64 protein-coding genes, 7 tRNA genes, 1 pseudogene and 1 riboswitch (1 of these 73 running past the window's edge) are annotated in these 52340 nt (G+C 65.8%); of the genes and pseudogenes, 30 read left to right on the top strand and 42 right to left on the bottom strand.

Annotated elements, in window-relative coordinates; translation table 11 throughout:
* From LOC56_RS10310 to LOC56_RS10265, 10 genes are all read right to left on the bottom strand, one after another.
* Positions 1-458, bottom strand: the 5' portion of a protein-coding gene (locus LOC56_RS10310; protein ID WP_229952164.1) for a V-type ATP synthase subunit E family protein. Its footprint begins 70 nt before the window's first position; only the first 458 of its 528 coding nucleotides appear in the window; the start codon lies at positions 456-458; its stop codon lies beyond the left edge, outside the window.
* The gene (locus LOC56_RS10305) at positions 455-688 is read right to left on the bottom strand and encodes a hypothetical protein (RefSeq protein ID WP_229952163.1); all 234 of its coding nucleotides are present in this window, start codon (positions 686-688) and stop codon (positions 455-457) included. Before LOC56_RS10305 ends, LOC56_RS10310 begins: the two co-directional genes overlap by 4 nt.
* The gene (locus LOC56_RS10300) at positions 685-1140 is read right to left on the bottom strand and encodes an ATP synthase subunit C (protein WP_229952162.1); all 456 of its coding nucleotides are present in this window, start codon (positions 1138-1140) and stop codon (positions 685-687) included. The genes LOC56_RS10305 and LOC56_RS10300 overlap by 4 nt, the downstream gene beginning before the upstream one ends.
* Positions 1137-2441, bottom strand: coding sequence for a V-type ATPase 116kDa subunit family protein (locus LOC56_RS10295; RefSeq protein ID WP_229952161.1), 1305 nt, complete (start codon positions 2439-2441; stop codon positions 1137-1139). The genes LOC56_RS10300 and LOC56_RS10295 overlap by 4 nt, the downstream gene beginning before the upstream one ends.
* Positions 2428-3375 (bottom strand): hypothetical protein, encoded by a 948-nt coding sequence (locus LOC56_RS10290; protein WP_229952160.1) that lies wholly within the window; start codon positions 3373-3375, stop codon positions 2428-2430. The genes LOC56_RS10295 and LOC56_RS10290 overlap by 14 nt, the downstream gene beginning before the upstream one ends.
* Positions 3372-3818 (bottom strand): hypothetical protein, encoded by a 447-nt coding sequence (locus LOC56_RS10285; protein ID WP_229952159.1) that lies wholly within the window; start codon positions 3816-3818, stop codon positions 3372-3374. The genes LOC56_RS10290 and LOC56_RS10285 overlap by 4 nt, the downstream gene beginning before the upstream one ends.
* A gap of 44 nt (positions 3819-3862) precedes the next feature.
* Positions 3863-4183: a ferritin family protein gene (locus LOC56_RS10280; RefSeq protein WP_229952158.1), complete on the bottom strand. Its 321-nt coding sequence runs from the start codon at positions 4181-4183 to the stop codon at positions 3863-3865.
* A gap of 152 nt (positions 4184-4335) precedes the next feature.
* On the bottom strand, positions 4336-4884 hold the full coding sequence (locus LOC56_RS10275; RefSeq protein WP_229952157.1) for a flavin reductase family protein: 549 nt from the start codon (positions 4882-4884) through the stop codon (positions 4336-4338).
* A gap of 6 nt (positions 4885-4890) precedes the next feature.
* Entirely contained in the window at positions 4891-5337 is a 447-nt protein-coding gene (gene msrB, locus LOC56_RS10270) for a peptide-methionine (R)-S-oxide reductase MsrB (protein WP_229952156.1), read from the bottom strand.
* A 14-nt stretch (positions 5338-5351) separates the two neighbouring features.
* Entirely contained in the window at positions 5352-5843 is a 492-nt protein-coding gene (locus LOC56_RS10265) for a hypothetical protein (protein WP_229952155.1), read from the bottom strand.
* Between the two features lie 94 nt (positions 5844-5937).
* Between LOC56_RS10265 and LOC56_RS10260 the strand changes: the two genes are divergently transcribed.
* On the top strand, positions 5938-7200 hold the full coding sequence (locus tag LOC56_RS10260; RefSeq protein WP_229952154.1) for an alpha/beta hydrolase family protein: 1263 nt from the start codon (positions 5938-5940) through the stop codon (positions 7198-7200).
* Positions 7201-7207: 7 nt separating this feature from the next.
* Here LOC56_RS10260 and LOC56_RS10255 read toward each other — a convergent pair whose 3' ends face one another.
* The gene (locus LOC56_RS10255; protein ID WP_229952153.1) at positions 7208-7942 is read right to left on the bottom strand and encodes a CPBP family intramembrane glutamic endopeptidase; all 735 of its coding nucleotides are present in this window, start codon (positions 7940-7942) and stop codon (positions 7208-7210) included.
* 276 nt (positions 7943-8218) lie between these two features.
* Between LOC56_RS10255 and LOC56_RS10250 the strand changes: the two genes are divergently transcribed.
* Positions 8219-8947: a class I SAM-dependent methyltransferase gene (locus LOC56_RS10250; protein WP_229952152.1), complete on the top strand. Its 729-nt coding sequence runs from the start codon at positions 8219-8221 to the stop codon at positions 8945-8947.
* 32 nt (positions 8948-8979) lie between these two features.
* Here the strand turns inward: LOC56_RS10250 and LOC56_RS10245 are convergent, their stop codons facing one another.
* From LOC56_RS10245 to LOC56_RS10230, 4 genes are all read right to left on the bottom strand, one after another.
* The gene (locus LOC56_RS10245; protein ID WP_229952151.1) at positions 8980-9216 is read right to left on the bottom strand and encodes a hypothetical protein; all 237 of its coding nucleotides are present in this window, start codon (positions 9214-9216) and stop codon (positions 8980-8982) included.
* 303 nt (positions 9217-9519) lie between these two features.
* Positions 9520-10029 (bottom strand): Cys-tRNA(Pro) deacylase, encoded by a 510-nt coding sequence (gene ybaK, locus LOC56_RS10240; protein ID WP_229952150.1) that lies wholly within the window; start codon positions 10027-10029, stop codon positions 9520-9522.
* 44 nt (positions 10030-10073) lie between these two features.
* Positions 10074-10550, bottom strand: a complete 477-nt coding sequence (locus LOC56_RS10235; RefSeq protein ID WP_229952149.1) for a SufE family protein — start codon at positions 10548-10550, stop codon at positions 10074-10076.
* Between the two features lie 25 nt (positions 10551-10575).
* Entirely contained in the window at positions 10576-11475 is a 900-nt protein-coding gene (locus LOC56_RS10230; RefSeq protein WP_229952148.1) for a sulfurtransferase, read from the bottom strand.
* A 428-nt stretch (positions 11476-11903) separates the two neighbouring features.
* Here LOC56_RS10230 and LOC56_RS10225 point away from each other — a divergent pair, with 428 nt between their 5' ends.
* Entirely contained in the window at positions 11904-13715 is a 1812-nt protein-coding gene (locus LOC56_RS10225; protein WP_229952147.1) for an HNH endonuclease, read from the top strand.
* A 56-nt stretch (positions 13716-13771) separates the two neighbouring features.
* Here LOC56_RS10225 and LOC56_RS10220 read toward each other — a convergent pair whose 3' ends face one another.
* Positions 13772-14278: a hypothetical protein gene (locus LOC56_RS10220; RefSeq protein WP_229952146.1), complete on the bottom strand. Its 507-nt coding sequence runs from the start codon at positions 14276-14278 to the stop codon at positions 13772-13774.
* Positions 14279-14432: 154 nt separating this feature from the next.
* Between LOC56_RS10220 and zapE the strand changes: the two genes are divergently transcribed.
* Complete coding sequence (gene zapE, locus LOC56_RS10215) at positions 14433-15470, top strand: cell division protein ZapE (protein ID WP_229952145.1); 1038 nt, start codon at positions 14433-14435, stop codon at positions 15468-15470.
* 80 nt (positions 15471-15550) lie between these two features.
* Here the strand turns inward: zapE and LOC56_RS10210 are convergent, their stop codons facing one another.
* Positions 15551-15805, bottom strand: coding sequence for an antitoxin (locus LOC56_RS10210; RefSeq protein ID WP_229952144.1), 255 nt, complete (start codon positions 15803-15805; stop codon positions 15551-15553).
* Between the two features lie 104 nt (positions 15806-15909).
* On the bottom strand, positions 15910-17181 hold the full coding sequence (locus LOC56_RS10205; RefSeq protein WP_229952143.1) for a ScyD/ScyE family protein: 1272 nt from the start codon (positions 17179-17181) through the stop codon (positions 15910-15912).
* Between the two features lie 356 nt (positions 17182-17537).
* Here LOC56_RS10205 and LOC56_RS10200 point away from each other — a divergent pair, with 356 nt between their 5' ends.
* Positions 17538-17834, top strand: a complete 297-nt coding sequence (locus LOC56_RS10200) for a hypothetical protein (RefSeq protein WP_229952142.1) — start codon at positions 17538-17540, stop codon at positions 17832-17834.
* Between the two features lie 24 nt (positions 17835-17858).
* Positions 17859-18470 (top strand): CPBP family glutamic-type intramembrane protease, encoded by a 612-nt coding sequence (locus tag LOC56_RS10195; protein ID WP_229952141.1) that lies wholly within the window; start codon positions 17859-17861, stop codon positions 18468-18470.
* A 23-nt stretch (positions 18471-18493) separates the two neighbouring features.
* Here LOC56_RS10195 and LOC56_RS10190 read toward each other — a convergent pair whose 3' ends face one another.
* Positions 18494-19351 carry an NAD(P)H-binding protein gene (locus LOC56_RS10190; RefSeq protein ID WP_229952140.1) on the bottom strand — a complete coding sequence of 286 codons (858 nt, stop codon included), beginning with the start codon at positions 19349-19351 and terminating at the stop codon, positions 18494-18496.
* Positions 19352-19393: 42 nt separating this feature from the next.
* Here LOC56_RS10190 and LOC56_RS10185 point away from each other — a divergent pair, with 42 nt between their 5' ends.
* The 3 genes from LOC56_RS10185 to LOC56_RS10175 all read left to right on the top strand — a co-directional run bounded on the left by LOC56_RS10185 (position 19394) and on the right by LOC56_RS10175 (position 21233).
* Positions 19394-20107: a hypothetical protein gene (locus LOC56_RS10185; RefSeq protein WP_229952139.1), complete on the top strand. Its 714-nt coding sequence runs from the start codon at positions 19394-19396 to the stop codon at positions 20105-20107.
* A gap of 118 nt (positions 20108-20225) precedes the next feature.
* Complete coding sequence (locus LOC56_RS10180; RefSeq protein ID WP_229952138.1) at positions 20226-20672, top strand: hypothetical protein; 447 nt, start codon at positions 20226-20228, stop codon at positions 20670-20672.
* Between the two features lie 39 nt (positions 20673-20711).
* Entirely contained in the window at positions 20712-21233 is a 522-nt protein-coding gene (locus LOC56_RS10175; protein WP_229952137.1) for an SRPBCC family protein, read from the top strand.
* On the opposite strand, the gene LOC56_RS10170 is transcribed toward LOC56_RS10175, so the two are convergent.
* From LOC56_RS10170 to LOC56_RS10135, 8 genes are all read right to left on the bottom strand, one after another.
* On the bottom strand, positions 21202-22140 hold the full coding sequence (locus LOC56_RS10170) for a GNAT family N-acetyltransferase (protein WP_229952265.1): 939 nt from the start codon (positions 22138-22140) through the stop codon (positions 21202-21204). The two genes, LOC56_RS10175 and LOC56_RS10170, sit on opposite strands and share 32 nt — an antisense overlap.
* A gap of 133 nt (positions 22141-22273) precedes the next feature.
* A complete protein-coding gene (locus LOC56_RS10165; protein WP_229952136.1) occupies positions 22274-22561 on the bottom strand; it encodes a hypothetical protein in 288 nt (95 codons plus the stop codon).
* A 230-nt stretch (positions 22562-22791) separates the two neighbouring features.
* A tRNA-Gly gene (locus tag LOC56_RS10160) sits at positions 22792-22865 on the bottom strand.
* A 25-nt stretch (positions 22866-22890) separates the two neighbouring features.
* A tRNA-Val gene (locus LOC56_RS10155) sits at positions 22891-22962 on the bottom strand.
* A gap of 56 nt (positions 22963-23018) precedes the next feature.
* Positions 23019-23092 (bottom strand) — tRNA-Gly (locus LOC56_RS10150).
* A gap of 28 nt (positions 23093-23120) precedes the next feature.
* Positions 23121-23192 (bottom strand) — tRNA-Val (locus tag LOC56_RS10145).
* Between the two features lie 28 nt (positions 23193-23220).
* A tRNA-Cys gene (locus tag LOC56_RS10140) sits at positions 23221-23294 on the bottom strand.
* A gap of 70 nt (positions 23295-23364) precedes the next feature.
* A tRNA-Gly gene (locus LOC56_RS10135) sits at positions 23365-23438 on the bottom strand.
* Between the two features lie 213 nt (positions 23439-23651).
* Here LOC56_RS10135 and LOC56_RS10130 point away from each other — a divergent pair.
* From LOC56_RS10130 to LOC56_RS10075, 12 genes are all read left to right on the top strand, one after another.
* A tRNA-Val gene (locus tag LOC56_RS10130) sits at positions 23652-23723 on the top strand.
* Positions 23724-23834: 111 nt separating this feature from the next.
* Complete coding sequence (locus LOC56_RS10125; protein WP_229952135.1) at positions 23835-24518, top strand: MBL fold metallo-hydrolase; 684 nt, start codon at positions 23835-23837, stop codon at positions 24516-24518.
* Between the two features lie 59 nt (positions 24519-24577).
* Positions 24578-25516 carry a PD-(D/E)XK nuclease family protein gene (locus tag LOC56_RS10120; RefSeq protein ID WP_229952134.1) on the top strand — a complete coding sequence of 313 codons (939 nt, stop codon included), beginning with the start codon at positions 24578-24580 and terminating at the stop codon, positions 25514-25516.
* Between the two features lie 74 nt (positions 25517-25590).
* The gene (gene def, locus LOC56_RS10115) at positions 25591-26187 is read left to right on the top strand and encodes a peptide deformylase (protein ID WP_229952133.1); all 597 of its coding nucleotides are present in this window, start codon (positions 25591-25593) and stop codon (positions 26185-26187) included.
* On the top strand, positions 26188-27129 hold the full coding sequence (fmt, locus tag LOC56_RS10110) for a methionyl-tRNA formyltransferase (protein ID WP_229952132.1): 942 nt from the start codon (positions 26188-26190) through the stop codon (positions 27127-27129).
* Complete coding sequence (locus LOC56_RS10105) at positions 27126-28619, top strand: RsmB/NOP family class I SAM-dependent RNA methyltransferase (protein WP_229952131.1); 1494 nt, start codon at positions 27126-27128, stop codon at positions 28617-28619. Before fmt ends, LOC56_RS10105 begins: the two co-directional genes overlap by 4 nt.
* A 10-nt stretch (positions 28620-28629) precedes the next feature.
* Positions 28630-29298, top strand: a complete 669-nt coding sequence (gene rpe / locus LOC56_RS10100) for a ribulose-phosphate 3-epimerase (protein ID WP_229952130.1) — start codon at positions 28630-28632, stop codon at positions 29296-29298.
* A 9-nt stretch (positions 29299-29307) separates the two neighbouring features.
* Positions 29308-29453: riboswitch (FMN riboswitch) on the top strand.
* Between the two features lie 133 nt (positions 29454-29586).
* Positions 29587-30270 (top strand): nicotinamide riboside transporter PnuC, encoded by a 684-nt coding sequence (gene pnuC, locus LOC56_RS10095; RefSeq protein ID WP_229952129.1) that lies wholly within the window; start codon positions 29587-29589, stop codon positions 30268-30270.
* Between the two features lie 75 nt (positions 30271-30345).
* A complete protein-coding gene (locus LOC56_RS10090; RefSeq protein ID WP_229952128.1) occupies positions 30346-30777 on the top strand; it encodes a DUF1801 domain-containing protein in 432 nt (143 codons plus the stop codon).
* 145 nt (positions 30778-30922) lie between these two features.
* A complete protein-coding gene (locus tag LOC56_RS10085; protein WP_229952127.1) occupies positions 30923-32008 on the top strand; it encodes a DNA alkylation repair protein in 1086 nt (361 codons plus the stop codon).
* Between the two features lie 34 nt (positions 32009-32042).
* Positions 32043-32858, top strand: coding sequence for a CPBP family intramembrane glutamic endopeptidase (locus LOC56_RS10080; RefSeq protein ID WP_229952126.1), 816 nt, complete (start codon positions 32043-32045; stop codon positions 32856-32858).
* A gap of 18 nt (positions 32859-32876) precedes the next feature.
* Entirely contained in the window at positions 32877-34133 is a 1257-nt protein-coding gene (locus LOC56_RS10075) for an MFS transporter (protein ID WP_229952125.1), read from the top strand.
* A 5-nt stretch (positions 34134-34138) separates the two neighbouring features.
* Here the strand turns inward: LOC56_RS10075 and LOC56_RS10070 are convergent, their stop codons facing one another.
* The 3 genes from LOC56_RS10070 to LOC56_RS10060 all read right to left on the bottom strand — a co-directional run bounded on the left by LOC56_RS10070 (position 34139) and on the right by LOC56_RS10060 (position 36374).
* Entirely contained in the window at positions 34139-34561 is a 423-nt protein-coding gene (locus LOC56_RS10070) for a RidA family protein (protein WP_229952124.1), read from the bottom strand.
* Between the two features lie 743 nt (positions 34562-35304).
* On the bottom strand, positions 35305-35895 hold the full coding sequence (locus LOC56_RS10065; protein WP_229952264.1) for a GNAT family N-acetyltransferase: 591 nt from the start codon (positions 35893-35895) through the stop codon (positions 35305-35307).
* A 128-nt stretch (positions 35896-36023) separates the two neighbouring features.
* Positions 36024-36374, bottom strand: a complete 351-nt coding sequence (locus LOC56_RS10060; RefSeq protein WP_229952123.1) for an ArsR/SmtB family transcription factor — start codon at positions 36372-36374, stop codon at positions 36024-36026.
* A 94-nt stretch (positions 36375-36468) separates the two neighbouring features.
* On the opposite strand from LOC56_RS10060, the gene arsB reads away from it, so the two are divergent.
* Genes arsB through LOC56_RS10035 form a run of 5 tightly spaced genes read left to right on the top strand, consistent with a single transcriptional unit; the run spans position 36469 to position 40340 of the window.
* Positions 36469-37611: an ACR3 family arsenite efflux transporter gene (arsB, locus tag LOC56_RS10055; RefSeq protein ID WP_269437966.1), complete on the top strand. Its 1143-nt coding sequence runs from the start codon at positions 36469-36471 to the stop codon at positions 37609-37611.
* Positions 37608-38027: an arsenate reductase ArsC gene (locus LOC56_RS10050; RefSeq protein WP_229952122.1), complete on the top strand. Its 420-nt coding sequence runs from the start codon at positions 37608-37610 to the stop codon at positions 38025-38027. The genes arsB and LOC56_RS10050 overlap by 4 nt, the downstream gene beginning before the upstream one ends.
* A 33-nt stretch (positions 38028-38060) precedes the next feature.
* Entirely contained in the window at positions 38061-39611 is a 1551-nt protein-coding gene (locus tag LOC56_RS10045) for an FAD-dependent oxidoreductase (RefSeq protein WP_229952121.1), read from the top strand.
* 55 nt (positions 39612-39666) lie between these two features.
* Positions 39667-40023 carry a DMT family transporter gene (locus tag LOC56_RS10040; RefSeq protein WP_229952120.1) on the top strand — a complete coding sequence of 119 codons (357 nt, stop codon included), beginning with the start codon at positions 39667-39669 and terminating at the stop codon, positions 40021-40023.
* Complete coding sequence (locus LOC56_RS10035) at positions 40023-40340, top strand: DMT family transporter (protein ID WP_229952119.1); 318 nt, start codon at positions 40023-40025, stop codon at positions 40338-40340. The genes LOC56_RS10040 and LOC56_RS10035 overlap by 1 nt, the downstream gene beginning before the upstream one ends.
* Positions 40341-40397: 57 nt before the next feature.
* On the opposite strand, the gene LOC56_RS10030 is transcribed toward LOC56_RS10035, so the two are convergent.
* Positions 40398-40763: a hypothetical protein gene (locus LOC56_RS10030; protein WP_229952118.1), complete on the bottom strand. Its 366-nt coding sequence runs from the start codon at positions 40761-40763 to the stop codon at positions 40398-40400.
* Here LOC56_RS10030 and LOC56_RS10025 point away from each other — a divergent pair.
* The gene (locus tag LOC56_RS10025; protein ID WP_331460931.1) at positions 40695-41123 is read left to right on the top strand and encodes an SDR family NAD(P)-dependent oxidoreductase; all 429 of its coding nucleotides are present in this window, start codon (positions 40695-40697) and stop codon (positions 41121-41123) included. The two genes, LOC56_RS10030 and LOC56_RS10025, sit on opposite strands and share 69 nt — an antisense overlap.
* A 124-nt stretch (positions 41124-41247) precedes the next feature.
* On the opposite strand, the pseudogene LOC56_RS10020 reads toward LOC56_RS10025, so the two are convergent.
* A pseudogene (locus LOC56_RS10020) lies at positions 41248-41403 on the bottom strand (recombinase family protein); the annotation flags it as partial.
* Positions 41404-41530: 127 nt separating this feature from the next.
* On the opposite strand from LOC56_RS10020, the gene LOC56_RS10015 reads away from it, so the two are divergent.
* Positions 41531-42502, top strand: coding sequence for a serine hydrolase domain-containing protein (locus LOC56_RS10015; RefSeq protein WP_229952117.1), 972 nt, complete (start codon positions 41531-41533; stop codon positions 42500-42502).
* 270 nt (positions 42503-42772) lie between these two features.
* Here LOC56_RS10015 and LOC56_RS10010 read toward each other — a convergent pair whose 3' ends face one another.
* The 3 genes from LOC56_RS10010 to LOC56_RS10000 are packed head-to-tail and all read right to left on the bottom strand — an operon-like array spanning position 42773 to position 44779.
* Positions 42773-44113, bottom strand: a complete 1341-nt coding sequence (locus LOC56_RS10010) for an MFS transporter (RefSeq protein WP_229952116.1) — start codon at positions 44111-44113, stop codon at positions 42773-42775.
* Positions 44110-44298: a helix-turn-helix transcriptional regulator gene (locus LOC56_RS10005; RefSeq protein ID WP_370646419.1), complete on the bottom strand. Its 189-nt coding sequence runs from the start codon at positions 44296-44298 to the stop codon at positions 44110-44112. The genes LOC56_RS10010 and LOC56_RS10005 overlap by 4 nt, the downstream gene beginning before the upstream one ends.
* A gap of 13 nt (positions 44299-44311) precedes the next feature.
* Complete coding sequence (locus LOC56_RS10000; RefSeq protein ID WP_229952114.1) at positions 44312-44779, bottom strand: hypothetical protein; 468 nt, start codon at positions 44777-44779, stop codon at positions 44312-44314.
* A gap of 177 nt (positions 44780-44956) precedes the next feature.
* On the opposite strand from LOC56_RS10000, the gene LOC56_RS09995 reads away from it, so the two are divergent.
* Positions 44957-45370, top strand: a complete 414-nt coding sequence (locus LOC56_RS09995) for a DUF1349 domain-containing protein (protein ID WP_229952113.1) — start codon at positions 44957-44959, stop codon at positions 45368-45370.
* On the opposite strand, the gene LOC56_RS09990 is transcribed toward LOC56_RS09995, so the two are convergent.
* From LOC56_RS09990 to LOC56_RS09975, 4 genes are all read right to left on the bottom strand, one after another.
* Positions 45354-45881, bottom strand: coding sequence for a GNAT family N-acetyltransferase (locus tag LOC56_RS09990; RefSeq protein WP_229952112.1), 528 nt, complete (start codon positions 45879-45881; stop codon positions 45354-45356). The two genes, LOC56_RS09995 and LOC56_RS09990, sit on opposite strands and share 17 nt — an antisense overlap.
* A gap of 74 nt (positions 45882-45955) precedes the next feature.
* A complete protein-coding gene (locus LOC56_RS09985) occupies positions 45956-46630 on the bottom strand; it encodes a hypothetical protein (protein ID WP_229952111.1) in 675 nt (224 codons plus the stop codon).
* A 3-nt stretch (positions 46631-46633) separates the two neighbouring features.
* Positions 46634-46783 (bottom strand): hypothetical protein, encoded by a 150-nt coding sequence (locus tag LOC56_RS09980; protein ID WP_229952110.1) that lies wholly within the window; start codon positions 46781-46783, stop codon positions 46634-46636.
* 80 nt (positions 46784-46863) lie between these two features.
* Complete coding sequence (locus LOC56_RS09975) at positions 46864-47373, bottom strand: CGNR zinc finger domain-containing protein (protein ID WP_229952109.1); 510 nt, start codon at positions 47371-47373, stop codon at positions 46864-46866.
* A gap of 113 nt (positions 47374-47486) precedes the next feature.
* Here LOC56_RS09975 and LOC56_RS09970 point away from each other — a divergent pair, with 113 nt between their 5' ends.
* The gene (locus tag LOC56_RS09970; protein ID WP_229952108.1) at positions 47487-48347 is read left to right on the top strand and encodes an alpha/beta fold hydrolase; all 861 of its coding nucleotides are present in this window, start codon (positions 47487-47489) and stop codon (positions 48345-48347) included.
* Between the two features lie 182 nt (positions 48348-48529).
* Here the strand turns inward: LOC56_RS09970 and LOC56_RS09965 are convergent, their stop codons facing one another.
* The 3 genes from LOC56_RS09965 to LOC56_RS09955 all read right to left on the bottom strand — a co-directional run bounded on the left by LOC56_RS09965 (position 48530) and on the right by LOC56_RS09955 (position 51920).
* On the bottom strand, positions 48530-49297 hold the full coding sequence (locus tag LOC56_RS09965) for an SDR family NAD(P)-dependent oxidoreductase (protein ID WP_229952107.1): 768 nt from the start codon (positions 49295-49297) through the stop codon (positions 48530-48532).
* A 125-nt stretch (positions 49298-49422) separates the two neighbouring features.
* A complete protein-coding gene (locus LOC56_RS09960; protein ID WP_229952106.1) occupies positions 49423-51012 on the bottom strand; it encodes an ABC transporter permease in 1590 nt (529 codons plus the stop codon).
* Complete coding sequence (locus tag LOC56_RS09955) at positions 51009-51920, bottom strand: ABC transporter ATP-binding protein (protein WP_229952105.1); 912 nt, start codon at positions 51918-51920, stop codon at positions 51009-51011. Before LOC56_RS09955 ends, LOC56_RS09960 begins: the two co-directional genes overlap by 4 nt.
* Positions 51921-52340 lie beyond the last annotated feature (420 nt).

Below are 52340 nucleotides of genomic sequence, written 5' to 3'. Positions count from 1 at the left end.
AGCGACAGGTCCAGCCGCCGCGAGCCCGCCGTTCCGATCACGCCGCCCTTGTAGCTCTCGGTCACGGAAGCCATGGGTCCGAGGACGCGGTCCGCCTGCGCGGTCAGCCGCCGCAGGATCTGCGGGTAGCGCGGGTCCCTCCGGACTTCATGCACCTGCTCCTGCACCTGCTCGGCCAGCAGCGACCGTAGGTGTTCCTGTTCGGCCAGCACCGTCCGTCGTGCCTCCCGGCGGGCGCGTGCGGAGGAGGCAGCGGCGTCGGCCCTGGCGGCCTCGGCCCCCTCGCGCTGCGCGGTTCGGTGGATGGTGTCCGCCTCCGCCTGGGCCCGCCCGAGCAAATCCGCCGCCTGTTGCCGGGCCTCGGCGTCCAGCCGGGCAGCTTCCGTTTCGGCGTTCCGACGCAGTGCCTGCCGCACCGGGTCCAGGGCTGCCTCCGCGCCCTGCGGCAGCCGGGTCATGAAGGCAGCACCGCGGTGAGGGGCGACGCCGGATCCGCCAGTTCGATGTCCAGCTCCGCGGCGGCGTCGGGCGTGAGCAGGACAACGCACACCGAGTCCGGCAGGCTGGCCCAGACCGCCCGCACGTCCGCAGCCCCCGCGGCCGGGTAAAGCACGGCCCCTGCCAGCCGGTATCCCTCCAGCAGGGCCGGGTTGCCTACCGCCGCCACGGTTCCTTCCCGGCGGCTCATGCCTGGCCAATGAGGATGATGGAAATAATCAGCCCGTAAATCGCGATGCCTTCCGCCAACCCAACCACCACCATGGCGCGGCCAAAGATTTCCGGCCGCTCACTCATCGCCGCCAGGGCAGCCGAGCCGGTGTAGGCCACGGCGATGGCCGCGCCGATGGAGGAACCGGCGACGGCGATGGCGGCGCCGATCAGGGCTGCACCGCTGCTGTCGCTGCCATCGGTCGCCGCAGCGACAGCGGTGGCGGCAGCTCCGCCGTCGCCGGCCGTGGCCGGGACCGCGTTCAGGGCGGAGACCAGCAGGGCCAGTGCTCCGGCCATGAGGACGCCGTTCAACCCGAGCAGCGCGCGGACCCCCGCCCGGCGGCGGCGGCGCATCAGGACCAGAGCACCCCCGGCCAGCAGGACGGTAAGGAATAAGGCCAGTGGAAGGACGGCAAACCAGGGATTCACGGCAGAGGCCTTTCAGCAGGGGCGGGGGCAGCGGAGGCGGGGCCAAGATCGGGGGACCAGGGACGGAACGGGCGTCCCTCTTCGGTGAAGACGCGGGAGAAGAGCTCGTAGTACTCCAGCCGCAGGGCCTGGATGCCGGCGACGAGGCCTTCGAGGGCGAAGGTGAGCACATTGCCCAGCACGAACATCAGGATGGCGGGGATGATCCGCCAGCCCGGTTCCCAGATGGCCGTTGTTGCCTGCCAGACCACCATCATCAGGGCGGCGTGGGTAAGGCCGAAGGCGGCCAGCCGGGTAAAGGACACCAGGTTGGAGGCGAGCTGCACCACTGTGTCCACCAGTTCCACGGTGGCCTGGAGCCCGCCGGTGGGTCCGCCGCCGGATTCCACGAACAAACCGATGAAGATGAACACCAGTGCGATCAGTGCTGCGGTTCCGGCGGCCACCAGGATTACTGGGCTGCCGGCCAGCAGCCCCCAGGCCACCAGCCCGATCGCCGCGAACAGCAGCGCGCCGGCCAACCCCGAGCGGGCATAGAGGGCGTACGCCCAGCCGCCCTCGCGGACCCGGTTGATGGTTCCCAGTGCGTAGGACCCGGCCAGCAGGACGGCGCCCAGCACCAGGGCGGCGACGATCAGCGGGATGGGTTCTTCGAGCGGTTCCAGCCACAGCACCGGCAGCACATGGGTGGGGCCGAAGAACTCCCCGTACAGGAATCCGAAAAACACCGCGGCGGCACCCGCGCCGGTAATGAACAGCCACGTCCTGCGGTAGCGGTCCAGCCAGGGCACGCGAAGGAACCGGACCAGCAGCCCGGCAATCACCAGCAGCGCGCCCTGTCCGGCGTCGCCGAACATCATCCCGAACATCACCACGTACGCCACCGCGGCTATCCGTGCAGGGTCCAGATCCGCGTAGGGAACGGTGGTGTAGGTGTCCACGAGCAGCCGTGACAGGCGGGGCCGGCGTCGTTCCTCGCCGGTCAGCTGGGTGGGCGGCTGCACGCCGTGCGGCCGGCGCAGGGGAACCGCCGACGCGCCGTGCGGTTCCAGGGCTTTCCGGAGGTCCGGCAGCTGCCGGGTGGGGGACCAGCCAACCAGTGCGGCCACGGGACCGTGCACGACGGCGGCGTCCGCGGCGCGGTCCAGCTCGTCGGGTCCGTCACCGGGTTCGTAGGGGAGATCCAGTTCGACGGCGGCGCTGTCCGCCACCTCGGTCAGCACTGATTTCCGGCCTTCGAGCGGCCAGACCAGGGCAATGCGTTCCATCCGAACCGGACTGAGGGTCTCACGCCACGGCATCAAGCACCTCGCTTCGCCCGGTGCCGGCAGCCGCGGCGGCCAGTGCGGCCCGGACCCGCCAGGCATCCGCGGCCAGGACCGCCATGGCGCCGACAACAACGTCCGGGCCGGGCAGACCGGCCCGCAGCAGGCCGAAGCCGTCCGCTTCCACCTGCGCGGCGAGACGGGCCTCAGGCCGCCACAGCTCTCGCGGTTCCTGCACCTCGGCTAGAACCTGTCCGGCGGCGGGACTTAATGCCGCCGTCAGTTCCGGCAGCGACGCAGCTTCGGTCCAGCCGGTGCCGATCAGCGGCCGGAGCAGGGACACCAGCCGGTCCGTGGTGCCGGTTCCGGTCACCAGCAGCAGGCGGGCGGCCAGCAGCACGGCACCGGCAACAGCCCACGGGCGTGTTGCAGGGGCGGCCGAGGCCAGCCGGCGCAGCCAGACGGCGGTGAGCATGTCCGGCAGTGCCGGTGCGGGGCCGGGGTCGCCCCAGGGCGACGCGGCCAGCATCGCCTGAAGGCTTTCGGGGGAGTCGGCTGTACGCAGCCGCGGCCAGGCCGTGGCCAGACCGCCCAGATCGTACTCAGGGGCCGAATCGGAGCCTGGTTCCGGCTCCAACCCGGGATTCCGCCGCAGCGCGGCGGCGAGGGCAACGATGTTGTCCGCCTCGAACCGTGCGGCGGCTGCCCGGACCAGCTGCGTGTCCTGGCCGGCCGGCAGCCAGCCCGCCAGGACACGCAGCTGCCAGAGGACGGTGCGCCTGGTGGCCTGCTGGGCGGATCCAAGTGTCCGGGCGCTGGACAACTGATCGGCGTAGACCGATCCCTCCAAGGCTTCAACGGCGGCCGGCAGGTCCGGCAGCGCGGAGAGTTCCCGGCAGGTGCCGGCGCCTACCCTCCGCTGCGCCATGGACCGTGCCCGCACGCTGGCTGCCACCCAGTCCGCTCTCATCCGCCGGTGTCCGTTCCGCGGCCCAGCAGGTCCTGCACCAGGTCCGCCACAATGGCGGAGGCAAGTTCCGGCACCCGTGATTCACCTTGGCTCCGGAGTCTCCGGGCCTCGTCCCGGGCTTCGTCGAGCAGGTGTTCATTTTCGCGTTCGGCTTCGGCGGAGACCCGCGCCGCGGCGTGTGCCCGCACGGCCGCACTGTCCATCCGGGCCTGCTCCACCAGGGCAGCGGCCTGGCGCCGGGCAGCGGCGACGGTCTGCTGTGCCCGGTCTCCAGCGGATCGGGTCTGCCCGCTGCCCTCTGCGATCGTTGGGTCAAGTGCTTCGAAGACGGGGATGAGCTCGGCGGCTGTGCCTTCGTCGTCAGTGGCCGGGACGCCGGCCGGACCGGCCGGTCCGGGCGCGCCGACGGGTCGGAAACGGTCCAGCAGGCTGTTGCGTGCCATGCGGCACCTCCCTGAGCGGAGGAGTGGTTGCGGGATGCTGCGGGCTAGTCTCCGGTGGCTTCGGCCTCTGAGGCTTCGCCGTGGCGGACTATGTCGCCGTCAGTGAAGAGGATGCCGTAGGCGATTTCCCGCCAGAGGGGAGTGCGGCGAAGCAGGAATTCAAGTTCCATGCTGAAGTGCTTGAACTCCTCACCGAGCGAATCAAGCATGATGGCCCGGGATTCGGCATCGGGTTCCACAGCCATCCGCTGCACATACCAGCCAATGGCTTCGGCTTCTTCCGCCAGGCTGGCGCACATACGCGCAAAGGTCCGCGTTTCTGCGGGAAGTTCGGAAGGCGGCTCATGGTACTGGTCTGTGGCCATTTGCATCTCCTGAGGACACTCCTGAGGACCGGTGGCTCCGCAGCGTCCAGCCGGCTGCGAAACGTTCCCCCGTTCATCGACGTTACGTGGGGCGCGGTGGGGAAACAATGGTTTCGCCCGGGTCAGGCGGCCGGGGCGGAAGGAACGAAAGGTCAGCGGGCCAGACGGGCGTAGGCGGAGGCAAAATGCAGCAGCGGGTCCGCCTCGTCGTCGGCGCCGGCGCGGCGGCCCATGGCCACCACCTCGCCCACGATCAGCTGGTGGGTGGCCGCCGTCGTCACCTGCGTGGTGCGGACCTCGAACCAGGCGATGGAATCCTCGATGACGGCGGCACCGGTTTCCGGTGCCCGGCCGTAGTTCACCTGGTTCAGCAGCCCTTCGAGGGGCGAGCCGGGACTGGCAAGCCAGTTGGCCGTGCCGAGCAGCCGCGCCGGCAGCAGGCTCAGGGCCCAGCTGCCGGCGTCGATCACTGCTTCGGCAATGCGTGCCTCGGCGTACAGGCTCACCAGGAGGGTGGGTGGATCGTAGGAGACGGAGAGGAACCCGCTGACGGTCGCGGCGTAATCCCGTCCGCGCAGGCGGGTGGACACCACGCCGACGCCGGACGCGATGTCCGCGCTCAGCTCCCGGTAGAGGTCAATGACCTCATCCGGAATGTCCGGCCCGTCAACTGTTTCCCCGGGAAAAACTCCGTGCTCCATGGGTTCCTACTCCGCTGGGTTGGCGGAGGGGTCCTGCGGGACCAGCTTCACGGAGATGGAGTTGATGCAGAACCGCTGATCGGTGGGGGTGTCGAAACCTTCGCCTTCGAACAGGTGCCCCATGTGCGAATCGCAGTTGGCGCAGCGGACTTCAACCCGGTCCATGCCCATGCTGCGGTCATGCAGGTAGCGGACCTTGCCCTCCGCCAGCGGGGCGAAGAAGGACGGCCAGCCGCAGTGCGAATCGAACTTCTCACTGCTGGTGAACAGATCGCTGCCGCAGGCACGGCACTGGTACACGCCGGTGGTCTTGGTGTCCCAGTACTCGCCGGTGTACGGCCGTTCGGTGCCGGCCTTGCGCAGCACTGCGTACTCCTGCGGAGTGAGTTCCTCGCGCCACTGCTCGTCGGTTTTCTGGACCGGGACGGTTCCGGTGTTCTCTTCGGTAGTCATGTCAGCGTCAACGCTTAAGAGTCGCCAATAAATCCCGAGCCGGTGTACAGGTGCAGCACTGGAACGCCGAGCCGGTCCTGCGCCTCGTTGGCCCAGTCCGTACGGAAAGTGTCTTCGACGGCGTGCGGCCGGGTAATCACGACCACCTGGTCCGCGTGCGTGCGCTTGGCGGTTTCGACGACGGCGGCCACCGGATCTTCACCGGTGACCGAGCCGGTGGCCTCCAGACCGGCTGCCTGCAGCTGTTCCAGGGAGTCGGCGAGCGAGGTGACGGCTTCCTTCACCTCGTCGGCCTTGGACGGGCGGCCGCCCGTCAGGTTCCGGAAGGCCTCCGCGAAATCCAGCAGGCTGAGATTGTCCAGCACGTCCACCAGCAGGTTCCGGCCCGGATCGGCGGGCACCAGCACGTCAAAGCGGACGGGGGCATCGCCCACCAGCGACCGCAGGTTTTCTATGTCGCGGCTACCCAGCGATTCTTCCGTCAGCACCACAATTGTCGAAGTCATGCGCCCCAGCCTAGTACGCCTGTCTCTCCCGCCCCACCGGGTGGTAGCGGCCTGCCGTTACACGGACCCGGCACCCATCCGGTAAAAATGTTCTATGGCTATCTCTGTTCCTTCCGATGCGTCCTCCGGCTCCACCCCGGTTCTCTCGGTTCCGTGGGTCCGTTGGACGGCGTTCGGCGCCGGCGTCGGTGCTGCGGCTTCCACCGCCGTCGTAGCGGCCGCCTCCGGCCTTGGCATCTACTTCGCGCGCCAAGTGGTCACCCCGGCCCGCACGCGGGACGCGAACCTGGAGATCCTGGCGGTCCCGGACAGCGAACACGGCCGGCAGGTCATCCTGCCGGCAAACCTGGACACCACTGTCGAAGGCACGTACAGCCTGTACTTCGACAACGGCGACGGGCATGCCCGGATCGGAGCCATCCGTTCCTACGTGCCGCGTGAGGGCACGGTGCAGCGGGATGTGGAAGAGGTGTACAGCGGCGACCTGAGCAAGGCGCGGCGCGGCTGGTGGAGCGGTTCCATCTACCCCTCGCCGGCCGCCGTCGGGCTTCCCGAGGAGGAAGTCGACATCCCGGTCGAAAACGGAACCGCACCGGCCTGGCTGGTGCGTACTCCCGGTGCCGACACGTGGGCCATCATGGTCCACGGACGCGGCGCGCGGCGGACCGAATGCCTGCGGGCGCTGCGTACCGCCCGCGAAGCCGGGCTCACCAGCCTGGTGATTTCCTACCGGAACGACGGCGAGGCCCCCTACGCCTCCGACGGCCGGTACGGGCTGGGCCTGACCGAGTGGCAGGATGTGGAGGCGGCTATCCGCTACGCCCTGGACCACGGAGCCAAAGACGTGGTGCTGTTCGGCTGGTCCATGGGCGGGGCGATCAGCCTGCAGGCTGCGGACCGCTCGCCGCTGCGCCGGTACATCCGCGCCATGGTGCTGGACGGGCCGGTGATCAACTGGGTGGACGTGCTGGCCCACCATGCCCGGGTGAACCGGATTCCCGCGCAGGCCGGCCGGCTGGGCCAGTGGCTGATCTCCAACGCTGCCGGCCGGGCACTGACCGGACTGGCGGCTCCGCTGGACCTCAAGAGCATGGACTGGGTGACGCGTGCGGAGGAAATCCGGATCCCTACCCTGATCCTGCACAGCAAGGACGACGACTTCGTGCCGTACGGGCCGTCTGCGGAACTGGCGGAGAAAAACCCGGACGTCATCACCTTCGAGGCCTTCACCAAGGCCCGGCACACCAAGGAATACAACGTGGATCCCGAGCGGTGGGAGCGCGTGGTCCTGGGCTGGCTCAACGACGCCCTGGGCCGCACCCGGCATCCCTCGGAGCACCGCCTAGACGCGGAGTAGCGGGTAGCTAGATCGCGGTAAGGACTACAAGGGTGACGAGGGCGTTGCTTGCGGCGTGAAGCAGAATCGGGGCCCAGATGTTCCCGTGGAAGCGCCGCAGCAGTGCCAGCGCAAGGCCCAGCATAAAGAGGTAGGCGAATCCCACCAGGACCAGGTGCACCACAGCGAAGAGTGCTGCGGACAGGACGACGGCCGCGAAGGGCCGGAAGCGCCGTGAGAGCCCGTCGAGGAGGGCGCCCCGGAACAGGACTTCCTCCCACAGCGGCGTCAGGACCGTGACGACAAGCACGACGACGGCGGTCAGCGGAGTGGACAGGCCGCCGAGGTCCTTCAGCGGGTCGCTGGTGGATCGGGCCGTGGTCGTATCGAAGTCGATGAGGGACAGCAGTCCGAGGAACAGGCCCTGCGCCAGCATGCACACGATGATCGCTACGGGGATCTGCCACAGCAGGTGCAGTATTCTCAGCCCGGGCGGGCGAAACCCGAGGTCCGCCGGTGTCAGCGAATTGCGGCGGAACAGATGGACGTAGACGGCCAGCATCGCTGCAGCCGTGACGGAGCCGAAGGCAGCGGTGAGAAGCGTCGCCAGGGTGAAGTCAACGACGCCGGAGAGTCCGAGTGCGACCAGTGCGCCGGAGGCCGCAAGAATGTACAGGGCGACGAACATCGACGCCCAGGCGGCCTGCCCGAGGGTGACCACGGGTCGCTGGCCGGCGGGCTGGTGTGTTTCGCTGACTGACAACAAGGTTCCCCCGATGATGGTGCTGGTGTGGCCCGCCAGCGCGATGGCGTTGGTTCATCCTGCCATCACTACCGGTAGTTTTCCTGCGCTTTGGGACGAACCCTCCGGTTTGTGACAATCCCTGCGCAGCGCGGCGCAGGAAAATGCACAAACCGCAGGGAAATGCACAAACCGCAGGGAAATTCAGGCCAGGCGTCGGACCGGACCCAGGGCAGAGTCAGCGCCGGCACAGAGTAGGTTAAAGGCGCACTGACACATTTACGGGGGAAACAAAAAATGCAGGACCAACAGGGGACCGCGCCACTGGACGACTTTTTCCCGGCCTGGAACCAAGGCGCACATCCTGAGCTGTACGAGGTGGAGAACCGGGCCTTTGACCGCGAAGGGACGGTCTGGGACGCACTTGCCCGCCTCGCGCCCTGGGCCGGACGGACTCTCCTCGATCTCGGCTGCGGCACCGGCTTCTGGCTGCCGCGCTATGCCGAACTCGCAAAGTCGGTCATCGGCGTCGAACCCGACCCGGAGCTGCTCGCGGCCGCCCGGTCCAGGCCCGGGGGAGCCGAGGTCCTGCACGGCTCGGCCGAACACATCCCGCTCCCGGACGCCTCGGTGGATGTTGTCCATGCCCGGTTCGCGTACTTCTTTCCTTCGCCCCAGAACGACTGCACGGCGGGGCTGGAGGAGGTCCTGCGGGTCCTGCGTCCTGGCGGATCGCTGGTCGTCGTCGACAACGACCAGCACGACGGCGACTTTGCCGCCCTGCTTGAGGCGGCCAACGCATCGGCGCATCAGGGCGAGGGCAAGTACATCAAAGATTGGTGGGCGCAGCAGGGTGCCACCACATCCCTGGTCATGAGCAGCTGGACCTTTGATAGTCCTCAGGACCTGGTTGACGTGATCAGCATGGAATTCCCCAACGGGACGGCCGATGAATGGCTAGCACAGGAACCGCAGCGCGTCCGGCTCAGCTACGGCTACGCGCTGCACCACCTTCGGAAGCACTAACGCAAGAAAGCAGGAGGCAGCCGCCGGCTGATTCAGTCGATCTTCTGGTAGGACAAAACCTCTGGTGTCCAGCTAATGCCGGCGGCGTCAAAGAACCCGCTCAGCGACCGGGTCGCCTGTCCCATCTCAAACGAGAAGCGTCCTCCCTGTGCCAGTTCCTCCGCTATGGCATTGTTTGCGTCCTTGCCGGCTCCGCCGGTGAACACCAGAGCCCCGCAATCGGAAGTGCTGATCTCGACATCCGGCGTGGACCAGGAACGACGGCCCATGGGATTACCATCATCTGCTACGGCACCAGTTACAGTGCATTCGATTCGATCCCGATGGCCGTCGTCGTAGGCGCCTAGAGCCCACGCTCCAACCGAACTCAACAAGATGACGACCGCCAATATGGATACGGTTCCCCAGAAAAGCAGGTTGCTCAAGAACGATCTCGGCGGGCTTTTTGGCAGATCCGCTGAGGCAGTACCCTGTGTCAGCTCTTTCAGCCGTCTCGCTCTTCTTTCACCCAATTCGCCGGTTCCCCATACTCATCTGGCCTGTTTAGTGCAAGAGAAGCATAACCGGTTCCGTCACGAAGGCACCGTACCGATCGGCGCCGCGACGGCGTGGGTGAGGCGGAGCAGGTCAAACGGCGAGAGCCCGATCTGCAGGCCCCGCCGGCCGCCCGATACATACACCGTGTCCAGCAGTTCCACCCGGGAATCGATTCCTGCGGGGGAAGAGTGCTTCTGGCCCAGCGGCGAAATGCCGCCCACCATGTAGCCGGTCCGCCGCTCCGCGTCCCGGCGGTCGGCCATCACGGCCTTGCGCGCACCCATCAGCGCGGCGAACTTCTTCAGGTCCAGGTTCAGGGCCACCGGAACCATGGCCACGGCGAGGTGCCCGCCCAGGTCCACCATCAGCGTCTTGTAGACAGCTTCGGGCGGCACGCCGAGCTTCTCCGCGGCTTCCATCCCGTACGACGGCGCGCCGGCGTCGTGCTCATAGTGACGCACCGTGTACGTAACCCCGGCGTCGTCCAGTACCTTGGTGGCCGGCGTCGCGCCCTTCCCCGAATGCTTGTCCCGGTGTCCTGACATGGCTGCGCCTCCTGTGCTTCTGCGGCCGGCGCACACCCGGCCGGCTACGGCTGCGCCGGCAGCTGTGCCAGTTTCTCGTGCTGGGCGAGCCGGCGCTTGATGCGTCCCAGCATGGCGGACATTCCGCGCATGCGCAGCGGGGTGATGGCCCGCGTGAGGCCCAGACGGTCAGGAACATCGGCGGGAACGGCCAGGATGTCCGCGGCCGGAAGACCGTTCAGGCCTTCGTAAAGCACGCTCGCGAAGCCACGGGTGGTGGGAGCCTCCCGCGGTGCCTTGAAGAACAGCGATACTCGGTGCTCGGGGGAGTCATCCACATCCAAGCTGAGGAACACCGGCGACTGGCATTCCACTACCTGTTCCAGGAGCTCGGGCCGGTCGGCGATTTCGGCCGGCAGGTCGGGCAGGCTGCGGGAGAACTCCAGCAGCAGCTCCAGCCGGTCGGATTCCTCCATCGCCTGGAAGTCGTCGATGATCTCGGCCAGGGAATCCGGGACGGCGTTTTCGGGTGTGGCAGTCATGCGTAATTCTCTCTTACTTAGGACTTCAGCTGGGGGCGTTGCCGGGTTCTTCGCCGCGGGCAATCGGTACGCGCACGGCATTGCCCCATTCGGTCCAGGAACCGTCGTAGTTGCGCACGGACTCGAAGCCGAGCAGGTGCTTGAGCACAAACCAGGTATGGCTGGAACGTTCGCCGATGCGGCAGTAGGCCACGACGTCGTCGCCTTCCTTCAGCCCGGCGTCGTCCTTGTAGAGCGCTTCGAGTTCCTCGCGTGCGCGGAAGGTTCCGTCATCGGCTGCAGCCTTGCTCCACGGGACGGACTTCGCGGTGGGGATGTGCCCGCCCTTCATGGCGCCCTCGTCCATGTAGTCGGGCATGTGGGTGCGTTCGCCCGTGTATTCGGCGGGGGAGCGGACATCGATCAGCGGGCCCTTGCCCAGGTGTCCGACGACGTCGGGGAGGAACGCGCGGATCTTCTCGTCGTCGCGCTCCACCACGGGGTATTCGGTGGGTTCCACGGTGACCTTGTCCGTGGTCACCGGCCGGCCTTCTGCAATCCACTTGTCGCGGCCGCCGTCCAGCAGCCGAACGTCCTCGTGGCCGAAGAGGGTGAAGACCCACAGGGCGTAGGCGGCCCACCAGTTGCTCTTGTCGCCGTAGATCACCACGGTGGAGTCCCGGGTGATGCCCTTGCGGGCCATCAGCTGGGCGAAGGCCTTGCCGTCTACGAAGTCCCGCGTATCGGCATCGTTGAGGTCGGTGTGCCAGTCGATCTTCCGTGCGCCGGGGATGTGTCCCGTTTCGTACAGCAGGATGTCCTCGTTGGATTCAAGGACCACCAGGTTCTCAGCGTCCAGGTTCTCTGCCAGCCACTGTGTGGAGACCAGCCGTTCCGGATGGGCATAGGCGGAGAACTTGGGGCTGCTGTCAGCTGCGATCGACATACGCGAAACTTCTTTCCTCGGCAATTGGGCTTCTATCTAGCCTAACGATGACGGGGGCCGAAAACTTCCATGGGCTGAACCTGGGAGGGTGAAGCTATTCGGCACGCTGTCCCACGGTTTGGGGTTGCTGGTGCCTGCTGAGGCCCCACCGGCCCCAGCAGCACCACTCGGTGGGATGCTGTGCTGCCGCCCTGGGCAGGTGCCATACGCCAGCTTCCCGGCGCACCGGAGGGCCGAGTCAGAGGGCCTGAGGGCCATATTCGGTTGGGGCATGTGTGGTCCTGCTGCTGGTCCTGCTGCCAGGTCAAAATGCCCGGTTTTCTCAGCACGTAGTCGTCTCAAAAAGACGCGTATTTTAGGTTTTCGCGGAGGCTCGTTTGAGCCTGTTTTCAGCCCGGAAATGTCAGTGCGGGATGAAATCCTGAGGTATGGATCAGCTCGGGAACACCGAACGGATAACAGAAGAGCAGGGCAGCGAAGACCAGCAGCCGGATGGCACCGCTGGTGAAACGGATGCGCCCCGTGCGGCCTGCACCCTGTCGGTGTACCGGGCTGACCTGGCTGACCTGGCGGCCGAGCCTGTCGGGACCGCTGAGCCTGCCGGGCCTGCCGGGCCTGTTGACGCGAGTGGCGACACTTCCACCGCCACCACTGCCGACGCCGACGCCGACGCCGGCCATCCCGTTCCGGAGACCGGTAGCTCCAATCCCGGTGTCACTCCGAACGAAGCTGCCGAGGACACGTCCACTCCCGACGACGCAGAAACCGCATCTACAGAGCCAGATGGCGCTGACCGCGTGGGCCCGGTTGGAGAGGCTGCCGGCGGTTTCCCGGACGGTTTCACCGGGACACTGGCGCTGCAGAACCTCGAGTCCTTCGACGAGTCCATGGTCGCGGAAACGCTCGGCCGGGTGGCGCACCTGATTTCCTGGGGGCAGGCCCTGGAGGCCCGCCTGGTGAATCGGATGGAAGAGATCTTCCGGGAGGACTTCCACGCCGCTTCGGGGCGGCTCGAGCCCGGGATGGCGTTTAGCTTGGCTGCGTCCGAGTGCGCGGCCATCCTGAATCTCCCGCAGGTCACGGCCCAGCGGATGATGTTCGAAGCGGGCAGGCTGTGCGGGACCCATACCGCCACCCTGACCGCCTTGGAAGAAGGACAGCTGAGTTACCAGCACGCGCAGGTGGTGCTGGAACAATGCCAGAACGTTCCCGCCAAGGTGCTCCCGGAATTCGAGGCCGACCTGCTGGCGGCAGCGGAGGGCCAGACCCGGTCCCAGTTCTCAGCCAAGGCCCGCCGGCTGCGCGAGAAAAAGTTTCCGGAGACCATCAGCAAACGGCATTTGAGTGCGTTCGAGCAGCGCAAGGTCACCCTGGACCGGGAAGAGGACGGCATGTCCTGCCTGTCCGCCTATCTGCAGGCGGCAGAAGCCCAGCAGATCTATACGACGCTCAGCACTGCCGCACGGGGTGAACAGGTAGCCGGCGATTCCCGGACCACGGACCAACTGCGTGCCGACATCCTCGCCCAGCTGCTGATGGGTGGGTTCGGTTCAACCGGTGCTGGCGGGGTGGGCGGCGCAGTCGGTGAGAGCGGAACCGGCGGTGGCGCGGCACCAGGTGCGCGCGGAACCGGTAGAGATGGGGCAGGACCGGACGAGGGAATTGTCCCGCGGGCGGAAATCATGGTGCTGATCAGCGCCGAAACCCTCTTCGGCGCCGACGACCAGCCGGCGGAACTGCACGGCTACGGGCCCATCAGCGCCGAAGAAGCCCGCAGGCTGGCCCGCAACGCCGTCGGTTGGACCGGATTGGCCCAGGACCCTCGTACCGGCGAAATCCTTGGGGTAGGGAGGCGGCGGAAGGTACCGGCCGGGCTCCGCCGTTGGCTCCGTGCCCGGGACGGAACCTGCAGGTTCCCCGGTTGCCGGGTCAGTACCGCGAACGCGGACATTGACCACACCGTTGATTGGGCCCGAGGCGGATCCACCGACCACGGCAACCTGGAACACCTGTGCCGCCGTCACCACCGGTTCAAGACCCTCGGGTATTGGAAGGCAAACCAGCCCGTGCCCGGGGTGATCGTGTGGACCTCGCCGACCGGACGCGTCTACCGCACGGAACCTTTCCTGGAACTTGGCTTACCGGACACGGCACCGAATCCGGGTATGCACTCCACCCGAGAGGGACAGGGGGAGTCAGACCTGGAAAATTCGTTGCAGGAACAGGTGCCGCCGTTCTGACCCGATCCCCTCAGAGATGCAGACGGGCATCCGTTACGGTCGCCGCGGGGCAGCGTTCAGGCGGCGCCTCTGCGGCGCCGCCGCCGGTGCAGGGAATGTGCCGGCGCGAGTGCACCTGCAGCACCTAGTGCCCCTGGAGCGGGCGTCTCCGGCGGAAGGCGCAGCGCCAGCACGACGACGGCGGCACCGATTCCAACGAACACCGCCTCCAGCGGCTGGTACTCGACGAACGCTATTTCCCAAGCCTCGAGACCGATCAGGGCGAGGCCGGCCGCCAGAGAAACCGGCCGGGCAGCCCGGTGGCGTCGAAGGTGCAGCATCCCAGCGGTGAGGTAACCGCCGCCGCAACCCATCGCAAGGAGGAGGCCCGGAAGCCGCCAGTCCCGAAACGGGGTCCGCCGCAGCACGGACGGATCAGCGTGCAGGAAGGAGCCGTCGGGGCGCAGAGCCAGCAGAATGCCGCCACCAAGGGCTGCCCCAGCCGTGCCGAACTCCAGTCCCATCAAAGCCCGTTCTTCGGACGGATACGCTGAAGCGCCTACCGTGTCCTGGTGCCGCGTCATGCTCCGACTATGGACCGCAGACACAGCCGCAGTCCACCGGCGGCAGTTCCAAATTCCCGGACGCGTTGGCGTATCGTTGCGAGGGCGGCAGAACGCCGCGGAACCGGCACGTGTGGTGCCGGATGCAGGCATCAAACGGACGGAAAAGCGCGCAGTGGCACAACTCGAGCACCTGACAGAACGGACTCCCCAGGTATCGGTGGATGAACTGCTGCAGGGATTCTTCCCCTCGCCCCGGTTCGGCAGCGTGTCTTTTGATTCCTACCGGCCCGATCCCGAACAGCCCTCCCAGGCCAAAGCCGTGGGTGCGATGCGTTCCTTCGCGGCCGACGTCGACGTCCCCGAACCGAGCGGCCTCCGTAAGTTCTTCGGCGGCAAGAAGCCCGAAACCAAGGCCGGGTTCTACCTGGACGGCGGATTCGGCGTCGGCAAGACCCACCTGCTGGCCTCGCTCTGGCATGCCGTGGAAGGGCCTAAGGCCTTCGGCACGTTTGTGGAGTACACCAACCTCGTCGGTGCGCTTACCTTCCGTAAGACAGTGGAGGCGCTGAGCGCTTACAAGCTGGTCTGCATTGACGAATTCGAGCTCGACGATCCGGGCGACACAGTGCTGATGTCCCGCCTGATGCGCGAACTGGCCGACGCCGGCGTGAAGCTTGCGGCTACGTCCAACACCCTGCCGGGTTCCTTGGGTGAGGGCCGCTTTGCCGCAGTCGACTTCCAGCGCGAGATCCAGGTGCTGGCGGACCAGTTCGACGTCGTCCGCATCGACGGTGAGGACTACCGCCACCGCGGTCTGCCTGAGTCGCCGCAGCCGCTGCAGGACGGGGAACTGGAAGCCCGGATGGAAACCGAATTCTCCGGCCGGACCGTCGCTGTTGATGACTTCTCCGAACTCATCAACCATCTTTCCCAGGTCCACCCGAGCCGGTACCGGCAGCTGCTCGACGGGGTGGAAGCGGTTGCCTGGCACAACGTGCAGACCATCACCGAACAGTCCGTTGCGCTGCGCTTTGTGGTGCTCGCTGACCGGCTGTACGACAAGGATGTGCCGATCCTGGCCAGCGGGGTGCCGTTCGACCAGCTGTTCACCAAGGAAATGATGGCGGGCGGGTACATGAAGAAGTATTTCCGCGCCGTTTCCCGCCTGACCGCGCTGGCCCGCGAAGGCCAGACGGGCGAAGCGTCATAGGGCTGCTCCTTTAAACGGCGGAAGCGCCGGTGCCGCCTCTCGGCGGGACCGGCGCTTCTTTGTCGTGCTCTCGGGGCTGGTTAGGCCGGAGGCGTCTGCCCGGGACCGTTGCCGGTACCCGGCTCCCGGTTGCGGTTGGTCTTGTCAACTGCTTCCGAGGCTTTGCTCTGGAAACCATCGATCTTGCTGGAGTACTTGCGACCGGTCTTCTGGTCGACGAAGTTTCCCGCCTGATCGATGCCGCCCTTGATCTTGTCGGCATTCTGTCCAACAAATCCGGTGGCCTTTTCCTTCAGCTCACCGGCCCTGCCCTTGAGCTCGTCAAATACAGACACGGATCACCTCCTTTCACAGGGGAAACCCGCTCGTTTCCCGTTCCCCACAATCGTAGGGCTGCAAGGGGATGGAGGAAAGGACTTTCTCTGCAGGCATATCCCGACTATTCCTCCGACCCGTCGCCGCGGGCACCGTCACCCGAGTGCCGGTCAGCTCCTCCGTGGTGGTGATGGTACCCGCCGCAGTTGTCGTCCAGATCGATCCGGATGATGCTGCCGCCGGTTGCAGGAGCCGGCTCGGCCGGAGGCTCCGCAACCGGAGGTTCCTCGGTGCCTGTTCCGGCCGGGAATCCGACGAGAGCATCCACTGACGCGTACAGGGCATCACCCCGCAGTTCCAGGGCAGCCGGCTGGTTGGCCTCCAGGAACAGCTCCGGAGTGTCCGATCCGGACGGCACCACGGAGATCCGGTTGCCGAACAGTTCAGCCACGAAGATGTCGCCGTTGTCGTTGACGGCCAGTCCGGTGGCTCCCGCAAAGCCGGTGGCCACAAGCTCCGTAGCACCGGTAGATCCCTCGACCCGGAACACGGATCCCGGAGCGCCCCCTTCCGGGCCGCCCGGCAACGAGGTCACGTACAGGGCGCCGTCGGGACCGCGTTCGACGTCGGTCGGCACCGGTTCCAGGTTGTAGGTGAGTCCCACCGTGCACGCCGGCAGCCCGAACCCCGCGGCCGTTTCGGCGGTAATGGTGAGTGGAATCGGAGGCAGCACTGCGATCGTCAGGATGCCGCCGTCGTCGTTCACCTGGATGAGGGCGTTCATTCCGGCGTCGGCCACGATGGTTCCGCCGTACCTGGCGGGAAGCGAAGCCACGGGGTTGGAGTCCGGGAGTCCGGTGTAGGGAGCAGGGGCAACACCAGGCGGCAGTTGTGCAGCGCATTCGGCGGGAAGCGCCTCCTCGAAGCCGTAAGTGTTGATGCTGTCGGGGTTTTCTGCAAATTCGTAGGCGGAAATATCCGCGACCGTTTCGACGGTGCCGTTCCGGTCAACGAACTGCAGCAAGGTGACGTTGGCGACCGGGTCGTTGCTTCCGGCGCCGGTGGCAACCGTGTAATAAGTAGCTCCGCGGTCGCGGGAAACGGAACCGGGGGAATAGCCGTCGGGTGCCGTTGCGAGGACCTCGGGTTCCCCGCCGTCAGTGATGCGGGTCAGGAGCGTAGTGAATGATTGGGCGACGTCGAGGGTGCCGCCACGGCCGACGGCGAAACTCAAGGGACCGAGCAGCCCCTCGGCAACGGTGGTGACTTCCCCGGCAACAGGTACGGGGGATGGTGATGGTGGGTGGTGCCGTCCGCCGGCGGTTGCAGGTGAGGCTGCCAGCCCCAGAGCTGCGGTGGCGGCAAGAACGGCGAGTGCAGGTGATGATTTCTTCACGGTGATCTCCTCAGCATTGGTGCGGTGCAATGCGAGACTCGCCTCTTGGCCTCCCGTGGATCCCGGCCACGCCCCCGGCCAAGGCACTCAAAGCCTAGGGACGGCCGGGCTCTGCGAACACGTAGTTTTGGCACATGCGCCGGCTATGCGTTCAGAAAAACCAAGTAGTCGACGGGGTGCTGGAGCGAGTAATTTTTCGGGGCTCCGCCGTCGCTGTCCGGATGGACGCTGCCACGGTCGCGGTCACCGCCGCAACCACCGCAGCGGGCGCGGCTGCGTAGATTGCCAGGGTTTTCGTGGTGGACTGGCGTCGGTCAGCACAACTGCCCCGATGCCGATGAACGAGGACCGAACTAATGCCTGCACGCATGCTGCCTTCCGCGACGTCGTCTCCCATTTCAGGACAGGCACGACAGCCAATCGCGCGGGGACGCGCACTTCGGGCTGCGCTCCTTGGATGGGTGGTTCTCGGCGTCGGCCTTGGCACGGCCATAGGGGTCGCCGAAGCCCTGGGCCAGGCTTTTGGCTGGGGACGGCTGACCGAAGTCCTGCTCCAGGCAGTCCTGATGTCCGCCGTTGTGGTGCCCGTCGTCGTGCTGCTGCGTCAGCGGCTGGACCACCGTCGCGTTGAAGGACTCGGCCTCAGCAGGTAAGTCGCCCGGCCGCTGGCTCTGGGTGTGGCTGTGGGCGCACTCACCGGACTTCTCGTCTGGGTACCCGCCGGCCTGGCCGGGTGGATACGGGTGGAAGAGGTCGACGTTGCCGCCTTCCTGGGCTTCCTGCTCCTCAACGGCGTGGTGCTGGCCCTTTACGAGGCGCTTCCGGAGGAACTAGCCCTGCGCGGGTATGTCTGGACCAATCTGCGGGACGGCTGGGGCGTGGCGGTTGCGACGCTGGTGACCACTGCGTTGTTCCCATTCGTTGGAGTGGTGGTGGGACCGGTTCGGTGGGCTATCACCACGGTGCTGGGAGGCGACGGAGGGGGAATCGAGGTGTTCCCGGCAGGTAACGACCCGATTGTCTACATCGTGCAGCTGGTGCTGTTCGGGCTCGCGCTCGTGGCGGCCCGGCGCATCCCGGTGCCCGGCGCGTTGTTGGTGGCGGTCGCATTCCACTGGACGCAGCTGACCGTCACCCGCACGATTCTCGGGGGAACGGGATGGCTCGAATCAGGATGGACCATCATCTGGGTTGAACCGGATGCCATCGCCCTGGTCTTGGTGCACATCATTCTTGCCGGCGTTGCCTTCATAGCCGTACGCCGGCGGCTGCAGCGCCGGGCCGGCTGACGAGGCTCAGCCGGGAGCGAGTATCAGCGGACCCAGGAACGCATCGTTTCGATCAGCGGTTCGGTAGGCCTGCCGATCAGTTTGGCGAGCTCGCCGGGCGCGGGAGCCAATGCGCCGTCGCGCATATTGGCATTGAGCGTACCCAGGAAGCCTGCGGTCGCCTCATCAATTCCGAGGCCGATCAACTGTTTCTGTTCTTCCTCCGGAGTCAGGACCTCGTAGCGGACGGGGGTTCCAAGCACTTCCTGCGCGGCCGCCGCGAATTCCGTGTAGGTCCAGGCCGTATCGCCGGATAGTTCATAGGCCTTGCCTTCGTGGCCGGGAGTGCTGAGCACGACGGCGGCTGCTTGGGCATAGTCCCGGCGCGGAGCGCTGGCAATGCGCCCTGAACCCACGCTGTTGGCGACGACGCCGGTTTGCCGCGCGGCGTCGAACTCCTGCCGATGGTTTTCCGTGTACCAGCCGTGGCGCAGGAAGGTCGCCGGAACGCCGGATGCGGTGATGAGTTCCTCGGTTGCACGATGCTCCGGAGCGAGGGCGAGAATCGTCGTCGGCGCCTCAAGAACCGAGGTGTAAACCAGCTGGCGGACGCCGGCGGTCTGCGCTGCCTCGACTGCGTTTGCGTGCTGCGCAACGCGGCGTCCCGGTTCGCTCATGGAAATGAGCAGGACCTTTTCGACGCCGTCCAGCATCCCGGCTGTCGTGGCGGCGTCGTTGAGGTCAACCCGTGCGGTGCGCAGGCCGCGGGCCGCAAGCTCAGCCAGGCGGTCCTGGTTCCGGCCCAGGGCGAGAAGATCGCCCGGCGCGACGCCGCGTCCGATCAGGGAGTCGATGACGAAGCCGCCGAGCTGCCCGGTGGCACCGAAGATGGCAATGGTCATGAAGGTTCCTTTCAGGTGGGCCCGCGGGAGTGGTGAAAGACTATGCCCGGATCAGCTCCGTCGCCAGCGGGCCAGCTCGGTGACGGGACGACGCCGGCGATGCGGTCAGCAGGAGGCCGGAAGGACCACGGCGCCCTGTTCGCGAGCTGGACCGAGGCGCAGAATAAGGGCATGCCTCCGCAGGTCATTCCGATGCTGCCGTGCGCGGACATTGACGAAATAGCAGCCTTCTTCTCCGTGCTGGGGTTCGGGACCGCGTACCGGCAGACTAAGCCGAACCCCTACCTGGCCCTGGAAGGGTACGGTTTTCCGTTGCACTACTACGTGCTGGACGGGCACCGCGCCGAAGAATCACACAGCACCTGCGGGATCCTGGTGCCGGACACGGGAACGCTCTTTGACTCGTTCGCAGCAGGCCTGCAGGCTGCGTACGGCAAGCTGCCGATTTCGGGCTATCCCCGCGTCACCCGCCCGCGTCGGCGAACGAATGCCGACGGGAGGACAGGATTCAGCCTGATCGATCCGGCGGGAAACTGGATCCGAATCATGAACGAAGGCCCGGTTCCGCAGGCTGGGGCAGAGTCCTCACCACTTGGCCGAAGCCTGGACAACGCCGTAGTCCTCGCTGACAGCAAGGGCGATACGGCCCAGGCAGCCAAGATCCTATCGGGTGCCATCCGTCGTGCCGATGCCGCGGACCCCGGCATGCCCGCTGCCCGCGAGTTCCTGGCCGAGCTGGAAGAACGGATGCGGTAGGCGGCTGCACCTCGGGGCGGCAGGGAAATGGGGTAGCGTTCCCTAATCAGGACCGCCCGCGGAGAAGATGAGGGGGAAAGCCATGGCACCGCAGGCACCGGCAACCAGTGTCAGGTTTGTGGAACGTTCGCCCGGATGGCTTCGGTGGGGAGGCGGTGCCTTTCTCGCGGCCGTTGGCGCCGCGTTGGCGGTTGGGGCAGCCGACGAGTCGGTCTGGCCGCTGTATGTAGCCGCCGCAGCGTTCCTGCTCGCTGCCGGCTGGTGGTGTTTCGTTGCGCGGATTACGGTCTCGGTGGACCAGCAGGCCGTCACCCTGCGAGGACCCCTGTGGAAGCGCTCCATTAAGCGCCAAAACGTGCAGGACATCACGGTGGCCAAAGACAACGGGCAGAACACCGGTCTCGTGAACTGGCCGGTGACGCGGCACGGACGCGGCTCCCTGACGAGACTGAATATGGGCGGCGCCGGTGCTGTCACGTTCTCCGACGCCGGTGGCCACCGCTACCAGGTGGTGCTGGCTGATCTCGCGTCCGCTGAACAGATGGCACTGGCCATCGGAAACTGATCCGTGCGGCGCGCGTATCTGTATGCCACAATCTTCGACATGCCGCTCGCCTCTGTATCAACCGCCGACGGTTCGCTTCTGATTTCCTGGACGTTTTCCGTCCCGGCACAAGCCGTGTGGGCGGGGTTCACTGACGCCGCCCTTTTGTCCCAGTGGCTGGGCCGTCCCCTTCAATGCGACGCTCGGACCGGCGGAACAATCGTCGTCGACCATAGCGGAGGCTACTTGTCGCGCAGCGTCATTACTGACATGGACGAGCCTCGCCGGTTGGTCATGAGCTGGGAGTTCCCCGAGGAACCCGAATCACGGATCAGCATCCGGCTGGGGAACACGGAGGCGGGGACGGCGGTGATGGAATTCGTGCACCACGGTCTGGGGACCCTCGTCGATTCCTACGGCCCCGGCTGGATCACCCACCTGACGTACCTGGAAGCCGCCGTCGCCGGCGCCGCCATTCCTGCGGCACAGTTCTGGCCGCTGCATGCCACTTTTGAGACGTTGTATACCGCAGGCCTAGTAGCGCAACCCGTCACACGCGAACGGTTTCCTTCTGCAGGATGATTTCCGTCTCCACCGGCGTGAAGCCCAGCGCGGAGTTGATGGAACGCATCCAGACATTCCGGTCATCGCTGCTGGTCCGGACCCTGTGCACATTGCCGGATTCGACGGCCCGGTGCAGGGACGCCAGCTTCACGGCTGCTCCGAGGCCGTGGCCGCGGTGGCCGGAGACGACGAGCGTTCCTTCAATCTGTGCCGGCCGTTCAGCATCGGCTGCCGCTACCAAGCAGGTCCAGGCCGCAACATTTCCGGCTGCGTCCACGGCTATGGACTCGAACACCGTGGAACCCTGCGCGACCCAGAGGTCCATCTCATCGGCATATTCAGCGGGGGAGACGGGGGTTTCACCCCAGCCGAGCTCGCCGTTGGGCGCCTCGGCATCGACCAGGCCCTTGATCTGGCCTACCTGTTCGCGGAACCGCTCCGGGACGCCGTTGACGTACGTCAAGATCTCGTAGCCCTGCGCCGTCGTCGGCCTCGCTAGCTGCATATCCCGGAGATCAAGTTCCACGACGGTTTCAGTGGTTGCTTGGGAATAGCCCAAAGGAGAGGCGAAGGCCCGCGTGAGCGCGCCGATCTCGCTTGTGGTGGACCGGTAGGCGCTTGCCACAAACCTCGCCGTCGACGCCGGACTGGCGTCTTCCGCCGCACGGGCCAATGCCGAACCAATCCCTGCATTTTGGTGGGCGGGATCGACCCAAACGAATATCCAGGTGGTGTCCGGAGTATCGGTTGAATTCATACCGGCCGCGAAGCCAACCATCTTTGTTCCGCTCCAAGCTCCGACCAGATGGTTTCGCCATCCGTTAGGCGTGCGCCAGCCGAGACTGCGTGATTCCCTGCTGAGAGGAATCCAGCCGGGCCTTACGCTTTGGTTTGCCAGGCATTCAATGCGGTAGGCCTCGAACATAACGCGGTCTACATTGAGGTCCAGCGGGCGGATTTGCATAGGCCACACTCTAAGCAGTTAAAACAATTCCGGCGCGGAGCTCAAAGAGGGCCGCGCCGGAATAAGTGTCCGGCACAAGGCCGGAAAACGCTGGTTACGCGTTGTTGTTGCTGTTGTGTCCGCGGTGGCCGGACTTGGCCAGGCCGCGGGCAACCATCAGACCGACCGTGAGGAAGGTGATGTATTCCATTGCCTGTGCGGCGTTGAACGTGTCAAGGCCGTTTTCGCTGGCGTTGTCGCCAACAACAGCTGCCGTGATGATCGTGGCGATAACGGCCAGGACGTAAACGGCGAATTCGAGGGTCCGCGTGGACACCTTGATGTCATTGGCGTTGCGAACGGTGGTGTTCGTGTGCTCGTTGTGAGTCTGTGTATTAGCCATGTGGTTCTCCTCAAGTAGTGGTGTGAGCGGCCTATCGGCCATGCAACTTTGATCCCGCTACTGAAACCATGTCGACATTTTCTCTACTGGAAAGACTTTATAGATAGGTCGACTAATAAGCAAACTTAGCTTTTACCGCCGAGCAGACCGGGCCGGTATGAACTGCGGGTTAAACAAAAGAAGGAACAGGCAAAAACCTGTTCCTTCTAAGCCGGCCAAAACCGGGGGAGAGCGGACGACGGGATTCGAACCCGCGACATCCACCTTGGCAAGGTGGTGCTCTAGCCAGCTGAGCTACGTCCGCAAATGCAAACAGTCGAAACTGTCCGTGCGCGATACTGGGATCGAACCAGTGACCTCTTCCGTGTCAGGGAAGCGCGCTACCGCTGCGCCAATCGCGCCCTAAACTGCTCGGCCCGTTCAGGATTACTCCTGGAAAACCATAAGCAGAAGGGAGAGCGGACGACGGGATTCGAACCCGCGACATCCACCTTGGCAAGGTGGTGCTCTAGCCAGCTGAGCTACGTCCGCAAGAAAAGCACTGAAACAGTACTGTTCGTGCGCGATACTGGGATCGAACCAGTGACCTCTTCCGTGTCAGGGAAGCGCGCTACCGCTGCGCCAATCGCGCCCATAAATGGGTTTCCTACAATCCACTGTGGAGGTGGGGACGGGATTCGAACCCGCGTATACGGCTTTGCAGGCCGCTGCCTCGCCTCTCGGCCACCCCACCGTAACCGCCGCATAAAGCTTTGGAGAACCGAACCCGGCGAAACCGGGAGCGGCTTGTACAGTGACTTGCGAGCGGACGACGGGATTCGAACCCGCGACATCCACCTTGGCAAGGTGGTGCTCTAGCCAGCTGAGCTACGTCCGCATGTTGAACAGAAGAGGAGCTATCGCCCCCGGATTGCTTGCACTTTCCGCGGCGAACCCCCGCTTTCCAACGAAGAAAAACTCTATAGGACGTTTGCGGGTTCGTCCAATCGGCCCCGGGAACACCCCTGGTTTGGACTCGGGCGGGATCTGGGCTAGCATCTTTACACGTTGGAGTGCTTCCGGGCGCATCAACGCGAGTGCAGTAATTGAAGGGCGATTGGCGCAGTGGTAGCGCGCTTCGTTCACACCGAAGAGGTCACTGGTTCGAACCCAGTATCGCCCACCCTTCTACGGCCGTCACTTTCCTTCGGGAAGGTGGCGGCTTTTTGCGTCTGTCTGGCGCCGGCTCTTTTTGGGGCGTAGGTATGGGTCCTGCATCCACACCGCGGACCCAATGACTACGGAGCCAATCGTGACCCTTCCGGAAACCAGCCCGTTGCACGCACCCTTGGACGGGCTGCTTGCCACTTCCGCCGTGCGCCTGCCCTATCAGCACAACGTGCTGCTTCGCTCGTTCGTCCTCGAGCGGCCCGGCGGCAACATGATTGTTTACAACTCGCCGGGCATCAACAGCTCCGCGGAGGCCATCATGGACCGGGGAGGCGCTGCTCGGCTGCTGATCAACCACGCCCATGAAGCGATGTACGGAGCGCCGGAGTTCGATATTCCGGTATACGTCCATGAGGGGGACCGTGCCGAGGTGGCCGGGTCGCTTCCGGTGTCGGCCGTGTTTGACCGGCGTCAGATGATTGGCGAAGACCTGGAGGTAGTTCCGACGCCGGGACACACTGCGGGCACAACAAGCTACCTATGGAACAACAGGGACAGGCGCTTCCTGTTCACCGGGGACTTCATCTGGATTGAGCACGGCGAGTGGAAAGCGGTGGTTCTGGACGAGCACCTTCGAGGCGATTACCTGGCCAGCCTCGCGCAGGTCCGTGATCTGGACTTTGACGTACTCGTGCCGTGGGGCACTACGGACGACGGCCCTCCTTTCGGGCTGGTCGGAGGCAAGGATGAAATTCGAAGCCGCGTCGATGCCGTGATGAACCGGGTCCGCGCAGGCGGACGCCGCTAGGCACAGGCCGTGCGGGGAGCCGAAAGCAGTCTGTCACCGCCGGGTGGCAGACTGGAGACATGACTGAACCAGCACTGGCACACGCAACCGAGTACGGACGCATGTATTCGCGGTCGCTCTCCGAGCCGCCCACGGTCCCGTCCATCACCACGGTGATTTCCCAGGGGTCTACGTCCCTGGACGGCTGGCACAGCTACATGGCCGCCTCCGCCGTCGTCAAGGATCCCAAACTCACCGCCGCCCTGGGCAGCCCGTCGCAGCTGCGCTCCGTGGTGAAGGAGGCCTCCTCGGCTTCCGAACGCTACCGCGACGCCGCTGCGCAGAGGGGTACACGCGTCCATTTCTACTGTGAGCAGGTTGCGCTCCGCGCCCTGGACCGCCCGCATGAACTCGAACGTGCCCGCGAGGAGCTTGCCGCCCGCGGTGAGCACCAGTTCGCGGACCGGTTCGACGAATGGTGGAAGCTCTACGACGTCCAGCCCATCGCCCCGGAAATCACCGTGTGGAACGCCGAGCTGGGCTACGCCGGCACCCTGGACCTGGTCGCACGGATCGGCGGCCGGCTGTGCCTGATCGATTACAAGACCAAGAACACCGACCGGGACGGGCAGGTGAAACAGCTGGATGACAAGGTCGTGATGCAGCTCGTCGCCGGGATGAAGGCACAGGAATCGCTGGTCGACGCCGGTGCCGGCACCTGGGAGCCGTGGGCCTACGGACAGGACCCGCTGCTGCTGGGCGTCGCTGTTGGCCAGACGGAGGTGCGTCCCATGCGGGCCAACCCGGATGTGCTTCCCCAGCACTGGTTCAAGTTCTGCGCATTGCGCCGGGTCTGGCAGACCAGCATTGATGCCGTTGCCGCCGGCCGTGCCCTGCTGCCCGTGCCGCCGCCTCCGGTCGGAGCGCACGAAGCCCCCGCTGCACAGACTTCAGCCCCGCAGGCTGCACCGACGGCAGATCCGCAGACTTCGGTGCCAGCGGGCGCTCCTCAGGCCTGAGCGTCCCGGCGGGCGGCGGAGCCAACTAGACTGGATTCCGATCCCCTGCAGCAAGAGTAAGGAACAAACCCCCGATGGCCATCCTGACTATCCGCACGCTCGGCGACCCGGTCCTGCGGACCCGCGCCGAAGACGTGACCGACTTCGGCCCCGAACTGGCGAAGCTGGTAGCGGACATGGAGGAAACCATGGAGGACGTCGAAGGTGCCGGGCTGGCAGCACCCCAGGTCGGCGTCAGCCTGCGGGTCTTCACCTACCGTGTGGACGGCCAGGCCGGGCATGTGGTCAACCCCGTCCTGGAACTGAGCGACGACCTCCAGCCGGACCATCTGGAGGGCTGCCTGTCCATCCCCGGGCTTGGCTACCAGACACCGCGCTTCCGCTGGGCCCGCGTCTCCGGCCAGGACCTGCACGGCAACCCGATCAGCATCGAGGGCGAAGGGATGCTGGCCCGCTGCTTCCAGCACGAAACGGACCACCTGAACGGCGCTCTCTATATCGACCGGCTCGAAGGCGAGCAGCGCAAGGAAGCACTCCGGGCCATCCGGCAGCGCGAGTACGACGCGATCGCGGACCGTACCGCAGCGCAGCGTGCCCAGAGCGTGGGCTCCAGCTTCGGTACCTTCGGCCAGGCGGCCAAGGGTACGTTCGGCACCCAGGCCGGAGCCTAGGTGACCGCGGCACTTCGCGTCCTGTTTGCCGGCACACCCTCCGTGGCCGTGCCGTCCCTGGACGCCTTGGTTGACGCCGGATTCGACGTCGTCGGCGTCCTTACCCGCCCCGACGCCCCGCTGGGCCGCAAGAAGGTCCTGACACCCTCCCCGGTCGCCGCCCGCGCCCAGGAACTGGGGCTGCCCGTGATCCGCGCCGCGAAGGTGGACGACGAAGCCATCGCGGCCATTGCCGCCCTGGAGCCCGACGTCGCAGCGATCGTTGCGTACGGCGCACTCGTTCCGGCCCGCGCCCTCACCGTGCCCAAGCATGGCTGGATCAACCTGCACTTCTCGCTGCTGCCCGCCTGGCGCGGCGCCGCCCCCGTGCAGCACGCCGTGATTGCCGGTGACGACATCACCGGCGCGTCGACCTTCCTGCTCGAAACCGGGCTGGACACCGGCCCGGTCTACGGAACGCTCACGGAAACGGTGCGGCCCGAGGACACCAGCGGTGACCTGCTCGAACGCCTCTCGCACTCCGGTGCCGTATTGCTGGCCCAGACACTCAGTGCGGTCGACGCCGGCGCTGCCGTACCGGTGCCGCAGCAGGGCGACATCACCCTGGCGCCCAAGCTCAGCATCGACGATGCCCGCGTGGACTGGCAGCAGCCCGCCCTGGCTATCCGCCGCCGCATCAACGGCGTCACTCCCGAACCCGGCGCGTGGACCACCTGGGACGGCGCCCGGTTCAAGATCGGCGCGGCCACGCTGCGCTCCGACGTCACCGACCTGCGCCCCGGCCAGGTCCGCTTCACCGGCGGCGGGGACGCCGCCGCCGTCGTGGGCACCGGCTCACACGGACTCGAACTGCTGCGTGTCCAGCCCGCAGGCAAGAAAATGATGCCGGGGCCCGACTGGGCCCGCGGCCTCGCCAACCGTGAGGACGTGCTCTTCGAATGACCCCCCAGCCCGAAAAACACCGTAACGACAAGGGCCACGAACGCCGCCGCGCCGCCGTGAAGACCCGCACCGCCGCTGCCCCCGGCCAGCGGACCCGCGCAGCCGATCCGGCCCGGCTGGTTGCCTTTGAAGTGCTCCGCGCCGTCTCCGGGGAGGACGCTTACGCCAACCTCGTGCTGCCGAAAAGCATCCGCAAGCACCGCTTGGACAAGCGCGACGCCGGCTTCGCCACCGAACTTGCCTACGGCGCCCTGCGCGGCCAGGGCACCTATGACGCCATCCTCGCCAAGTGCGTGGACCGCCCGCTGGAGCGCCTGGACCCAGCTGTCCTGGACGCCCTGCGCATCGGCACCCACCAGCTGCTGGCCATGCGCGTTCCGGCGCATGCCGCCCTCGACCAGACCGTCGGCCTGGCCCGTGCCGTCATCGGCGCCGGCCCGTCGGCACTGATCAACGCGGTGCTGCGCAAGGTGTCCGCCCGCAGCCTGGACGAGTGGGTGGAGATCCTCACCGAGGGCGAAACCGACGCCGTTAAACGCTCCGCCATTGAGCACTCCCACCCGGAGTGGATTGTCCGGGCACTGCGCCAGTCATTGGTGGCCCACGGACGCAGCGTCGACGAGATCACCGACCTGCTGCGTGCCGACAACGATGCTCCCGTGGTGAACCTGGTTGCCCTGCCCGGCCTCGGCAGCCTCGACGAGGCCCGGGCCGCCGGAGCCACCGAGGGCGAGCTCGTGAAGGACTCCGCACTGTTCTCCGCCGGCGACGTCGGCCGGCTGGACTCGGTCCGCGCCGGCACCACCCGGGTACAGGACGCCGGCTCCCAGCTGGTAGCCCGTGCCCTGGCGGAACTGGACCTCGGCGGCGCGTCCGTCGATGAGGACGGCGTCGAAAAGTGGCTGGACATGTGCGCCGGCCCCGGCGGCAAGGCCGCTCTGCTGGCCGCCCTCGCGCACGAATCCGGTGCCGTGCTGCTGGCCAACGAGCCCGCCCCGCACCGGGCGCAGCTGGTCCGCCAGGCCTTGGATGCCGTGCCCGGGGAAACCTGGAACGTACGTACCGGAGACGGCCGCACCATTGCCGAGGACTACCCGGAAACCTTCGACCGGATCCTCGTCGACGCACCCTGCACCGGCCTGGGCGCCCTGCGCCGCCGTCCGGAGTCCCGCTGGCGCCGCAAGCCCACCGACGTCGGCGAACTCGGCATCCTGCAGCGCGAGCTGCTCACCACCGCCGTGGACGCGGTTCGGCCCGGGGGAGTGGTGGCCTACGTAACGTGCTCCCCGCACCCTGCGGAAACCACCGCCGTCGTCGCCGACGTGATGCGCAAGCGCAACGACCTGGAGCTGCTCGACGCCGGCGCTGCGCTGGACGCTGTCAGCCTCCCCGGCGCGCTGGAAGCCGGCCACGAATCCACCGCCCAGCTGTGGCCGCACATCCACGCCACCGACGCCATGTTCCTGGCGCTGATCCGCCGCAAAATCTAGGAGACCCTTCGTGAGCAAGTGCTGCATCAACCCGAGCATCCTCTCGGCCGACTTCGTGAACCTCGAAGCCGAGCTGCAGCGGATCAGCGCCGCGGACGCCGTGCACGTGGACGTCATGGACAATCACTTCGTCCCGAACCTGACCATCGGGCTGCCAGTGGTGGAACGGATCCAGCAGGTGTCCGCGCTGCCTCTGGACGCGCACCTGATGATCGCCGACGTCGACCGCTGGGCGCCGCTCTATGCCGAGGCCGGCCTCGCATCCGTCACGTTCCATGTGGAGGCGTCGACGGCGCCGATCAAGCTCGCCCGCGACCTGCGGGAGCGCGGTGCGAAGGCCGGCATGGCCCTGCGCCCGGCGACCCCGGTGGAGCCGTACCTGGACATGCTGTCCGAGCTGGACATGCTGCTGATCATGACGGTGGAGCCGGGCTTCGGCGGACAGAAGTTCCTCGACGTGACGCTGCCCAAGATCCGGCGGGCCGCCGAGGCCGTCCGCGGTTCCGGGCTGCCGCTGGCCATCCAGGTGGACGGCGGAATCTCCCCGGAAACCATCGAACGGGCAGCCGAGGCCGGTGCGAATGTGTTCGTGGCCGGTTCGGCTGTGTACGGCGCCGGTGATCCCAACGACGCTATCCGCAAATTGCGCGCTTCCGCGGAAGCGGCTGTGCAAGAATAGTTAGCAACAAACGTGCTCCGGGGTCGGTGTAATTCCGAACCGGCGGTTATAGTCCGCGACCCGCACTGCTGATCCGAGAACTTCGGGGAGGCGGTTCGGTTGAATCGGTGAAATTCCGATACCGACAGTTAAAGTCTGGATGGGAGAAGCACGTGCAGTTTGTTGTTCCGCCGGCTTTGCTGACCCTTCGAGGTCCCCTTTTGCAGGGGTGACCCATCGAACCGGTCGTACCCCGGCGACGCATCGTACTGTCGTACCCCCGGAGCACCCGCTTAGGGATAGGACGACATGGATTTTCTGCGATGGCTCTTTGAGGCACAGATTCCGGTGGGCTCAAGCTCACTGCTGGTGCGCGAACTTGTGGGCAACATCTTCGGGCTGCTCAGCGCCTTCGGCGGTATGCGCCGTAAAGTCTGGGCCTGGCCCGTCGGCATCCTGGGTAACCTGCTCCTGCTGACCGTCTTCCTTGGCTCCATGTTCGGCGGGGCGGATACGGCCACCTTGCTGGGCCAGGCCGGACGGCAGATCATGTTCATCGCCGTTTCCATCTACGGCTGGCGGCGCTGGCAGCAGAGCAAGTCCCACGGCGAGAGCGCGGTGACCCCGCAGTGGGCTTCGGGCCGGGAACGCATCGGGCTGGTGACGATCATGCTGCTGGGCACCGTTGCCCTGACACCGGTCTTCGCCCGGCTCGGTTCCTACGAACCGGTGTGGGCCGACGCCTGGACCTTCGTCGGCTCGCTGCTGGCTACTTACGGCATGGCCAAGGGCTGGGTCGAGTTCTGGCTCATCTGGGTAGCCGTGGACATAGTGGGCGTGCCGCTGCTCTTCAGTGCCGGTTACTACGCCACCGCCTTTATGTACCTCTTCTACGGCGGGTTCACCCTTGCCGGATTCTTTGTCTGGTGGAAGGCCAAGCGCGATGAGAAGCCGCAGGTGGAAGTGATGATGCCTGATCCGCGGACCCGGTAAAGAACCCTTGGCCGGCAGCTAAACCCGGGGCCGGCGTCCAGGATGGAATCCGGAGCGGCAACGAGGAGGCGCACCATGGAACCAACCAGCACCAGCGTCAGCAGCTTCATCGACGGTGTGGCATCGCCCGTTCGCCGCCGCGACGCCCAGACCCTGGTCGCGCTGATGACGCGGATCACGGGCGAGCAACCAGCCATGTGGGGGCCGTCGATTGTCGGCTTCGGCAGCTACCACTACAAATATGACAGCGGCCGGGAAGGCGACGCCGGGGCGGCGGCATTTTCTCCGCGCAAGGGCGCCACCACGGTATATCTTCCTGACGGAGTGGACATGTACGCCGAGCAATTGTCCCGCCTCGGCAACCACACGACGGGTGCCGGCTGCCTCTACATCAAGGATCTGGCTAAGGTGGACCTGGATGTCCTCGGAGGGATCATTGCCGAGTCCTACCGGCGCGTTACCGCGGAAACCCCGGGCGGCGGAACCGACCCAAAGGATGACTCATGAGTGAGCAGAACGCCGGGCAATAGGTCTGGTTCATCACCGGCTCTGTTCCGATAAGCTGGCTTCGCCCGATGAGGGTATTCGAACCTGAATGGGTACTGCCTGCCGGGTATAAGAGCAGCCGGAACGGGGGAGCACCATGGGCGCGATGGATGATTTGCTGGGGCCGAACGAGGTCAAGACCCTGCACGATGCGCTGGCCGGGGCGGCGCCCGGTATCGATTGGGACGAACTGCTGGCCACCCGGACCCGGCTGGAACCGTTGTCGCTGCGCGGCCGCACAGACGCCGTCGCGCACGCCCTCGTTAACGCGCTGGGCACCTACCCTGCCGCAGCTGCTGCTTTTCGCGCTGCGCTGGACGATCCGACCTTCACCGGCTGGGCGTTGTGGCCGGTCACCGAGGCGGCCGTAACTTTGGCACTGGCCGACGGCGGCACCTTGGCCTTCGACGACGCGCTGGTCCTGCTCGCGGAACTTACCCCGGGGCTGACCAGCGAGTTCGCCATCCGGCGGCTGCTGAAAGCCGATCACGAGCGCGCTCTGGCGATCATCCGAACCTGGACCGACCACCCCAACGAACACGTACGCCGGCTGGCCAGCGAGGGAACCCGGCCCTACCTGCCGTGGGCCGTCCGGGTGCCGTTGCTGCTCGCTACGTCGGGGGCCACGCTGCCTCTGCTGGACGCGATGCACAACGATGAGTCCGAATACGTGCGCCGGTCCGTCGCCAACCATGCCAATGACCTCGCGCGGCACGCGCCCGAGCTGGTGCTTGAGGCCGCCGCGCGCTGGCAGCAGACCGGTACGCCCGGCGCCATTTGGGTGGTCCGGCGCAGCCTTCGCACCCTGGTGAAAAAGGGAAACCCCGGGGCGCTCGAGCTGATGGGTTTCACTCCGGCACAGGTGAGTGTCACCGCGCTGCGGACGGAAACGTCCCGCCTGGCCCTGCCGGGCGAGCTGGTCTTCGACTTTGTCCTGACGAACACCGGCGACGCTCCAGCCCGACTCTCAGTCGATTACGCCGTGCACTACGTCAAGGCGAACGGGTCCACATCGGAGAAGGTCTTCAAGCTGACCACCGTGTCCCTGGACCCGGGGGAGTCCCGGCAGCTGAACGGCCGGCACGGCTTCCGGCAGATGACCACCCGGCGGCATTATGCGGGCACGCATGCCTTGGAGGTGCAGGTCAACGGGGTCCGGCACGGGCGGCTGGAGTTTGATCTGCTCCTGTAGGGTCCCGCGGTCCATGGCTTGCTAGCCTGTGCTCATGAAACCGGTCACGGCACAGCAGGCCAGCCCGGTCGGCAGTGCCGTCGGCCGAGGAGGGCAGCGGGGAGCGTGGCTCCTGCTTGCCCGCCTGGGAATGGTGGCGGCAGCAACGGTAGCGGCGTGGCTCATCATGCGTGCCTTGGACGATACGGCGGCGTTCCCTCCCGATCCAATGCTGGCTTCCCTCAGCCTGATTCCGGTGAACATCGCCTCGCTGCTGCTCGTTTCGCGTCTGCTGAAAAGCGAGGGCTCGAGCCTGCGGTCCCTCTTCGCGCCGCGGCGGTCGGTGCTGCGGGACGCCGGGTGGGGCCTGCTCTGGATCGCCGTCCTCTACATACCGTTTGTCCTCGCCGTCATGGCCGCGATGTGGGTGCTGCACGGCTCCGGCATGTTCGACGCGTTCGCCACCGTGTTCTACGACCCCGACGCCGCCACGATCGCCTCGCCGGTCTGGTCACTGGTCCTCGGCATAGTTGCGGTAGTGACATTCGCTCCGCTAAATGCGCCTGCCGAGGAAGCCGTCTACCGGGGCTACGCGCAGTCCCGGCTTTCGGCCTCGTGGTCACCGTGGCCGGCGATGCTCGTCTGTTCCCTGGCCTTCGGCGCGCAGCATGCGTTCTTCGCTCCGACCACCGACGCGATGGTTGTGTACGTGGTTGCCTTCGCCGTCTGGGGGCTCGGGTCGGCGCTCATCGTCCGCGCCCAGGGCCGCCTGCTGCCGATCACCATCGCGCATCTGATCGTGAACCTCATGACGAGTTCCCCTGCAGTTGTGTTCCCGATCCTGGTGCTCACCGGCGTCGTGCAGTACTGACCGGATTACGGGACCGCAATGAACCAGACAAATGAAGCCGGCCTGATGGATGAGGCGCGCCGTGCCGCAGTTCAGCGGCGTACCCTCACCGTGGTTGTCCTCAGCCAGATTCTCGGCGGGGCGGGCTTGGCCGCGGGCGTCACGGTGGGGGCACTCCTGGCGCAGGACATGCTTGGGTCGGAGGGGCTGGCCGGCCTGCCGGCAGGGCTGATTACCCTGGGTTCCGCACTGGCGGCCTACCTTGTGGGAAGGGTTACCCAGCGGGCCGGACGGCGCATTGGACTCGGGTCCGGGTTCATAGCCGGCGGTCTCGGTGCGCTGGGCGTGGTCCTGGCTGCTGTGGTGGACAGCCCTCTTCTGCTGTTTGCGGCGCTGGTCCTTTACGGGGCCGGAACGGCCACCAACCTGCAGGCTCGGTATGCCGGAACGGACCTTGCGCTGCCGGACCGCAGGGGACAGGCCATCAGCATTGCGATGGTCTCGACGACGTTCGGGGCGGTTGCCGGACCCAATCTGGTTACGCCCATGGGCCGCTTCGCCGATGGTCTCGGTATCCCTGCCCTGGCCGGTCCGTTCCTTCTTGCCGGAACAGCGTTCCTGGCCGCCGGCGTCGTACTGCTGGTGCTTTTGCGCCCGGATCCGTTCTTTCTGGCACGCGGGTTGGAGAAGCGGACGGCGGATACCGTGCCGAGCGACGTCGGTGCGCCGGCAGCCCGGCCGGGGGCCGGAGTCTATGTGGGTGCCGCCGTGATGGTGCTGACCCAGATCGCGATGGTGGCGATCATGACCATGACGCCGGTGCATATGAGGTCCCATCACCATGACCTTACCGCGGTCGGAATGGTCATCGGGGTGCACATCGGCGCGATGTATCTGCCGTCGCTTGTCACGGGGATATTGGTGGACAAACTCGGACGTACTCCAATGGCTATCGCCTCCGGAGTAACCCTGCTCTTGGCCGGAGTCACTGCGGCCCTCGCGCCGGGCGGATCCCTGGGGTTGCTGCTCCTCGCCCTGGCACTGCTCGGTATGGGTTGGAACTTCGGCCTGATTGCCGGCACGGCACTGGTAGTCGATAACACGTCTCCCGAGATCCGTCCCCGCGTCCAAGGCAAGATCGACGTGCTGGTTGCCCTGGCCGGGGCCGGAGGCGGAACCTTGTCCGGCGTGATGATGGCCGGCACCAGCTACGCCGCACTCGCCCTTTCCTGCGGCATCCTGGCCCTACTGCTGATACCGGTACTGTTCTGGGCCCGGCTCAGCAAGGCGGCCTGAGGTCACTAGTCGCGGACGGCGGCTACCGCTTCAATCTCCACGAGTTGATGGTCGTAGCCCAGCACCGTCACACCCAGCAAAGTGCTGGGCGCGTCGTGGCTGCCAAAGGCATCCCGGACTATTTCCCAGGCGGTGACCAGGTCCGCCTGTGAGCTGGACGCAACCAGCACCCGCGTGCTGAGCACGTCCTCGAGTGCGGCTCCGGCGGCCTTCAGCGCCAGCTCCAGGTTCTCCATGCACTTCGCAGCCTGCCCGGCGTAATCGCCGACGGCCGCCGTCGAGCCGTCTTCCTCCAGCGGGCAGGAGCCGGCGAGGAAAATCAGCCGCGCGTCGGCCGGTGCCGTGGCCGCATAGGCGTACTCCGCGGCGTCGGACAGCTGGGTGGAGCGGATGAGGGTTACCTGGGAGGGCTGCGGGGAGACTGACATGGTTGCAGTCTAAGCGGCCCGGTTCCGCTCCCGTCGGAGAGGGGCCGACTCAGTCGGTTCCGACGGTGCCGCTGCGCCGTTCCAGGTATGAAAGAACATCGGGCACTCTCCAGTTGCTGACCGTTATGCGTTTCTAGGTAATGTCACCTGTCGCAGACAGGCTCCGCGCTGTCGGGTGAAGGAGCGAAACGAACCTATGCCTGTCCTAAGCACCGCCAAATTCAACATCCGGCCTGGCTATGGAAGGCACGGGCGTCGGAGAAGAACTCATAGGCACTTGATGATCCGCAATTGCTGGAAATTAAGTGGCTGTAGCTGACGGCCGCTACGACGAGACCAACGACGGTAATGGCGTGCAGGATCCAACGGGCCTGCCTACGGTTGATGTGGTCGGTCATTGGTCTCCCTGGTCGGTGATTCTGTCCGTTCGGAGTGCTACACCCTAACAGCACCGTGCATGGTGGCCCGCAATATTATTCGCGATTATTCGCGCATTGAGCTACGTCAGGAGGACGCATATCGTTCTTATGTCCGTAAGCGGATCTTCCATAGGGACCGTGGTGAAGCCTCTATGGTGAAGCGACCCCCGCTTTCTAACTACTTGCTAGTGGTCCTTGTTCGACGCCGTGCATCATACGTCCCGGCTGGGATCACGACCAATCCCGCTGCGCAAATCATCGCAATCCACTCGTCGGTAGTGACGCTTACCCACAACCCGAGAATGAGTACCACCAAGCTGAAGGTCAATGGCAGAAGCATAGAAGGAGCCGAGTTCTTCTTTCCCTGGTTATTTGCCATGAGTGAAGCCTAGACGGGGAGCCGCAGGTTAAGAGTTTCTTTGGCAACAGCCTTAACGAGCGAGCTTCTTCGTAGCCCGAAAGCCGGTGGTTTTGAGGCAGTCGTCTTCGTCGTTTATGAGCAGTTCTGCGTGGCCGCTGGAACAGCCTAAACGGAACGGCGTAGCCGGTCAGACAAACCAAGAGCGAAGCGTCTTCGACAGGTTCCTCTGCCGTATGAGGAAAGCGGGTTGGCTTCTGCGGGGCAGGGTGGCCGTACAGGGCGGGGCTGGCTGTGTTCTCCGGAATGACACTGCACTGAAGTGTCCAGATTCCCGAGGTCTCCGCGGACGCCACCACTGCACGCATCAGAAGCCTTCTGATGCCGCGTCCTCGGGCTGCGGGGGCGATGTAAACAGAATGTTCGACGACGCCCCGGTAGGCCTTCCGGCTGGAAACGGGGGAGGCCGTAGCCCATCCCAGGATGCCGTTTCCTGCGCCGGCGACAAGCCGGAGCCCGGCTAGATGGCCGGAATCAAAGGCTTCCCATTCGGGCACCTTGCTCTCGAAGGTGGCATGGCCGGTGGCAATCCCCGCCGCGTAGATGCTGCGCACCGAGGGCCAGTCCGAAGCCAGCAGGGAACGGACGAGTACCGCGCCTTCCGGCGTAGCGGCAGGCCTGCTGCTTACCGGGGCGACAAAACAGCAGCAGCGCGTTCCAGCGCACCCGGAACGATGGAGTAGTAGGCCCAGACGCCGCGCTTCTCACGGTGCAGGATGCCGGCGTCGACCAGGATCTTCAGATGGTGGGACACCGTCGGTTGGCCCAGTCCGATCGGCTCGGTGAGGTCACACACGCAGGCTTCCTTGTTCTCCTGGGCGGCGATCAGCGAGACCAGGCGCAGCCGGGTCGGCTCGGCCACGGCCTTGAGCAGCTGGGCGAAGCGCTGGGCGTCTTCGATGCTCAGCGCTTCCGAAGTCAGCGGGGTGCAGCAGGCCTCGACGGCGGGAGCGGGAACTGTCAGTGCAGTGGTCACCTGCCCATTATGCACAGATTGACAGGCATCGATATATCCCGGGATACTCAACATCGAAGGATATCGATGTTCTTCAATGTAGGTTGCCCTGTCGATGTCCCTGCCGAGGAGCTTTGTGAGCACGTCCACCGCACCACCCCAGACCGGCCAGGTCACCGCCCGGCTCTCCACCCTGGACCGCTTCCTGCCCGTCTGGATCCTCGCCGCGATGGCCGCCGGACTGCTGCTGGGCCGCCTGGTTCCGGGCATCGGGCCCGCGCTGGACTCGGTGAAGGTGTCGAATGTGTCGCTGCCCATCGCCGTCGGCCTGCTGGTGATGATGTATCCGGTGCTGGCCAAGGTCCGCTACGACGAAACCTCGAAGGTTGTCGCCGACCGGAAACTGATGGTCACGTCACTGGTGCTCAACTGGGTCGCCGCCCCGGCGTTTATGTTCGCGCTGGCCTGGATTTTCCTGCCGGACCTGCCGGAATACCGCACCGGCCTGATCATTGTCGGCCTGGCCCGCTGCATTGCGATGGTGATGATCTGGAACGACCTCGCCTGCGGTGACCGCGAAGCCGCCGCCGTGCTGGTGGCCATCAACTCCGTCTTCCAGGTCGTCGCCTTTGGTGCCCTGGGCTGGTTCTACCTGCAGGTCCTGCCCGGCTGGCTGGGACTGGAAACCACCAGCGCCGGCTTCTCCTTCTGGTCCATCACGGCCAGTGTGCTCATCTTCCTGGGCATCCCCCTGCTGGCCGGCTTCCTCACCCGCACCCTCGGCGAAAAGGCGAAGGGCCGCGACTGGTACGAAGGCACGTTCCTTCCGAAGATCGGCCCGTGGGCGCTCTACGGCCTGCTGTTCACCATCGTGCTGCTCTTCGCCCTGCAGGGGGATGAGATCACCTCGAACCCGCTCGACGTCGCCCGCATCGCCCTGCCGCTGCTGGTCTACTTCCTGGTGGTGTTCGGCGCCGGCATGCTGCTGGGCAAACTCCTGTACCTGGGCTACCCCCGCACCACCACGCTGGCCTTCACCGCCGCCGGCAACAACTTCGAACTCGCCATTGCCGTGGCGATCGGCACCTACGGCGTGACCTCCGGGCAGGCACTGGCCGGCGTCGTCGGACCCCTGATCGAAGTCCCCGTCCTGGTCGCGCTGGTCTATGTCGCCCTCTGGGCGCAGAAGAAATACTGGCCCGCCGCCGCTCCCGCCGCTCCCACCCCTGACGCCTCCACAGAAAAGATGAACCGATGAGCACCACCGAAACCGCAGCCAAGCCCTCCGTCCTGTTCGTCTGCGTGCACAACGCCGGACGGTCGCAGATGGCCGCCGCGTACCTGCGACACCTCGGCGAGGGACGGATCGAAGTCCGGTCCGCCGGATCCGCGCCCGCCGACTCGGTCAACCCCGCCGCCGTCGAAGCCATGGCCGAAGAGGGTATCGACATGTCCGCCGAGCTGCCCAAGGTGCTGACCACCGAAGCAGTGAAGGAGTCCGACGTCGTGATCACCATGGGCTGCGGCGATGCCTGCCCGATCTTCCCCGGCAAGCGCTACGAGGACTGGAAACTCGACGACCCCGCAGGCCAGGGAGTGGACGCGGTCCGACCCATCCGCGACGACATCAAGACCCGGATCACCGCACTCATCGCCGACCTCCTGCCGGCTTAGCAAAACTTTCGTACTCCTTGAGGAAAAGCACCAATGAACACTGAACTGTCCCAGCTTCCCGTCGCCGTCATCGGGTCCGGCCCCGTGGGCCTGGCGGCTGCCGCGCACCTGCTCGAACGCGGACTGACGCCGGTCATCTTCGAAGCCGGCGACGCACCCGCCGCGGCCGTCCGTGCCTGGGGGCACATCCGTCTGTTCTCGCCATGGCAGTACGACGTCGATGCCGCCGCCCGCCGCCTGCTCGCCGGCACCGGCTGGCAGGAACCGGACGCCGAGACCCTGCCGACCGGCGTCGAACTCCTCGACCAGTACCTGCAGCCGCTGGCTGCCGTGCCCGCTATCCGGAACGCCCTGCACACCAACAGCGAAGTAGTTGCCGTCAGCCGGGAAGGCCTGGACAAGACCCGCACCGGCGGACGCGATACCACTCCGTTCCTGGTCCGCGTCCGGAACGCCGACGGCATAACCGCCGATCACCGGGTCCGCGCCGTCATCGACGCTTCCGGCACCTGGAACTCCCCGAACCCGCTCGGCTCGGCCGGACTTGCAGCACCGGGGGAGGCCGAGGCCTACGCGGCCGGCTTCATCACCGCGCCGCTGCCGGACGTCACCGGCCGGGACCGCGCCCGTTTCGCCGGCAAGCACGTCCTGGTGGTCGGTGCCGGCCATTCGGCGGCCAATACGCTGCTGGCACTGGGGGAGCTGGCCGAGCAGGAACCGGACACCCGGATCAGCTGGGCCATCCGCCGGTCCTCGGCGGCAAGTGTGTACGGCGGCGGCGACCTCGACGGGCTGCCCGCCCGCGGCGCGCTGGGCAGCCGGCTGCGGACCCTGGTCGAGGAAGGCCGCATCGAACTGCACACCTCGTTCACCATCACCGGGTTCAAGAGCGCGGACACCCTGACCGTTGTCGGGGCCACGCCGTCCGGGGAGACGCAGTTGGACGTCGACCTGCTGGTGCCGGCCACCGGCTTCCGTCCGAACCTGGACATGCTGAGGGAAGTCCGCCTTGATCTGGACCCGGCCGTGGAAGCGCCGCGGGCACTCGGGCCGCTTATCGACCCGGAATTCCACAGCTGCGGCACCGTGACACCGCACGGCGCCCGCCTGCTGTCCCACCCGGAAAAGGACTTCTACATTGTCGGCATGAAGTCCTACGGCCGGGCGCCGACGTTCCTGATGGCCACCGGCTACGAGCAGGTCCGTTCCATTGCCGCGGCCCTTGCCGGCGACCAGAAGGCGGCCGACGACGTCGAACTCGTGCTGCCCGAAACCGGCGTCTGTTCCACGGATCTGGGCGGCAGCTGCGACACCGTGTCCAGCTGCGGCACCGACGCGGCCGCTGATCAGGGGGACTCCGCCTGCTGTGGTGTGCCGGAACCGGCTGCTGCTGCACCGGTTGATTCCTGCTGCTCGGTACCGGAGCCGGCTGCTGCTACGCCCGCTGCTGACTCCTGCTGCGCGGCGCCGGAACCGGCTGCTGCTACGCCCGCTGCTGACTCCTGCTGCGCGGCGCCGGAACCGGCGTTCCTCGGTATTCCTACCGGCCTGGAACACGGTCGCTCCGGAGAACGGGGAAACTAGTTCCGGATACGATGCCGTAGGTCCCGCCACACGTCGTCACCGAAGGAACCGTTCGATGAGCAACAGCACAAAAGGGTGGATGCTCCTGTCCGCCGCCATCCTCGCTGAAGTGACGGCGTCGCTCTCGCTCAAAGGTGCGTTGGAGCATGCCGGCCTCTATGCGGTGGTCGCGGCCGGCTATCTTGGCTCCTTCATCCTGCTCGCCGGTGTGCTGCGCACCGGCATGGCCTTGGGTGTCGCCTACGGCGTGTGGGGTGCAAGCGGCGTCGCCCTGACCGCCATCGGCTCCCTGGTCATCTTCGGGGAACCGCTCACCCTGCTGATGGGCATTGGTATCGCCGTTGTCATCGCCGGGGTGCTCTGCGTCGAACTCGGATCACAAGCGGCACATGAGAAAGCCGAATCCGCCTAATGGCTTACTTGTTCCTGATCGGAGCGATCCTCTTCGAAGTGGCAGGCACCGTCTGCCTTCGCCTCGCCGTCGATGACAGGCGCTGGTACGGCGGGGTCGCCGTCGGCTACCTGGTTGCGTTCATCATGCTTACCCTCACCCTCGCCAACGGCCTGCCATTGGGCATCGCCTACGGGATCTGGGCGGCCGCCGGCGTTGCACTGACAGCAGTCATCGGCAGGGTCTTATTCAAGGAACCCTTCACCTGGCTGATGGGCCTGGGAATAGTCCTCATTGCCGGCGGTGTGCTGCTCATCGAACTGGGCGCTGTCCACTGACGACAGCAGGATCAGGCGGGACCGTGAACGGTTAGTGCTGCAGCCTGCGGCCTCGAGTCAGGCTCGAGCTTGCAGCATTCGCTCGACGGCGGTGACGACCGCTTGCCGGCGAGCGGCAACTTCCTCACCCCTGTCCGGGTTTTCCGCGAGACCGGTAAGCCCTTCCGGAGAGAGCTGCCAGGCCTGCGCGATGGCGTAGATGAAGACCAGAACGTCGACGGCGGACAGCGGGCGTGCGGCAGCCGTCGCGACGGCGAGCGTTTTGTTCCGATAGATATCGCTCGGCTCGGCGGTGGCCTCCGGCCGCTCGAGCTGAGCCCACATGCTCAGGCGGAGGACTTCGGGGAAGCGCTGATGATGGTCGAACACATCCCCGGCCCAGCCTGCGAGGTCCTCGGGACGCGGCGGGACATTCTTGGCCATGCGCCGCAGGCCAGCATCGTGAACGTGTCGAGTTCGCTCAGCCGGCACGTTAGCCCGGCGACCTCCGTCTATGCGGCATCGAAGAAGGCGCTCGAAGCACTTACCCGGAGCCTCGCCGTCGAACTGGGCCCGCGGGGCATTCGGATCAACTCGATCGCCCCCGGGCCGACGGCCACCGACTTCAATGGCGGAGCCATGCGCGATAGCGAAGCCATGCGCATGGCACTGTCCGGGCAAACCGCTCTCGGACGGGTGGGTGAGCCGGATGAAATTGCCGACGCGATCTCTGCCCTGGTGTCTCCCGAGTTCCGCTGGGCAACGGGTGAGCGCATCGAAGTATCCGGCGGTGTGCTGTTGTGACTAAACGGTGGTTCCGTCGAGCACACATGGGGGAGCCGGTCATTGCCAGCCGGCGCACTGTCATCGCTGCGTTTTCTCGGTTGGAAGGATTTTCGGCCTGCATAATGACGTTCTCAGTGGGCGAAGACAGCTCCTCGCGGGTCCTTAGGTGAATGAGCGCGGCCTCGAACTCGGCGACCATGCCGAGGATGTTGAAGAGAAGACGCCCAACGGGATCCGAGGGGTCGTAGACGCTGGCGCCCAGGCTCACTGATACGCCACTATGTGTGAGCTCGTCGGCGGGTATCGTCAACTAACGTTGACAGCTTTTGACCTGCCAATTATGGTTGCCCAAGTAGTGTCAACTTGGGTTGACCCGAGTTCGGTGGTGCTTCTCATCCTGTGGACCTAGGGAAGGACGTCCCGTTGTGGAAACGGCATGGATTGGTGACTTTGAACTAGTCCGCGTAGTGGAGCGGATGTTTCGGTCACCTGCCCAAGCGACAGCCGTGGCAGTGGTCACCCCTGAGCGCGAGATGACCGCCAGGGTCGGCTCCGACCACCACTCCACCTTCGAGATCGGGTCGATCTCGAAGGCGCTCACCGGGATGCTGTATCGGGATGTGGTGGAGCGCGGCCTCGCCTCGCCGACGATGGTTCTTCGCGAACTGCTTCCCCTCGACGGATACGGAGACGTGGGGTCCGTGACCCTGGAATCCCTGGCTACCCATCGGTCCGGGCTGCCGGGCCTACCACCGGGGATGCAGCCGCTCCGGCGCACCCTTGGCTTCTGGATCCGCGGCGAGAACCCTTACGGCGATTCCCTTGCCGACCTTCTACTCCAGACGCGCACCGTGCGCGTCGGTACCCCTCGACCCAGGTACTCGAACCTGGGTTTCCAGTTGCTCGGGCATGCCGTGGCGAAAGCAGCCGGCAGCAGCTACGCACAGCTCCTGCAGGACGTTCTCGGCCCTGAGTTCTCGACTCCCGCACGTGTGAAGGATCTCGGCCCTGCGGACCTCACAGGGTCGGACCGCTTCGGGCGTCCCATGCGCGCCTGGGTCGGCGAAGCGATCGCTCCCGCGGGAGGTGTCCGGGCGACAATCGATACCATGAGCGGGTTCCTTCGGTCGCTCCTCGACGGGACACCTCGCGGTATGTCGGCTCTCGATCCTGTTGCCGACTTCACGCCCAGAGTCGGCATCGGCGCCGGATGGATCACCCTCGAGCACCACGGCCGGAGCATCACTTGGCACAACGGAAGTACCGGCGGATTCAGCAGTTGGATCGGACTCGACAGGGCTGCGGGCACCGGCGTCGTCGTGCTCGCGGCGGTCCACCGGTCCGTCGACCGCCAGGGGTTCCGAATTCTCGAGGAATTCGTTTCCCCGGCAGGATGACACGACCACTCGTCGCCGACGGCAAATCAGGCTAATTGGCCGTCGGCGATACGCAGAGGCTCTGGTCGCTCGTAATCTAGCGGCTCAACCCGACGTGACAGCGCTTGTCGATCGGCTTACGGGACAGCACCTCGTGTCCCTGCCTGGATGGTGCAGTTATCCAAGTGGCGGTTAGCCCTGGGTCTGCTGGGCGCGCCGGGGAGCATGGTGACGCACTGGGAGCAGGCCAACGCGCAGCATGTCAGCGCGGGAGCCACTTTCTCCTGACGCCTACGGCACGAGTTCTTCTCCATCGGACAGCTGCTGAACCTCTATGCGGGCGTTTCTGAACTTGGAAAACAGCAGCACGAACCCGGACAAGAGGAGAAAGCCCGCCGCGGCCCAGAGCGCCGTTCCAGTTCCGGCAACGGCTGCCAAGGTGCCCCCAAGCGGAGCGCCGAGCACGATCATTCCGCGGTTCACCGAGCGCATGGTTGCACTCATCCGTGCAATGAGTCGGTCCGGCGTCACGGCCTGCCGGTAGCCCATTTCCAGCGGCCCTTCGGCGCCCATTGCCAGACCGAAGAGGAACTGCCCCGCGCCTGCCAGCAGAAACGCTGCCCACAGCTCTCCCGGCCACTCGGCCGGTGAACCGTGGATCCCGCCGTCGTGCGCCGGATCGGCAACGAAGGGTGCCAGTGCCACCAGGACGACGGCGACCGGCTGGGCGAGGCGGGCAGCGACGATGACGCGGCCCGTACCCCATCGGTTGCCCAGCCGGGTGGAGAGCGTGGTGCCGATGACCGCACCAATGCCCGCACAGCCCAGCACCAGACCCATGCCCAGGGCGCCCAAGCCAAGGTCAAGTAGAAGAACCGCAGGCAGGACCGCCCCGAGGATGGCGGAGCCGATGAACCACAGGTGCGTGCTCCAGGCCAGCGGACCAAGGTAGGCATGGCCGTACACCCAGTCCAGTCCCTCCGCGATTTTCCGGTGGAGCCGTTGTCCGCTTCTCACCGGAGCCGGAGGTTCCGGCCGTTCCAAGGCCAGGAGCACCGCTGCCGAAAGAAGATACGAGACGGCATCGAAAAGAAGTGCCACCGGTGCGGTGACCAATGCCACCAGGCCGCCGGCGACGGCAGTTCCCGTCGCCTGGGCTGCGGTGTCGCTTTGCTGCAGCCGGGCATTGGCCCGAGTCAACAGGGAGCGGGGGACCAGTTGCGGAAGGAAGCTCTGGTAGGCGGCGTCGCTGGTCAGCGCCAGGAGTCCGAAGGCGAACATCAGAACCAGCAGGACCGGAATCGAGATCCCACCCACTGCCGCCGTTACGCATATGCCGACGAGGATCACGGCGCGGCCGACGTCTCCGCCGATGAGTACCGTCCGGCGGGGAAACCGATCAATCCAGATACCGGCAACCAGACCGAATAACAGGTAGGGGGCCCAGCGGGCAGCATTGACCAGACCCTGGTCCAGCGCCGTCCCGTTCATGGTGACCAGCACCAGTACGGACAAAGCCAAAGTGGTCGTATAGGTTCCGAAGTCGGAAACCGTCGACGCGAGCCAGAACCGGACGAATCTCGGATACCGACGCAGGTTCGGCCGCACCTCTTTGGCGTCGGCGCGCCTCATTGCTGCTCGTCGGGAAAGAAGAGGTCCTCTATTGTGCTGTTGAAGACCGCGGCGATCCGAAAGGCCAGCGGCAGCGACGGGTCAAAACGTCCGCGTTCGATGGAGATGACGGTCTGGCGGGATACCCCCAGCTCGTCAGCGAGCCGCTGTTGGGACCAAGCCAGGCGCTGCCGCGACTCATGCACCAGGTTCTTCACGTCAGCCTTTCCGCTGCAGCACCAGGTAACGGATGCCGAAGGAGGCGAAGCCCAGAGCGATCACGGCCGGAAGGACGAGCTTCAGGTCGACTACCAGCTCCCGTGGGATGAAGGCCAGAACGGTAGCCGCGGCCCCAAGCACCAGGATCAGATCCATGAAGGAACCCGCAGCCGCCTTGTCGATCCAGCCGGATTCGACGGAGTCGTCAGGCCGTTCGGTTGCACCTATTAAGGTGTTTCGGTCCACGACCAGGACATAGACCAGGGCCACAGCCGGCATCGCGATGCAGGCGGCAAAGACCCAGAAGCCGAGCGCAGGATTCGATCCGCTGATCCCGGCCAGGACGGCCAGCCGACCTCCTGCTGCTCCCAGGGCCAGCCCGCCCGGAACGGCGACGGCCGCGGCCGGTACGCGGCCGGTTCCGAACTTGGCATATCCCCACTTCGTACGTGTTGGCGCAACGGACATTGCCGGCCTCCTCGGGTGTACAGCTCGCTTGACACGTCTAGTTAGCTTTACAGGTTTGCCGCTGTCAAGAGTGTTGAGGTGCTCGGGACCCCGGCGGGACCGGCGACGTCGTTCTCTTCCTTGCGCCGATTATGCTCGCCGTATCCTTTCCACCCCTATACCGAGAAACGGATGAAAATGTTCGAGAACATGTCGTGGCTGAACGAGCCGACCAGCTGGAAAGCCGACGGGGACTCGCTGACTTTGGAAACTGCTGCCTCCACGGATTTCTGGCGAAAAACCCACTACGGATTCATCCGCGACACCGGACATTTCTTCTACGGCACTTCGGACTGGTCTCTGCGTCCTCTCGGCACAGCCAGGGACGAGATAACCCTGAGGCTGACCCGGCAGGCCACCGCGGTCCATGTGCAGTACCTGGAACGCGGCGGCTCGGATGGGCAGTGGAACAGTCTGCGGCTGGGCTACCTTCCCCTGAAGAGTCGTTGCCAGGTAGGGCTGATGGCATGCTCTCCGGAACGCGGCGGGTTAAACGTGCGGTTCACGGACTTCAGCATTGCACCCTCAGACGGGATCAATCTGCATCCCTGAACGAAGAGCGGTAGCGAACTTCCGTCAGCGTTGAATCCCCAATCAGCTCTTGCTTAGTTGCCCCGTCCGGGGCCATTCCCATTCGTTCGTAGAAATTCCGACCGCGCCGATTTGAGTCCAGAACCCACACGGAAAAAGCGGTATGTCCGCTTTCGCGTAACTGGTTCAGCGCTGCCTCCCACAAGCGGCGCCCGACTCCCGTACCGACAAATTGCTCCAGGAGGTAGAGGGCGGTGACCTCTCCGACCTGCGGATCGGCGTCGTCGTCGCCGCTGGCAGCTGCGTGGGAGAACCCCGCTACCGTCGAGCCGATCACGGCCAGATGCGGTTGAGGCACCAGCCCTTCGTAGATCATTCGCTTCCAGCCCGCAGCCCTTCGCTCAATGTCCAGTCCATCGAGGAGGGAATCGGGCATCAATCCGCGGTAGGCCCATTGCCATGCTTGGACATGGACGTGCGCGAGGTCATGGGCGTCATTTTCGGTGGCTCGGCGGATTTCAACGGCTGGCATAGGCCTTAGTCAACAATGAGAAGGCTATTTGCGCTAGGAGATTCTTTGGGTGAACCAGCCCGGACAGGCGGGCTTTACCGGCAGGCGACCGGCTGCTGCTCAAACTCTGTCGGTCCCACGGGCACGTAACCGCTGAGCTCGTTGCCGTCGGCGTCGAGCTGCACAGTGTATTCGCTGGCTTCGACCAGCCGATACCCGTTGGGGGTGGAGGCGCCGTCGACGGTGAGCTGCCCGCCGGTCGCGTTCCATTCCAGGGTGTAGTTGCCGGCCGCGATCGGCCGGTAGCCGTCGTCGGTGTTCCAGTCACCGGCATGCCGTCCGATTCCGTGGGCGCCGACCGCGTAAACCGTGCCGCTTCCTGACATGAGGAAAGCGGACTCCCGCACTGCGGCGCGGCAGCCCTCCGGCCCTTGGGGATCCAGGATGAAGCTCTCGGTCCCTGCCTCGAGCAGCGATCCGGCGGCGATTCCGGCCCCCACGACGGCGGCCGCCAGCAGTGCCAGAGCGGGGGAGTGCAACCGTGGATTCTTGCGGTCGCCGGCCCCGTTCCGAGAGCCGAGCCACCGAATCGCCAGCGCGGCCAGCAGCAGCGCGGCGGCCGCCAGCCAGGGGCTGACGATGCGGGAGCCGATGACGAGGATCCACCCGGCGGCAGATGACAGGACAACCGCGAGCCCAAGCAGCAGGCAGGCACCGGGCACAGCAACCCGCAACGCATCTGTCCGGTAGCGAGGTTCGTTGGGGTCCACCGGTTACAGCCTTTCCCGGAGCCCGGCGTTTGCCCGGGTGTGGGCTGACCCTATGTCCACAATCAGGCGGGGCGCCGCTTGGGCAGCGGGCGGCAGCCCTTCAATGGCGGCATCCACGAGGGCATGCAGCTTTCGGCTCTCGATTGTCCCCATTGTCCGAACCTAACAGGGTGGTCAAACGGTCCTGGGACGCTACGCTGATCCGGACCCCGGCCGACTCACAATCAGCCCCGTTACGGCCGGTCCGCAGCCGCCCGCTGGCGGCCGGCATGCGTGCGGGCCTTCATGCGGTTGCCGCAGACGGCCATGGAACACCACTTGGCGGTGCCCGGCCTGCTCCTGTCGATGAGGAAAAGGTTGCACTCGTTGTTGGCACAGGGACGCAGACGGCCGGGAAACTCTTGGACCACACGGGACCAGGCAAGCGCTGCACGGAAGGCTATGCGCTCGTCCTCAGGCGCACGCACTTCCCAGTGGAGTCCCTGCGGAGTGACCCGGGGGACCAGGACCCCGTCGCCCAGTGCTGTCGAAAGGCGGGACAGCGCGTCATTGGATCCCCGGACAGCGTCCTGCAGGCACTCGCGCATCCAGCGAAGATGTTCAAGCTCGGCTGGGGAGCCCGTGCCACCGTAGCGTGCGACGAACTCGACGCCGGATGCGCCCGCTAGCTCGTCGGTGGGACTGCCCATGACAACTGGCGTGCTGTTCAGCAGCGCCAGCAGCAGGTCTTCATCCTCTAGCATCGGGTTCCTTTCACGGGGGTGCACGGCACGCTTTCCATGTTCACGGGGGTGCGCGGCACCCGTTCCATGGTAGCGTCCCGATAACCACTAAAACGAATGATAGGGGTTAGTCCATGGTTGCCGTCCATCACCGCACCGTTTCCGTCAACGGCCTAGACGTGTTTTACCGCGAAGCCGGCCCCGTGGACGCCCCGGTGCTCTTGCTCCTGCACGGATATCCCACCAGCTCGCACATGTTCCGCCACCTCATCCCCAGGCTCGCCGAACAATACCGGGTGATCGCCCCGGACCATATCGGCTTCGGCCGCTCGTCGGCGCCGTCAGTCGAGGAGTTTACGTACACATTCGACGGCCTGGCCGAGGTGACGAGTGCTTTTCTGACGGAACTCGGCGTGGACGCCTACACGGTCTACACCCAGGACTACGGCGCCCCCATCGCCTGGCGGCTGGCGCTGGCCAACCCGGCAGCGGTGGAAGGGGTGATTTCGCAGAACGGCAACGGCTACGAAGAGGGGTTTGTGCCCGACTTCTGGGCTCCCATCTGGGCCTACGGTGCGGACCCTTCGCCGGAAAACAAGGCAGCCCTGCGTCCGGCCTTGGGCCGGGAGGCAGTCGAGTGGCAGTACAAGCACGGCGTTCCGGACCCCACCACCGTGGACCCGGACGCCTGGGAGCACGATCTGGCGCTCCTGGCCCGCAGCGGCGTCGACGAGGCCCAGCTCGCCCTCTTCGGCGACTATCACACCAACCGGGCGCTGTATCCGGCGCTCCACGAATGGCTGCGTTCCACCCAGGTTCCGGTGCTTGCCGTGTGGGGGCGGAATGACGAAATCTTCGGTCCGGCCGGAGCATCGGCATTCCTCCAGGACGTCCCCAAGGCGCGCGTGGAACTTCTCGACGGCGGGCATTTCCTCCTGGAGTCACACCTCGACGAGGTGGCGGACGTCATTCTCGACTGGCGGGCCGGGTTCTAGCCGGCAGCCCCGCGGCACAACGACGCAGGCATGCCCTTACGCGCCTCACCCGGAGAGCACCACCGTCTACGATTCCCGGGACAGACCATCTCGACGCCGCTGGTCCCGTCGCCGATCCTCACTACGGAGATCATCCGGTTCAGAGGTCCCTGACCAGCCAATAGTCGCTTTCTTCAAAAGCATTAGTGAACCGAAAATCCTCCATCAACGGTGATCAACTGCCCGACGACGTAAGCCGACGCAGCGCTGGCCAGGAACACAGCCGCGCCTGCGAAGTCCTCGGGCAGACCGTTTCGCCCGACGAGTGTCCGCCGAGCCAGAGCTTGGACGGTCGCTGGGTCCGAGCTGAGCCGCTTGTTCAAGGGGGTTTGGACGAAGCCCGGCACCAATGCGTTTGCGGTGACACCGTATGGTGCCCAGGCCTCGGATTGCGAGCGGGCCAAGGCCTCGATGGCTGCTTTCGACACTCCGTAGGCACCGCTTGACGCGAACGCCCGATGTGCCTGCTGAGAACTGATGTGAATAATCCGGCCGAAACCGCGTTCTGCCATTCCGGGCGCGAGACGCTGACCGAGGATGAACGGCGCCTCGAGGTTGACTCGCATGGTCTCATCCCAGGTGTCCTCGTCGAGCTCGGGGATTAGCGGGCGAAGATTGATACCCGCTGAGTTGACCAGGATGTCGACGTCGCCGGCAGCATCGGCGAGAGCGTGTGCTCCCCGGCGGGTCGAGAGGTCCACGACGACGCCGTCGGCGGAGCCACCCGCCGCGCGTATTTCCGCTACTGTCGCGTCGATCGCCGCTGCGGTCCGGGCCGCGATGAGTACGTGTGCGCCCGCTGCGCTGAGTGCGAGTGCGATCGCTTTGCCAATACCCGAACTTCCTCCCGTCACGAGTGCCACGCGCTCATGCACGCCGAAGAGACCACGAAGATACGCTGCTGAGTCCATCGCATGAGCCTAACGCCGAGCACCGTGCTCTATGGATGTGAGTGAGCCACGACTAATCGTTTCGCAAGCGGATCCCTCATCGCGACATCTGAACGCCACTCCCCGGCTCCATTGGCCACGAATGGCTACCCATCGAGGTCGCGACGGCGAAAACCAGTGAAGCCGATCAGCAGGAACACGGCGGTGACGGCGGAGATTCCCACCAACCCGGCCCACCCGGCGTCGTCGACGGAAACGTTGGGAACGTGCCAGAACGGACTGATGGCCAGCACCCAGTCCCAGAGCCTGAATGTCGGGCCCAGCAACGTGAGCACGAAGGAAATAAACACACCGGCCCAGGACGCGATTAGCACCTGCGGCCGCGCACCGACGACCGCCACCGAAACGGAGGTGGCCGTCCAGACGGCCGGAACCGTCACCACGGCCTGCAGGAGAACCTTGCCGGCGTCGATGCCCAGGTCTCCGGAGGCCAGCACCGTGATGATGGCTCCAGCGAGAAGCAGGTAGATGGTTGGTGTGGCCAATGCGAGCAAGACGTTTGCCGTGAAGTAACGGGAGCGCGGAACGGCGGCGGCCAGAACGGGCTCTAGCCGGCCCTCCAGTTCCTCGATCCGCACCTTCTGCAGGATGTGCACGCCGGGGATGGCGGCGAGAATACCGACCAGGCTCAGGATCGTCACCAGGAAGGCCGGCGCGAGGCCATCCGGTGTGGCTGCACCGGATGCGAGAACCGAGGCGGCTGCGCTGTCACCGCTCAGGATGTCCTTAAAGGAGCGGGCAAAAAACCCGAAGACCACCCCGATAATCATGAATGCAACGGTCCATGTCAGGAGCGGGGCGCGGTTCAGCCGTACAGCCAGGCTCCACGGAGTTCCAACCCTGCCCCGGGCGGGGCCGGGATCGGGAGCGATGGCGCCCTGCCCGAAGTCGCGCCGCGACTGCAGCAGGAAGGCTATACCGAGCAGGACCAGGGTGAGGGCCATTGCGGGGAGCAGCGGCCACCAGTGGTTGCCGCTGGCCGGCCGGGTTTCAGTCATCCAGCTCAGAGGATTGATCCAGGACGTCCAATCCGGTGCCTCCACCGAATACAGGAAGCCGCGCAGCAGGAACAGCGCGCCGAAGGTACCCACGGCCAGCGAGTTGGCCGTCCGCCCATCGGATCCTAGCTGCGCGGTCACGGCGGCGACCGCAGCGAACATCCAACCGGTGGCAGTGAACGTTGCTCCCAGCAGCAGGGAGGCATTCCAGCCGCCGCCGCACCAGGAAGTGACGACTCCGGCGACGGCTCCGAGAGCCGCCGAGCCCATCAGGGCCAGGCTCACTCCCGCCAGCAGGCGGCTGCCCCGGCCCAGCACACCGGATGCCAGAAGCTCGGCCTGTCCGGAGTCCTCCTGGCCCCGGCTGGACCGGGTGACGGTGAAAATCGATCCGAGTGCGGCGAGGAATCCGCCCAGGGCGAGGCTGCGCCAGGCGTTGAAACCGTCGTCGGTGCTCAGATCGTAGGCCGGCCCGAAGATCAGGCCCAGTGCCGGGTTGGAGCCAATGGCAAGGGCTAGTCCGAGGCGGTCCTGCTGGGTGGGAAAGACCCATGGGTAAACGAGTACGGAGGACGCAGAGAGCGCCGTCGCGATCAGGATCCACGGCACAAAGCTACGTCCGTCGAACCGGACAGTAGCACGCAGCAGGGGGCCGGTACCCGTCAGGGCGTTGCTCATGGGCGCGCCCGCGTGGAGGGGGTGTCGGCGTCGTACAGCCGCAGGAAGAGGCTCTCCAGCGAGGGCGGTTCAACGGTCAGCGATGTGATGCCGAACGGGGTGAGTGCTGCCATTGCCTCACCCACCCGGGCGGACTCCACCACAGCCGTGAGTTTGCCGCCGTCCAGGTGCACGTCCTCGAATGCGGCCAGCTGGCCGGGCTGTGGGTTACGTTCCAGAGTGGCGTGGACGGCGGTGGTGGTATGCCCGCGAAGCCGGGCCAGTGTGCCTTCCTCCACGATCCGTCCGTCCCGGATGATGCTCACCCGGTCCGCGAGGGTTTCGACCTCTGCGAGGATATGGCTGCTGAGCAGCACCGTGGTGCCGCGTTGCTTCGCTTCACCGATCACTTCCTGGAAGACGTTCTCCATCAGCGGGTCCAGACCGCTGGTTGGCTCGTCGAGGATCAGGAGTTCGACGTCGGAGGCCAAGGCGGCGACGATGGCTACCTTTTGCCGGTTACCTTTGGAGTACTGGCGGCCCCGCTTCGCGGGATCCAGCTCAAACCGCTGGATCAGTTCCGCCCGCCGCCGCTCGTCCAGCCCGCCGCGGAGCGATCCCAGCAGGTCGATGGCCTCGCCGCCGGTCATGCCCGGCCATAACGCGACATCGCCCGGCACATAGGCAAGCCGCCGATGCAGGGGCACGGCCTCCCGCCACGGATCCTTTCCCAGGACATGAAGGTCTCCGGCGTCGGCCTTCAACAGCCCCAAGAGCACGCGGATGGTTGTTGACTTCCCTGCACCGTTTGGCCCCAGAAAACCGTGCACCTGCCCACGCTCAACCTGTAGGTCCAGCCCGTTGAGAGCCTGGAATCTCCCGAAAGACTTCTCCAGCCCCTGAACACTGATGGCCAACTCCGCGCTCATGGCTGCCTCATTCCCAACTAACCTGCAACGCCCGGTTATAGCTTTGGTCCCACGTGTTGAAGGCGTCTTGGTCGATGCCGTCCCAGCCGTATTCCGTGGCCCATAGGGGCGGAATGAGCGGGTGGAGGGGTTGGCCAGGCTGCATGGCTTGCCGCATGGTCTCCTGCATCTGGCGCATGCTGTCCTGCGTTGGGTATTGCGGTCGGGTGGAATCAGCGGTACCAAGTCCGGCCCCGCGCCCAGGCCGTTCGCCAGCGGCTCTCCCACTCGGCGAGACTGCAATTACCATGTCGTGTGGCCACGGGTTTCTTGCCAACGGATTGCTGAAACGCATTTCGCTTCCCCTCGATTGCCGGGCCCCAATTCCATCTACTGGCTTAGCGTGAATGGTGTGGCCCCTCTCGCAAACAGAATGACATC

Origin of the sequence: Arthrobacter sp. zg-Y179 (genome assembly GCF_020907345.1) — a bacterium.
GTDB classification, from domain to species: domain Bacteria; phylum Actinomycetota; class Actinomycetes; order Actinomycetales; family Micrococcaceae; genus Arthrobacter_B; species Arthrobacter_B jinronghuae.
Note: the sequence above shows the minus strand (reverse complement) of the source record. Positions and strands in the feature narration are given on the sequence as shown.

What these genes read in the sequence shown, in the direction of transcription:
- LOC56_RS10245 (WP_229952151.1), bottom strand. Translation starts at nt 9,216, where the DNA reads ATGGGCCGTCGTTCCTGGTCCACGCCGGATGTCGAGATCAGCACTTCC.
- LOC56_RS10000 (WP_229952114.1), bottom strand. Translation starts at nt 44,779, where the DNA reads ATGTCCGTTGCGCCAACACGTACGAAGTGGGGATATGCCAAGTTCGGA.
- LOC56_RS10280 (WP_229952158.1), bottom strand. Translation starts at nt 4,183, where the DNA reads ATGGCCACAGACCAGTACCATGAGCCGCCTTCCGAACTTCCCGCAGAA.
- LOC56_RS09965 (WP_229952107.1), bottom strand. Translation starts at nt 49,297, where the DNA reads ATGGACTCAGCAGCGTATCTTCGTGGTCTCTTCGGCGTGCATGAGCGC.
- LOC56_RS10230 (WP_229952148.1), bottom strand. Translation starts at nt 11,475, where the DNA reads ATGTCGATCGCAGCTGACAGCAGCCCCAAGTTCTCCGCCTATGCCCAT.
- LOC56_RS09955 (WP_229952105.1), bottom strand. Translation starts at nt 51,920, where the DNA reads ATGAGCGCGGAGTTGGCCATCAGTGTTCAGGGGCTGGAGAAGTCTTTC.
- LOC56_RS10070 (WP_229952124.1), bottom strand. Translation starts at nt 34,561, where the DNA reads ATGTCAGTCTCCCCGCAGCCCTCCCAGGTAACCCTCATCCGCTCCACC.
- LOC56_RS10035 (WP_229952119.1), top strand. Translation starts at nt 40,023, where the DNA reads ATGGCTTACTTGTTCCTGATCGGAGCGATCCTCTTCGAAGTGGCAGGC.
- LOC56_RS09970 (WP_229952108.1), top strand. Translation starts at nt 47,487, where the DNA reads ATGGTTGCCGTCCATCACCGCACCGTTTCCGTCAACGGCCTAGACGTG.
- LOC56_RS10250 (WP_229952152.1), top strand. Translation starts at nt 8,219, where the DNA reads ATGCAGGACCAACAGGGGACCGCGCCACTGGACGACTTTTTCCCGGCC.
- LOC56_RS10085 (WP_229952127.1), top strand. Translation starts at nt 30,923, where the DNA reads ATGGATGATTTGCTGGGGCCGAACGAGGTCAAGACCCTGCACGATGCG.
- msrB (WP_229952156.1), bottom strand. Translation starts at nt 5,337, where the DNA reads ATGACTACCGAAGAGAACACCGGAACCGTCCCGGTCCAGAAAACCGAC.
- LOC56_RS10275 (WP_229952157.1), bottom strand. Translation starts at nt 4,884, where the DNA reads ATGGAGCACGGAGTTTTTCCCGGGGAAACAGTTGACGGGCCGGACATT.
- LOC56_RS10120 (WP_229952134.1), top strand. Translation starts at nt 24,578, where the DNA reads ATGACTGAACCAGCACTGGCACACGCAACCGAGTACGGACGCATGTAT.
- ybaK (WP_229952150.1), bottom strand. Translation starts at nt 10,029, where the DNA reads ATGTCAGGACACCGGGACAAGCATTCGGGGAAGGGCGCGACGCCGGCC.
- LOC56_RS09990 (WP_229952112.1), bottom strand. Translation starts at nt 45,881, where the DNA reads ATGCCAGCCGTTGAAATCCGCCGAGCCACCGAAAATGACGCCCATGAC.
- LOC56_RS10295 (WP_229952161.1), bottom strand. Translation starts at nt 2,441, where the DNA reads ATGCCGTGGCGTGAGACCCTCAGTCCGGTTCGGATGGAACGCATTGCC.
- LOC56_RS10105 (WP_229952131.1), top strand. Translation starts at nt 27,126, where the DNA reads ATGACCCCCCAGCCCGAAAAACACCGTAACGACAAGGGCCACGAACGC.
- LOC56_RS10090 (WP_229952128.1), top strand. Translation starts at nt 30,346, where the DNA reads ATGGAACCAACCAGCACCAGCGTCAGCAGCTTCATCGACGGTGTGGCA.
- LOC56_RS10040 (WP_229952120.1), top strand. Translation starts at nt 39,667, where the DNA reads ATGAGCAACAGCACAAAAGGGTGGATGCTCCTGTCCGCCGCCATCCTC.
- LOC56_RS10010 (WP_229952116.1), bottom strand. Translation starts at nt 44,113, where the DNA reads ATGAGGCGCGCCGACGCCAAAGAGGTGCGGCCGAACCTGCGTCGGTAT.
- LOC56_RS10170 (WP_229952265.1), bottom strand. Translation starts at nt 22,140, where the DNA reads ATGTTCGAGGCCTACCGCATTGAATGCCTGGCAAACCAAAGCGTAAGG.
- LOC56_RS10050 (WP_229952122.1), top strand. Translation starts at nt 37,608, where the DNA reads ATGAGCACCACCGAAACCGCAGCCAAGCCCTCCGTCCTGTTCGTCTGC.
- arsB (WP_269437966.1), top strand. Translation starts at nt 36,469, where the DNA reads ATGTCCCTGCCGAGGAGCTTTGTGAGCACGTCCACCGCACCACCCCAG.
- LOC56_RS10030 (WP_229952118.1), bottom strand. Translation starts at nt 40,763, where the DNA reads ATGGCCAAGAATGTCCCGCCGCGTCCCGAGGACCTCGCAGGCTGGGCC.
- LOC56_RS10025 (WP_331460931.1), top strand. Translation starts at nt 40,695, where the DNA reads ATGATGGTCGAACACATCCCCGGCCCAGCCTGCGAGGTCCTCGGGACG.
- LOC56_RS09960 (WP_229952106.1), bottom strand. Translation starts at nt 51,012, where the DNA reads ATGAGCAACGCCCTGACGGGTACCGGCCCCCTGCTGCGTGCTACTGTC.
- LOC56_RS09980 (WP_229952110.1), bottom strand. Translation starts at nt 46,783, where the DNA reads ATGGGGACAATCGAGAGCCGAAAGCTGCATGCCCTCGTGGATGCCGCC.
- LOC56_RS10080 (WP_229952126.1), top strand. Translation starts at nt 32,043, where the DNA reads ATGAAACCGGTCACGGCACAGCAGGCCAGCCCGGTCGGCAGTGCCGTC.
- LOC56_RS10260 (WP_229952154.1), top strand. Translation starts at nt 5,938, where the DNA reads ATGGCTATCTCTGTTCCTTCCGATGCGTCCTCCGGCTCCACCCCGGTT.
- LOC56_RS10220 (WP_229952146.1), bottom strand. Translation starts at nt 14,278, where the DNA reads ATGACGCGGCACCAGGACACGGTAGGCGCTTCAGCGTATCCGTCCGAA.
- LOC56_RS10175 (WP_229952137.1), top strand. Translation starts at nt 20,712, where the DNA reads ATGCCGCTCGCCTCTGTATCAACCGCCGACGGTTCGCTTCTGATTTCC.
- def (WP_229952133.1), top strand. Translation starts at nt 25,591, where the DNA reads ATGGCCATCCTGACTATCCGCACGCTCGGCGACCCGGTCCTGCGGACC.
- LOC56_RS10305 (WP_229952163.1), bottom strand. Translation starts at nt 688, where the DNA reads ATGAGCCGCCGGGAAGGAACCGTGGCGGCGGTAGGCAACCCGGCCCTG.
- LOC56_RS10045 (WP_229952121.1), top strand. Translation starts at nt 38,061, where the DNA reads ATGAACACTGAACTGTCCCAGCTTCCCGTCGCCGTCATCGGGTCCGGC.
- LOC56_RS10200 (WP_229952142.1), top strand. Translation starts at nt 17,538, where the DNA reads ATGCCTGCACGCATGCTGCCTTCCGCGACGTCGTCTCCCATTTCAGGA.
- LOC56_RS09995 (WP_229952113.1), top strand. Translation starts at nt 44,957, where the DNA reads ATGTTCGAGAACATGTCGTGGCTGAACGAGCCGACCAGCTGGAAAGCC.
- LOC56_RS10285 (WP_229952159.1), bottom strand. Translation starts at nt 3,818, where the DNA reads ATGGCACGCAACAGCCTGCTGGACCGTTTCCGACCCGTCGGCGCGCCC.
- LOC56_RS10190 (WP_229952140.1), bottom strand. Translation starts at nt 19,351, where the DNA reads ATGACCATTGCCATCTTCGGTGCCACCGGGCAGCTCGGCGGCTTCGTC.
- LOC56_RS09975 (WP_229952109.1), bottom strand. Translation starts at nt 47,373, where the DNA reads ATGCTAGAGGATGAAGACCTGCTGCTGGCGCTGCTGAACAGCACGCCA.
- LOC56_RS10290 (WP_229952160.1), bottom strand. Translation starts at nt 3,375, where the DNA reads ATGAGAGCGGACTGGGTGGCAGCCAGCGTGCGGGCACGGTCCATGGCG.
- LOC56_RS10165 (WP_229952136.1), bottom strand. Translation starts at nt 22,561, where the DNA reads ATGGCTAATACACAGACTCACAACGAGCACACGAACACCACCGTTCGC.
- pnuC (WP_229952129.1), top strand. Translation starts at nt 29,587, where the DNA reads ATGGATTTTCTGCGATGGCTCTTTGAGGCACAGATTCCGGTGGGCTCA.
- LOC56_RS10125 (WP_229952135.1), top strand. Translation starts at nt 23,835, where the DNA reads ATGACTACGGAGCCAATCGTGACCCTTCCGGAAACCAGCCCGTTGCAC.
- LOC56_RS10235 (WP_229952149.1), bottom strand. Translation starts at nt 10,550, where the DNA reads ATGACTGCCACACCCGAAAACGCCGTCCCGGATTCCCTGGCCGAGATC.
- LOC56_RS10265 (WP_229952155.1), bottom strand. Translation starts at nt 5,843, where the DNA reads ATGACTTCGACAATTGTGGTGCTGACGGAAGAATCGCTGGGTAGCCGC.
- LOC56_RS10185 (WP_229952139.1), top strand. Translation starts at nt 19,394, where the DNA reads ATGCCCGGATCAGCTCCGTCGCCAGCGGGCCAGCTCGGTGACGGGACG.
- LOC56_RS10225 (WP_229952147.1), top strand. Translation starts at nt 11,904, where the DNA reads ATGGATCAGCTCGGGAACACCGAACGGATAACAGAAGAGCAGGGCAGC.
- LOC56_RS10075 (WP_229952125.1), top strand. Translation starts at nt 32,877, where the DNA reads ATGAACCAGACAAATGAAGCCGGCCTGATGGATGAGGCGCGCCGTGCC.